Here is a 57,358-nt window from a genome sequence, read left to right as displayed (position 1 = left end):
CCCGATAATCCCGCTGCGGTGCCCGTATAGAAATCGTCGCTTGCGGTGGTGCCCATAAAGGGCAGCTCCATATGCGTGTGCGGATCGATGCCGCCGGGCATCACATACTGCCCGCCCGCATCGACAATCGTCGCGCCTGCCGGCGCCTCCAGGTCGGCGCCAATCTGCAGAATCGTGCCGCCGTCTTGCGGATCGGCACACAACACGTCCGCTCGATACGTGTTCTCCGCGTCGATAACAGTGCCGCCGCGAATCAGGGTCGTCATGGTGCCGCCTCCTTATGAGCTTGTATGTTTCGCTATCACGTATGCAGTTTTCTCACGCACTTGCGACGCGCGCGCTGGGTCCCTTGCTGAGCTTCATCCATGCGCTATACACGATCGACGCCAATGCGAGCCCGACAAACCATGCATACGTATAGAGCGTATTGAAGATCGACGGCACATTGGCGAACGAAGCGGGAAACGCGGTGTGCAAGAAGCCGGGCAGATTCGGCAGCACGCCGATCACGAGCGCCACCACGGCTCCGATATTCCAGCCGCCGGTATAGCTGTATTCGCCGCGCTCGTCGAACAGTTCGCGCGTATCGAGACGCGTGCCGCGAATCAGGAAGTAGTCGACCATCAGAATGCCCGCCACCGGACCGAGGAGCGCCGAATAGCCGACGAGCCACGTGAAGATATAGCCCTGCGTGGTAGCGAGAATCTTCCACGGCATCATGACGATTGCGATCGTCGCGGTGATCATGCCGCCCACGCGATACGAAATGCCCTTCGGCCACAAGCTCGAAAAATCATACGCAGGCCCGACGAGATTCGCCGCGAGATTGCAGCACATCGTGTCGAGTGTGAGGATGATGAGTGCGACGCCAACGCCAATGCCCGTCATGCGGCTCGTCAGATCGATCGGGTCCCAGATCGCCTTGCCGTAGATCACCACGGTGGCGGACGTCACCACCACGGAGATCACCGAGAGCAAGGCCATCGGCACCGGCAAGCCGATCGACTGGCCGACAATCTGATCGCGCTGCGTTTTTGCAAAACGCGTGAAGTCAGGAATGTTCAGCGCGAGCGTTGCCCAGAAGCCGACCATCGCCGTGAGACTCGGCCAGAACGTAACCCAGAACATGCCTTCTTTCTTGCCGCCCGGCACGAACTGCGATGGCGCCTCCAGCATCGAGCCGAGCCCGCCCGCCTTCGATGTGGCCCACCAGACGAGCACAACGCACATCACGATCTTGATCGGGGCCGACCAGCTTTCGAGCCAGCGGATCGAATCCGTGCCATGCACGATGAAGTAAATCTGCAATGCCCAGAACACGAGGAAACAGGCGAGTTGTGCAACGGAGATGTCGAGAAACGGCAAGGCCGCGCCGTGCAGCGCGTTGCCGGTGAGAATGTTCAGCAGCGTATAGATCGCGCTGCCGCCGAGCCACGTCTGAATGCCGTACCAGCCGCAAGCGACGATTGCGCGCAGCATTGCCGGCAACTTTGCTCCTTGCGTACCGAACGACGAGCGCACCAGCACCGCATACGGAATGCCGTGCTTCGCGCCCGCGTGGCCGATCATCAGCATCGGCACGAGCACGATCAGGTTACCTAGCAGCACGGTCAGCACCGCCTGCCACGGCGACATGCCCTGCTCTGTCAATCCGGCGGCAAGCATGTACGACGCGATATTCATCACCATGCCCACCCACAGGGCGGCGAAGTGATACCAGCGCCAGGTGCGCTGCGCCGTGCCGGTTGGCGCAAGGTCGTCGTTGTAAAGACTGCTGCCTTGCGCGCCGGCCGCGAATTGCGGATCGACGGGTTGCGCGGTCTGCTTCATCAAAAGATCTCCACTAGATCGTTGAAGCCCGCGCGGCTTCTGTCGGCGCGTCGGGCGTTAAAAAGGAAAATGCCGGGAAAACACCAGGTGCAGTGCAAGCGCTTCACTACGACGAATAGCTCTTCTTTCAGGCAGCTTTTATCGCATGGGCTGCCTCGGCGCTTGCGGCCGCCTTCTCCACCTGACTCTCTGCCGCATTCACGCGCGACGGATTGTTCGGATGCGTGGTCCAGTTTGCGTACTCGCCGTTGTCCACGCGCTCCATCGTGATGCACTGCTCGACCGGACACACGTGCATGCATAGATTGCAGCCCACACATTCGGAGTCGATCACTTCAAAATGCCGGACGCCATCTTTTTCTTTCATGATGGCCTGGTGCGCGGTGTCCTCGCAGGCGATATGGCACAGGCCGCACTGAATGCACTTGTCCTGGTCGATGCGCGCCTTGATGTCGTACTTGAGGTTCAGGTACTGCCAGTCCGTGACGTTCGGCACCGCGCGGCCGCGAATGTCGTCGAGCGTCGCGTAGCCTTTTTCGTCCATCCAGTTCGACAGGCCGTCGGCGAGGTCCTCGACGATACGAAAGCCGTAGTGCATCGCCGCCGTGCAAACCTGCACGCTGCCCGCGCCCAGCACCATGAATTCCGCCGCATCGCGCCAGGTCGAGATGCCGCCGATGCCCGAAATCGGCAGGTTCGGTGTTTCGACGTCACGAGCGATTTCAGCGACCATGTTCAGTGCAATCGGCTTCACCGCCGGGCCGCAATAACCGCCGTGCGTGCCCTTGCCATCGACCATCGGCAACGGCGACATCGCGTCGAGATCGACGGCGACGATCGAATTGATCGTGTTGATCAGCGATACACCGTCCGCGCCGCCCTTATAGGCCGCACGCGAGCCGAGGCGAATGTCGGTGATATTCGGTGTGAGCTTGACGAGGCACGGCAGCTTCGTGCCCTCCTTCACCCAACGCGTGACCATCTCGATGTACTCGGGCACCTGGCCGACCGCGGCGCCCATGCCGCGCTCGCTCATGCCGTGCGGACAGCCGAAATTCAATTCGACCGCGTCGGCGCCGGTGTCTTCAACAAGCGGCAAAATCCATTTCCAGTCGCTTTCGTTGCACGGCACCATCAGCGAGACGATCATTGCGCGCTCGGGCCAGTCGCGTTTCACTTGCGCGATCTCGCGCAGGTTGACGTCAAGTGGGCGGTCGGTAATCAACTCGATGTTGTTCAGCCCGGCCATGCGTTGACCGTTCCATTGCACCGCGCCGTAACGCGAACTCACGTTGACCACATGGGGATCGAGGCCGAGCGTCTTCCACACCACGCCGCCCCAACCGGCTTCGAACGCACGGTTCACGTTATAGGCTTTGTCGGTCGGCGGCGCGGACGCAAGCCAGAAGGGATTCGGCGATGTAATGCCGGCAATCGTACAGCGCAGATCGGCCATGTTCGGCTCCTTGGGGACGGCTGTTTTTTACGTGAGTCGGTGCTGCGCGTCGATCGACGCTACGCGGCTTTGACCGCCGTGCGCGCGAACTGCGCGTCGATGGCGGCAGCCGCGAGCTTGCCGTCCTGCACCGCTTGCACCGTCAGGTCGATGCCACCCGTGGCCGCACAATCGCCACCGGCCCACACGCCGGCGAGCGACGTCTGTCCGTTTGCATCCACAGCGATGCGGTTGCCGTCGAGTGTCAACAGTTCGCGCTCGAGACCCACCGGCACCAGCGTCTGACCAATGGCTTTGAGCACCATGTCCGCTTCCATTACGAAGCGCTCCTGATCGCCCGCGCTCAATGTACGTTCGAACTCGACACCCGTGATCACGCCACCCTCGCCGATCAAACGCACAGGCGTGGCATGCGTAATGAGCGTGACGCCGTTGGTCTGCGCGAACTCGCGTTCGACGCAAGTCGCGCTCATCGATTCGACGCCGCGCCGGTACACCATCGCCACCGACGTCGCGCCGAGCTTGCGGCTTTGCACGGCGGCATCCACCGCGGTATTGCCGCCGCCTATCACGACGACGCGGCGGCCCACCGGCACCGTGCCGAAATCGCTCGCGCTGCGAATCTCTTCGATGAAGTCCACGGCGTTCATCACGCCGCTCAACTCCTCGCCTTCCATCGCGAGCGCACGCACGCCCGTGAGGCCAATCGCGAGAAACACGGCATCGTGTTGCTTGCGCAGCGTATCGAGGTCGATGTCGCGTCCGAGCGCAACGCCGTGTTTGATCTCGATGCCGCCCACGGAGCACAGCCAATCGACTTCACGTTGCGCGAAATCGTCGACCGTTTTATACGCGGCAATGCCGTACTCGTTGAGGCCGCCGGCTTTTTCGTGAGCGTCGTAAATCGTCACGCTATGGCCCGCGAGTGCAAGCCGATGCGCGCACGCGAGTCCCGCGGGCCCCGCGCCAACCACCGCAACGTGCCTGCCGGTTTCGGGCGCTCGTTTGAACAGCGCTTCGCCGCGCGCCATCGCCCAATCGGTCGCGTGACGTTGCAGCGCGCCGATCGCCACCGGCTTCGCGTCCTGATGATTGCGCACGCAAGCGCCTTCGCAAAGAATCTCGGTCGGACAGACGCGCGCACACATGCCGCCGAGCGGATTAGCCGACAGAATATCTACGGCGGCGCCCTTCACATTGCCGTGACTGATCTTGCGGATAAAGCCGGGAATGTCGATCTGCGTCGGGCATGCGTTCACGCACGGTGCGTCGTAACAATAATGGCAGCGACTCGCGGCCACAGCGGCAGCGCTCGCGTCGAGCAAAGGTGCAATGTCGGAGAACTCGCAGGAAAGCTGTTCGGACGACAGGCGCTGCGCGGCGATGTCGCCGGTTGGCTTGATGGCCATACACGTTCCTTCTTCGATATGAGGACGCAGCCGCACCTGTGGGCTCTCGCGCAAGCGCAGCCCGGACGGCATGTTTTATCGGCACTGCGGTGAAGCGGGTAAAACTGATCAGCGTGCTATGACACCGGCTCGCAAGCGCGCTCGAGCATCGCGTGCAGCAATACATTCGCGCCCGCTTCGATCCATTCGAAGGTGGCGTCCTCGATTTCGTTGTGACTGATGCCGTCGACGCACGGCACGAACACCATCGAAGTCGGCGCGACTTGCGCGAGATAACAGGCGTCGTGCCCCGCGCCGGACACCATGTTGCGATGCGAGTAACCGAAGCGTTCGGCCGCCGCGCGCACCGACTTCACGCAGGCTTCGTCGAAGGCAACCGGCGCATAGTAGAAAATCTGTTCGAGTTCGGTTTCGAGGCCGATGCCGCTCGCAATCCGCGCCACGCCCTCACGCAACGCGGCATCCATCTTCGCAAGCACTGCATCATCCGGATGACGGAAGTCGACGGTAAAGAACACCCGCCCGGGAATCACATTGCGCGAGTTCGGATAGACCTGCATCATGCCGACGGTCGCACAACCGAGAGGCGCGTTGTCGAGCCCAATGCGATTGACCAGATCGACCACGCGTGCGGCGCCGAGCAAGGCATCACGCCGACGCGGCATCGGCGTCGGGCCCGCATGCGCCTCCTGGCCCGTTAGCGTGATCTCGTACCACCGCTGACCTTGTGCGTCCGTCACGACCCCAATGGTTTTCTGCTCGGCTTCGAGAATCGGCCCTTGTTCGATGTGCAATTCGAACGCCGCATGCAATTGACGGCCGCCGCAAGGTACATCTCCTGCATAGCCGATACGCTGCAATTCGTCGCCGATCGTCTTGCCGTCCACATCCTTGCGCGACAACCCGTATTCCAGCGAGAACACGCCCGCAAACACGCCCGACGCAACCATGGCCGGCGCGAAACGCGAGCCTTCCTCGTTGGTCCAGATCACCACTTCGACAGGATGCTCTGTCTCGATGCCGTGATCGTTCAAACTGCGAATCACTTCGAGGCCGCCCAGCACACCGTAGATGCCGTCGAAACGGCCGCCGGTCGGCTGCGAGTCCGCATGCGAACCGGTCATCACGGGCAACGCATCGGGATTGCGGCCGGCGCGGCGCATGAATACGTTGCCCATCTGGTCGACACTGACAGTGCAGCCGGCTTCTTTCGCCCAACTAACTATCAGATCGCGCCCCTCTTTGTCGAGATCGGTCAGCGCCAGACGGCAGACACCGCCTTTAGGCGTTGCGCCGATCTTCGCCATCGTCATCAGGCTGTCCCACAGCCGCTTGCCGTCGACCTTGATCGACGTAGCGGGCTCTACCCGCTTTAGCGCTTCGGATACCACGTTCATTCGTCTCGCTCCTTTCGGTGAACCGACATGAAACTGGTGCATGGGCGGCGGCTTTTTGGGGCGTGTCCGCACGGCGGCGGTGCAAGTTTGATGCACTCAGTGGGCGCTCATAGCGAGGGCAAACCCTGATGCATCTCCCGCTCTCTCAATCCTGTCCAGTTGGACAGGTTGTAGCCGATTACCACCGCCAAATCAATGCCTTTCGTACGGTCAACAGCAGAGCGAGAAGCGTGCCATTGCATTGCAGCACGGCTAACGTTCACGACAGAAATACGCGTGTCCCCACGGCGTCAAACGACTAGAATGAAGCGCGACGCGGCACACATGCCGCCGAAGGCGAACATGAGAGACGACGACGTGGCCGCTGGCATCACGGAAAACGGGGAAACGCGTACGCCTTTGCGGCGGCGCAAGGCACACATTCGCGAGTCGAATGAAGCGCATCTTCTGGCGTGCGCGGAGGCGGTTTTCGCCGAGCGCGGACTCGATGGCGCGAGTACGGCGATGATCGCCGAACGCGCCGGCTTACCGAAAGCCAACGTCCACTACTACTTTCCGACGAAGCTCGCGCTTTACCGGCGCGTACTCGAAGACCTGTTCGAAGACTGGTATCGAGCGGCCGATACATTCGAATGCAGCGACGATCCCGTGGAAGCAATCGGTGGATATGTGCGCGCGAAAATGGAGTTGTCCCGGCGCCGTCCGCTCGGCTCGAAAGTGTGGGCGAGCGAGATCATCCACGGCGCGGAGCATATGGAAGACATCCTCACGCAACGCGTGAAGCCATGGCTCGATAGCCGCGCGAAAGTCATCGACGACTGGATCGCGCGAGGCCTGCTTGCGCCTGTCAATGCACGAACGTTGATGTATATGATCTGGGCGACGACCCAGCATTACGCCGATTTCGACGCGCAGATTCGCGCACTCAAAGGCAAGCGCGCGTTGACCCAGAAAGCGTTCGAAGCGACGACCGAGGAAGTCGTGCAACTGGTGATTCGCGCATGCGGAGCGGTATCGCCGTCGCAACGTGACGAAGGCGCGGACCCTTCGCGCTAGGGTCTTAGCGAAACGCCTGCAGTTCTGCGGATGAGCGACTGCGGGGCCTCGTTTAGCGGGCTCCGATCAATACGTTTCCAGATGCAGGCGCCCTTCTTTCTTCAACCTCGCCCACAACGCTTCCCAATCCATCTGATGCTGCTCGCCGATCTCCTTGAGCGCTTGCAGCACGCCGTCTTCCATGCCCTTCAAACCACACACGTAGATATGCGTGTTGTCGTCCTTCAGCATGTGAGCGACGTCGACCGCACGTTCGCGCATCGCGTCCTGCACATAACGCTTTGGCTGACCCGGCGTGCGCGAGAACGCCAGATTCGTATCGATGAAATCTTTCGGCAAGTTAGTTAGCGGACCAAAGTACGGCAACTCCTCTTTGGTGCGCGCGCCGAAGAACAGCATCAGCTTGCCCGTTGCGCCCTTCAGGCGGCGTCGCCGGCGATACTCGGTCATCGCGCGCATCGGCGCGGAACCTGTGCCGGTGCAAATCATCAGGAGATGCGAGTTCGGATGATTCGGCATCAGGAAGGTGCCGCCGAACGGGCCGATCACGGTCACCGCGTCGCCCTTCTTCAGATCGCACAGATAATTCGAGCAGACACCGTCGCTCGAATCGCCATGTCGTTGCGCGACGCGCTTGACCGTCAGCGAAACGTTGTTGTAGCCGGGCCGTTCGCCGTCGCGTGGACTCGCAATCGAATATTGGCGCGCGTGATGCGGGCGGCCGTCGCCAGTTGCGCCGGGTGGCAAAATGCCGATCGATTGTCCCTCCAGCACTGGAAACGGCATCGATCCGAAGTCCAGCACAATGTGATGTATGTCGCTTTCGGTCGCTGCGTCGGTGAGCCGGTAGTTGCCGACCACGGTCGCGGTGGTCGGCGTCTTATGCGTGTAGAGATTCACGTACGGCTTCGCGGCGGACCACGGCGGCACGACTGATCCACGCACGGTATCCACTTCGATGCCGCTGGCGTTCGCCGTTGCATCGCTCGTTGCCTGCGCAGCGGGCAACTCGTCCGCCGCGGGCACAGCCATGGTGTTCTGCTCGGGCAAGACGTCCCAGGTGAACTGCTCCGCGACCGGATACGCGTCGGCCTTCAGCACCGTGCGCCAGTTGTCGATTGCGCCGGTCGGACACGGCGGCACGCACGCCATGCAGCCGTTGCAGACATCCGCTTTCACCACGTAGTTGTTTTCGTCGTGCGTGATCGCATCGATCGGACAGGTCTCTTCGCACGTATTGCAGCGAATACAGATCTCCGGATCGATCAGATGCTGCCTGAGAACCTCGATCGACACTGGGCCGTTCATGACTTCCTCCACCATGTAGTGCTGCGCAAGCGTGTCACGCGCGCTTCGTGCATCTCGTGCGTTCAGTTGAAGCGCACGTATTCGAAATCGACCGGTTGACGGTTCACGCCCATTGCGGGCGGCGCAATCCAGTTCGCGAACTTGCCGGGCTCGGTGACGGGGCCCATCAGCGATGCAACGAACGCGCGGTCTTCCGGCGTGGCGAGCCACTTTGCCTCGTTGGCGGCCCACTCGGTTTCGCTCACGACGCGGCCGTCGGGGGAAACGCGAGTGCCCGCGAACGTGCCGATCAGCCGATTGAACGCTTTATGCGGCACCGTCATACGGAAATCGATGCCAGCCTTTTCGAGCACCTTGTTCCAGCGTCCCACGCCCGCCACCGAGTCCTTGATGTAGTCGTCGCGCAGCACTTCGTTCATCGCGTTGAGCATCGGCACTTCGCGCTCCACCAGCTTGCCGTCCTGCACGTCGAGCAGCTTGTAGCTCTGCCCGTTCAACTGATGATCGTCGTCGCGCTTGCTCTCTTCATAGCGGCCCTTCAGGCCCGAGCTATAGAACGTGGCTGCGTTCGATGAATGATCTGCGCCGAACAGATCGATCGTCACCGAGTAATGGAAGTTCAGATAGCGCTGGATGGTCGGCAGATCGATCACACCGGCTGAGCGAATCTTCGCGACGTCGTCCGTGCCTAGTTCATTCATGACCTGTGCAGTGCGCTGGATCACACGAGAAACGCCCGATTCGCCGACGAACATATGGTGCGCTTCTTCGGTCAACATGAACTTCGTGGTACGTGCGAGCGGATCGAAGCCAGACTCGGCGAGGGCCGACAGCTGGAACTTGCCGTCGCGGTCGGTGAAATACGTGAACATGTAGAACGCGAGCCAGTCAGGCGTCTTCTCGTTGAACGCGCCGAGAATGCGGGGGTTGTCCTCGTCGCCCGATCGGCGGCCGAGCAATGCTTCGGCTTCCTCACGACCATCGCGGCCGAAGTAGCGATGCAGCAGATACACCATCGCCCAAAGATGGCGGCCCTCTTCCACATTGACCTGGAACAGGTTGCGCAAGTCGTACATGGAAGGCGCGGTCAAGCCAAGATGACGTTGCTGCTCGACCGACGCCGGCTCGGTATCGCCTTGCGTCACGATGATGCGGCGCAGATTCGCGCGATGTTCGCCAGGCACGTCCTGCCATGCGGCTTCGCCCTTGTGCTCGCCGAAGTGAATCTTGCGGTCCTGCTCGCCCGGCGTCAGGAAGATGCCCCAGCGGTAGTCCGGCATCTTCACGTGATCGAAATGCGCCCAGCCGCCCGCATCCACGCTCACTGCCGTGCGCAAATAGACGTCGTAGCCATGCGAGCCTTCGGGGCCCATATCGCCCCACCACGACAGGAAATTCGGCTGCCATTGTTCGAGCGCGCGTTGCAGCGCGCGGTCGTCGGCGAGGTTGACGTTGTTCGGAATCTTTTCGCTGTAGTTGATCGTTGACATGTCGGTTCCTTGCAGTGCTAAAGATGAGAGGCGTGTATCGGGAAGCAGGCGTTACGCCGTGTCAAACGCGCGAGACGTCGAATTGCGCCTTGCTGCCCTTGCCGTACACCTTGAGCGCGCCCTTCTCGCCCACTGCGTTCGGCCGGTTGAAGATCCAGTTCTGCCACGCGGTAAGACGGCCGAAGATGCGGGTCTCCATCGTCTCGGGACCGTTGAAGCGCAGATTCGCTTCAAGTCCGGTCAGCGCGTCCGGCGACATTGCCGCGCGCTCTTCGAGTGCAATGCGGATTTCGTCGGCCCAGTCGATGTCATCCGGCGATGCGGTGACGAGACCCAGACGTTCAGCTTCGACCGGCTTGACCGGCTGACCGATCAGCGAACGCACGGCGTCGAGCGGTTCGGCTTCTTCATAGAAACGGCGCGCCAGTCGCGATTGATGCGTGACCATCGGATAGAGGCCGAAGTTGACTTCCGACAGCGTGATGACCGGTTCCTCTTCCTCATTACCTGGCAATGCGGCCATATACGTGCGATCCGCGGCAAACGCGAGTTCCGCGAACGTGCCGGCGAAGCACGAGCCGGGTTCGACCAACGCGAACAACGAACGCGACGACACGTCGATGCGCGAGAGCGTGCGGCGCAACAGCCCAATCGTTTCGCGCACGAACCAGTGATCCTTGTGCTGCATCAGCACGGCGTCGGCGGCGAGGACGTTGCGCGCCTCGCCTTCGGTTCGGAACACCCACGTGCCGATCTCGAGTTCGTTGGTGCGCATCGACAGAATGGCGTCGTCGAGTTCGCGGGCGAATTGCAGCGGCCACCAGTTCGCGCCTGCGGCGACGATCGCGTCGGTATTCGCTGGCTGTTCCGTTTGCGGCGCTTTCGCGGTGAACGTCGCAATACGTTTCGCGCGATCGATCGTGACGTCGAGCGTTTTATAGGTGAGGCCGTCTTCGCGATCCGTGCGCGCGATGCGCGTGAGCATCACGCCCTGGGCCTCCGAAGGGCGATCGCTTTGCGCGGCGAGTTCGAGCGCGCGGGCTTCTATGGCCTGCTCGAACTGATTCGGCTTCACGACTTCATCCACGAGACGCCATGCTTTCGCGCGCTCGCCGCGAATACCTTCCACCACCGTGCAAAAGATGTCCGCGCGATCATGGCGCACCTTGCGTTTATCCGTCACACGCGTGAGTCCGCCCGTGCCCGGCAACACGCCCAGCAACGGCACTTCAGGCAGCGATACCGACGACGAGCGGTCATCGACCAGATAGATTTCGTCGCAAGCGAGCGCAAGCTCATAGCCGCCGCCTGCGCACGCACCGTTCACCGCGGCAAGAAACTTAAGACCCGAATGACGCGACGAGTCTTCAAGGCCGTTGCGCGTTTCGTTGGTGAACTTGCAGAAGTTGACCTTCCACGCATGCGACGAAAGACCGAGCATGAAGATGTTGGCGCCCGAGCAGAACACGCGGTCCTTCAGACTCGTCAGCACCACCGTCTTGACTTCGGGATGCTCGAAACGGATGCGTTGAATCGCGTCGTGCAGTTCGATATCGACGCCGAGGTCGTACGAATTCAGCTTCAGCTTGTAGCCGTCGCGAATGCCGCCGTCCTCGGCGATGTCGATGCCGAGCGTCGCCACCGGGCCGTTGAAGCTGAGCTTCCAATGCTTGTACTGGGAGGGATCGGTGCGGTAGTCGACCGGCGCGATGGCTGTTTCTGCTGTGGACATGGGCGTCTCCTGACTGGGCGATGCGAGTTGTTGATCGAACAATAGTGCATCGTCACACCCATGTAAAGCACTTTACTGCATGTTTCCGTGTTAACCCTAGCGTCTCAATGCATCTCAGTTTGCGGGCGCCTCGTGGGGCGCCTCAGCTGCCAGCCTTGCGGCGAGGCGGTCGCGCAGTTGCAGATAGGCGTCCGCCAAAGTTTTGTCGCTTGTGTCGAAGGTCATGTCCGCGCGGCCATAAAGCTCGCTCCGACCCGCGAGGATTCGCTTCAGATCGTCCATCGCTTCCTTGTTGCCGGACATCGGCCGCAGATCGCCCTGCGCGACGACGCGGCGCATGTGCTCTTCCGGCGCCGCCTGCAACCAGACGGTGAAGCAGTGCGACAGCAACGCGTTGAACGTGCCGGACTCGGACACCAAACCGCCCGGCGACGCAATCACCGCACGCTCGTGCTCCTGGATCACGGCCTCCAGCGCGCGGTGCTCGTAGCGCCGGTAAGCGCTTGCGCCATACAGCGAGTGGATTTCTGCGGGCGGGCAACCGGCCAGTTGCTCGATGACGCGGGTCAGCTCGACGAACGGCACCTTGCGCTCCTGCGCGAGCATGCGACCCAGTGTCGATTTGCCGGCGCCGCGCAGCCCGATCAGCGCGATCCGGTCCTTGCGATGCGGATCGCGCGGCGCCTGCGCGAACATCTCGGCGAGCGCCACGCGCGCGCGCTGCAACGCCGCCTGGTCGCGCCCGTGCAGCAGTTCGCGAATCAACAGCCATTCCGCCGATGCAGTGGTTTCGTCGCCGATCACTTCGGCCAGCGGGCAATTCAAGGTGGCCGCGATCTGCCGCAACACTAGCACCGACGCATTGCCCACGCCCGATTCCAGATTCGCCAGATGGCGCTCGGACAAGCCCGTCTCAGTGGCCAGCGTCTTGCGGGTTATGCCGCGGCGCGCGCGCAGCAGACGTACGCGCTCGCCCATGGCGGTGAGAAAGGGATCGCGCTCTTCGCGTTCGCCGGTCCGCTCGCCGCCGCGGTCCGTCCGCTCGGCACCGCCGGCTTCCTGATCGGCCGCGTCGTGTGACGGCGAGCCTGCTCCCGGCGGAGTGTAACCTTGGTTCATGTTTTCTCCTTCCAAACATCTATACATGTACTATAGTGCTTGACACACATCGCGTGAACGGTTAATTTTCGCCCAACATTGATCCACATACCAAGACTGCCGCTATTTTTCGAGCGGCATCACGGAGACCGCGCAGCGCGTCACATGCATTAAGGTGCGTGCGCACAGTCCGGAGGCTTGCATGTCCCCATCCGATTTTCAACGCCTGATTGCGGGCGTCACCGAGCAACTCGCCAGCCGGCCACTGAACGCCGAACTCGCCGCCTGGTTGAATAGCACCTATCCGGCCAGCAGTTCGACCTTTCGCGAACTCGCCGACGCGTGCCGCACCGGAGTCGCCGAAGGCTGGCTCTGCAATCGCGAAGGCGGTGGCATCCGCTACGGCCGGATCTTCAAGGCGCTGCCCGACACGCACGGTTTTTCCGTCGACGTTGTCCACATGAAGGACATTGCCGGCCCACATCATGTCCATCCGCATGGCGAGATCGATCTCATCATGCCGCTCACCGAAGGTGCGACGTTCGACACCCACCCTGCCGGCTGGTGCGTCTACGAGCCGGGCTCCGCGCATCGTCCGACGGTGGCGAACGGCGAGGCGCTGGTCCTCTATCTCCTGCCGCAAGGCGCAATCGAATTTACCGCCGCGTGAGGGCCGTCATGATCGAACTATTGAAGAACCACGTGGCAGGCGAATGGATCGCGGGCGCGGGAGAAGGCGTAACGCTGACCGATCCCATCACCGGCGAAGCGCTCGTGCGCGTTTCGAGCTCGGGCCTCGATCTCGCGCGAGCCTTCCGCTTCGCACGGAATGAAGCCGGCGCCGCGCTGCGCGCGCTGACCTATGCGCAGCGCGCCGCGCGCCTCGCCGATATCGTCAAGCTGCTGCAAGCAAAGCGTGACGACTACTACGCGATCGCGCTCGCGAACTCAGGCACCACGCGCAACGATTCGGCGGTCGATATCGACGGTGGCATTTTCACGCTGTCGTATTACGCGAAGCTTGGTGCATCGCTCGGTGACGTGCATGCACTGCGCGACGGCAACGCAAGCGCATTGAGCAAGGACCAGTCGTTCAGCGTGCAGCACGTGCTGACGCCGACACGTGGTGTCGCGCTCTTTATCAACGCATTCAACTTCCCTTCGTGGGGCCTGTGGGAAAAAGCGGCGCCCGCGTTGCTTTCGGGCGTGCCCGTCATCGTCAAACCCGCAACCGCGACGGCGTGGCTGACGCAACGCATGATCGCCGACGTCGTCGACGCAGGCATCTTGCCGCACGGCGCACTCTCGGTGATATGCGGAAGCTCAGCGGGCCTGCTCGATCAGATTCAGGCATTCGATGTCGTCTCGTTCACGGGCTCAGCCGAAACCGCCGCAACGCTGCGCGCGCATCCGGCCTTCGTCGAACGCGGCGCGCGTCTGAATGTGGAAGCGGACAGCTTGAACAGCGCGATTCTCTGCGCGGATGCCACGCCCGACACGCCCGCGTTCGAACTGTTCATCAAGGAAGTCGCACGCGAAATGACCGTGAAATCCGGGCAAAAGTGCACGGCGATCCGGCGTGCATTCGTGCCCGACACGGTACTCGGCGCCGTGATCGATGCACTGAAAACGAAGCTCGCAAAAATCACCGTTGGCAATCCTCGTAACGACGCTGTCCGCATGGGTTCGCTCGTGAACCGCGCGCAATACGAGAACGTGCTGGCGGGCATTGCCGCCTTGCGTGAGGAAGCGGTGCTCGCGTACGACGGTTCGGATGCGCCGCTTATCGACGCAGACGCAACGACTGCGGCTTGCGTCGCGCCGCATCTGTTTGTCGTCAATGATCCGGATAACGCGACGCTGCTGCACGACGTCGAAGTATTCGGCCCTGTGGCGAGCGTGGCGCCGTATCGCGTCACGCACACCGCTGATGACCTGCCCGAAGCGCATGCCGTAACGCTGGCGCGACGCGGTCAGGGATCGCTCGTCGTGTCGCTCTATTCAAACGACGATGCGCACCTCGGCAGGCTCGCGCTGGAACTCGCCGATTCCCACGGCCGCGTGCATGCGGTCTCTCCTTCCGTGCAGCAGAGCCAGACCGGCCACGGCAATGTGATGCCAATGTCGTTGCACGGCGGACCGGGCCGCGCGGGCGGCGGCGAAGAACTCGGCGGCCTGCGCGCGCTCGGTTTTTATCACCGGCGCTCGGCGATCCAGGCATCGGCGGCGGCAATCGACGCGCTGACAGGAGTCACTCACTTACCCACGGCCTGACGAAACAAGGCGCGAGGCGAGCAACCTCTCACGCATCGCACGCATCTCACGCAACAGCGCACGCAAGCATTCAGCGGATCATGAGCACATAACAGCCGGACCGCCCCCACTCGATGGAGGAGACATATGGAAGCCCTGTTCGAACCGGCTGCAAGTCAGCCTGCCGTGACGGCCGCCCCGCCGCCCGCACGCTTCAATTTCGCGGCTCACCTGTTCCAATTGAATGAGGCGCGCGCCGCCAAGACCGCTTATATCGACGACAGCGGGCACACGACCTACGGCGAACTCGAAGAACGCGCGCGGCGCTTCGCGAGCGCGTTGCGCACATTGGGCGTGCATCCGGAAGAGCGCGTGCTGCTGGTCATGCTGGATACGGTCGCGTTGCCGATCGCTATTCTCGGCGCGCTCTACGCAGGCGTCGTGCCGGTGGTCGCGAACACGCTGCTTACGCCCGACGATTACGTGTACATGCTCACGCATAGCCATGCACGCGCGGTGATTGCGTCGAACGCACTGGTGCCGAACGTCAGGCAGGCGCTGGACACCGCCGAGCACGATGGCTGCCAGTTGATCGTTTCGAACCGCGCCTCGCAGGCATCTGAAGGCGAGCCGCTATCTTCGCCTGTGTTTGAAGATCTGATCGACGCCGCCGCGCCGGCCGCAAAACCCGCTGCAAGCGGTTGCGACGACATCGCATTCTGGCTGTATTCATCTGGCTCCACAGGCAAGCCGAAAGGCACGGTCCACACGCACGCAAATCTGTACTGGACCGCGGAGTTGTATGCGAAGCCGGTTCTAGGCATTGTCGAAAGCGACGTGGTGTTTTCCGCGGCCAAGCTATTCTTCGCCTACGGTCTCGGCAACGCGCTGACCTTCCCACTGTCGGTCGGCGCAACCGCTGTGCTGATGGCCGAGCGCCCCGCCGCTGACGCCGTTTTTGCGCGCCTCACGCACCACCGTCCCACCGTTTTCTACGGCGTGCCGACGTTGTACGCGAGCATGCTCGTCTCGCCGAATCTGCCCGCGCGTGAAGATGTCGCGATGCGCGTTTGCACATCGGCGGGCGAAGCATTGCCGCGCGAAATCGGCGAACGCTTTACGAGGCACTTCGGCTGCGAAATTCTCGATGGCATCGGTTCGACGGAAATGCTGCACATCTTCCTGTCGAATCGCGCGGGCGCGGTCGAATATGGCACGACGGGGCGCCCCGTGCCGGGCTATGAAGTCGAGTTGCGCGACGAGAGCGGCCACGCGGTCAGCGACGGCGAAGTGGGCGACCTCTATATCAAAGGCCCGAGTGCGGCGCTGATGTACTGGAGTAACCGCGAAAAATCGCGGGCCACGTTTCTCGGCGAATGGATCCGCAGCGGCGACAAGTACTGCCGTCTGCCGAACGGCTGCTATGTGTATGCGGGCCGCAGCGACGACATGCTGAAAGTCAGCGGGCAATATGTATCGCCAGTGGAAGTCGAAATGGTGCTGGTGCAGCACGACGCGGTGCTCGAGGCGGCGGTGGTTGGTGTCGATCACGGCGGCCTTGTAAAGACCCGCGCGTTCGTCGTATTGAAGCGTGAATTCCCGGCGTCTGAGATACTGGTGGATGAATTGAAGGCTTTCGTGAAGGACAGGCTCGCGCCGCACAAATATCCGCGCGATATCGTGTTCGTAGACGACTTGCCGAAGACGGCCACCGGAAAAATTCAACGCTTCAAACTGCGCGAACAGTCATAAGGTGATGCATGCAGAACCCCGCCATCGAGATCCCGGCTAGTGATTTCGCCGACTTGCCCGTTACGGCATCGCATGGGCCGTTGCGCATCGAATATCGTTGGGCGAACAATGCAGCGGGCGGCGTTAAGAACGATGCGCCAATAGCCGTCTTTCTGCATGAAGGACTCGGCTCCATCGCGATGTGGCGCGACTGGCCGCAGTCGTTGTGTGAGCGGCTCGGCATGCGCGGGCTCGTCTACTCGCGTCCCGGCTACGGACTGTCGACGCCGCGCCCGCACCACGTCAAATGGCCGGTCAATTTCATGACGGATCAGGCGCGCGATATTCTGCCCGCCCTGCTCGACGCACTCGGTATCGACCTGCGCGAGCGCGAACGCATGTGGATTATCGGCCATAGCGACGGCGGCTCTATCGCGCTGCTGTATGCGGCGCTGCATCCCGACGCACTCGCCGGCGCGGTGGCCATCGCACCGCATCTGTTCGTCGAAGACCTGTCCGTGCAAAGCATTGCGCAGACGAGGCTGCTGTACGAAACCACCGAATTGCGCAGCAAACTTAGCCGCTACCACGCCGATGTGGATTCCGCGTTCTATGGCTGGAACGATATCTGGCTGAATCCGGCGTTCCGGGATTGGTCGATTGCGGCGGAACTCGCGTCGATCCGCAAGCCGCTGCTAGCCGTGCAAGGCTACGACGACAACTACGGCACGATGGCGCAGATCGACACGATCCCGGAGCATGTGCCCCATGCGCAACTCGCCAGGCTCGACGCTTGCGGACACTCGCCGCATCGCGATGCGCCCGACCGGCTGAACGAGGCGATTGCGGCATTTGTCTCGCGGCATCGACAGTAATAAACGACACTTCTCGAGCCTTTCACGACTGCGCCACACGGCGCAGTTTTCTTATGCGTGTTAAATCAGCGCGCGCCATTTGAGTCTCTCTCTAAAAGATGCCATTGCGAAAGCATTCAATATGCTTGTAGACTTCGCCGGCGATTCGCCGATGTCCTTTTAATCGCCGAAACATAAAACGACAAATTTGTTTAACGGCGTCGCACCTTCGCATCCGGGCCGGCCGCGTAAAGCCATAAAACGCCGGTCCTTTTCTTGTGTTCTTTCACCTGATAGATCATCGACATGGGCCAGATCATCGTTGTGCTTTTCTTTGCCGCCATTATCGGCGCGGCATCCGTATTCGCTTCGAAATCGCTGCGTAAAGACCATCAGCCGCAAATGCGCTATGGGGTGATTGCGTTCGTGCTGGTCGTGGCGGTCGGCTCTCTATTCTCGTGCTTTACGCAGGTTTCACAATCGCATATTGGCGTCGTCACGACGTTCGGGCATATCGAAGCGGAAACGCTGACCGAAGGCCCGCACCTCGTGAGCCCCGTGTCACGCGTCCACGAAGTATTCGTCGGGCTGGATGTCGCGAAAGTGGAAGGCGCGCAGGCGGCCTCGAAAGATTTGCAGTCGGTGCACACCGATCTGACGATGAACTATCGCGTCGATGCCAACAAGGTGCGCGCGCTGTATGCAATGGCGCCGTCCCTCGAATATGAGGCGTCGTATGTGCAACCCGCGATGTTCGAGGTGTTCAAGGCCGTCGCGGCACGCTACACCGCGGAGGAGCTGGTCACGAAGCGCCAGCAGGTGTCGACCGACATCATGAGCGGCCTCATCACGAAGCTCAAAGGCTACGGCTTCCTGATTCAGGATATCAACATCACCAACTTCAAGTTCAGCGCGGCGTTCGATCAGGCAATCGAAGCGAAGGTCACCGCGAGCCAGCGCGCCGAACAGGCCGAGCGCGAACTCGCACGCGTGAAGTTCGAAGCCGATCAGCAGATCGCCAAGGCGCGTGGCGAGGCGGAGTCGATCGCGATTCAGGCGCAGGCCGTGAAAACCAATGGCGGCCGCGAGTATCTGCAATTGCAGGCAATCAATCGCTGGGACGGCAAGTTGCCCACTTACATGGGCGCGGGCGCCCCGTTGCCGTTTCTGAATCTGGAAAAGTAAGCGGCAGTTTTCACGAGCAGGTCTGTAGGTTCGCGGCGCGTGCAGAATCACGCGCCGACATCATCGCTTGTCGCGCGCACGCCAAGCGATTCGCCCAAGCGCGATTCCCCCACGCAACTCCCCAATTCCCACCAAATCCTCAAATTTCCAAAACTTCATAAAACTTACACAGGTAAGCGGCTATTCTTTTCGCATCGCTACCTGGGCATGTCGATGCCCGCGCGCATCTTCCCCGTGCCGGAGACATCGCCATGTCCGTTGTGCCGAAGCCGATCATTGCCCTGCATCGCAAACGTTTGGTGGGCGCGCTCGTGGCGCTGCCGCTTTGCGCGCTGATCGGCGCCTGCGGCAACGACGACGCCAGGGTGCCCGACACGAGCAACATCAGCCCGACCCATAACTCCGCCGACAACAGCAACACCGCTGCCGTGCTGTCGGCGAATCCGTCTTCCGTACCCGCATCCCCCTCGCCTGCCGCTGTCACGATTCAAAGCCCAGCACTACCCGCATCAAGCGCCGACCCGGCCCTGTCCGCAGCCGGGTCGACGCCGCTCGCCACACCCGTTATTCATACCGTTGACTGAGTCCCGCGCTTCACGCGACGTGCGGCTCACTCGCGCGCGCCGTGTGCATCGTTCCTCTACTGAAGATCGAAAGCCCAAATCATGACCTCAAAAAATCGCCGTGATTTTCTACGCTCCGCCGCGCATGCAGCCGGGTCCGTCACCGCGTTGAGCATGCTGCCGCCCGGCATCCGCAACGCGCTCGCCATTCCGGCGAACAACAAGACCGGCACGATCCGCGACGTCGAACACATCGTCGTGCTGATGCAGGAAAACCGCTCGTTCGACCACTACTTCGGCACGCTCAAGGGCGTTCGCGGTTTTGGCGACACGCGCGCGATCAATCTGCCGAACGGCAAGCCGGTGTGGTATCAGCCGCTCGCCGCCGACCTCGGTTATGTGTTGCCGTTCCGCCCCAGCGCGCCGAACCTCGGCCTGCAATTCCTGCAAGACCTCGCGCACGACTGGAACAGCACACACGCCGCATGGAACGGCGGCCGCTACGACCAATGGGTGCCCGCAAAAAGCGCGACGACCATGGCTTACCTCACGCGCGAGGACATACCGTTTCACTATCAACTCGCCGACGCGTTCACCATCTGCGACGCGTATCACTGCTCGCTGATGGGCCCGACCGACCCGAACCGTTACTACATGTGGGCCGGCGGCGTAGGTAACGACGGCACCGGCGGCGGTCCTGTGATCGACAATTCGGAGCTCGGCTACGGCTGGTCGACCTACCCGGAAGTGCTGCAAAACGCGGGCATTTCGTGGAAGATCTACCAGGACATCGGCACTGGACTCGACGCAAACGGCTCGTGGGGCTGGACGCAGAACGCGTACATCGGCAACTACGGCGACAACTCGCTGCTCTACTTCAACCAGTACCGCAACGCGCAGCCGGGCAATCCGCTGTATGACAACGCGCGCACCGGCACCAACGCGGCAAAGGGCGACGGATACTTCGACATTCTCAAGCGCGATGTGCAGAACAACGCGCTGCCGCAAGTCTCGTGGATCGTCGCGCCGGAAGCGTATTCGGAACACCCGAACTGGCCCGCCAACTACGGCGCGTGGTACATCGATCAGGTGTTGCAGATACTCACGTCGAATCCCGAGGTGTGGAGCAAGACGGTACTGCTGATCAATTACGACGAGAACGACGGCTTCTTCGATCACATGGTGCCGCCCTGCGCGCCGAGTTCGAGCGCGAACGGTCTTTCCACCGTCGACACCGTCAACGAAATCTATCCGGGCGATGCGAAGAACGTTGCCGCGCCGTACGGGCTCGGCCCGCGTGTGCCGATGCTCGTGGTCTCGCCGTGGTCGAAAGGCGGCTACGTGTGCTCGGAAGTGTTCGACCATACGTCGGTGATCCGCTTTATCGAACAGCGCTTCGGGCAACAGCACAATTTCGGCGAGCCGAACATTTCGCCGTGGCGTCGCGCCGTGTGCGGCGATCTGACGTCGGCGTTCAACTTCGCCAATCCGAACGACGCCTTTCCGACACTGCCGGGCACGAGCGGCTATGTGCCGGCCGATCAGAACCGTCATCCAGATTACGTGCCGCTGCCGCCGGCAATACAAGCGGTCCCGCGCCAGGAACCCGGCGTGCGCCCTGCCCGCGCGCTGCCGTATGAACTGTTCGTACGCGTGCATGGTGAAGGCGCGGAAAAGACGCTGACCATGCGCTTCGTCAACACGGGCAGCGCAGGCGCGGTGTTTCTCGTCTATGCCGCGCACAGTCTCGAGGCGCCGCGTACCTATACGGTCGAGGCCGGCAAGCGCCTGCAGGATCATTTCCCGTTGAACGTGGACGGCACCTACGATTTCACCGTCCACGGTCCGAACGGCTTCTTGCGCCGCTTCACTGGCCGCCCCATTGCGCGGAACTGGTGGGATGGCTCCGATATTGCGCGGCCCGAAGTTATCGAGGGTTACGACGTCGCGAACGGCAATCTGCAGTTGCGCCTCGAAAACGTGGGCAGCGCGCATTGCAAGTTCACGATCGTCAATGCGTATGATCCGAAGCACACAATCAAACGCGTGGTGCGTGGCGGCGATACGGATCAGCTTTACCTCGATCTTCGCAATGCGCACGGCTGGTACGACCTGGCGATTACCGTCGACACCGACCCGCTGTTCATGCGGCGTTTTGCGGGTCACGTGGAGACCGGCAAGAGCAGCATGAGCGACCCGGCGTTGGGCGCTTGATCGAGCGTTAGCACCAAGCATGACAACGGCCGCTGCAATGACAAGCAGCGGCCTTTTTTTATGCCGCGGATCGAACTCGCTCATTTTGAGCGACTTAATCGTCAGGCGTATTGCACAGTGAATCCCCGCCCGCGAAGCACTGCGCGTAAACACTGACCCGCGCGCGCTCAAGTCTTGCTATCCGCGAGCCGTATACGCGTATGAGGCGCCCGCCTCACCGACTACGACTCACTGCTCACCCGAAAGACTCCACCATGTTCTCCTCCATTCGCGCACGGATCATCGCGCTGTGCGTCGCTATCGTCGTGGTTGCGCTCGCAACCAATGCGATCCTCAACTATCTGGTCGCGAATTCGTATAACGCGGATGCCATCGACAGCAACCTGACGGCCGTTGAAAGCGGTCATGCGGCAGGTATCAGCGACTGGGTCGCCGCCAACAGCCAGATGATCAATTCGCTGCAGGACGCGGTGTTGCAAGCGGACCCATCGCCGGCGCTCAAGCAGATCGCCGCGGCTGGCAAGTTCACGAACGTGTATGTCGGCTACGCGGACAAGACCGCAAAGTTTTCCGATCCCAATGGCATTCCCGCCGACTACGATCCGACCGGGCGCCCCTGGTACAAGCAGGCCGCGGCAGCGGGCAAACCGGTGGCGACGCCGCCTTATGTCGATGTCGGCACGGGCAAGCTGGTGGTCGCGTTCGCCGCCCCTGTGGTGCGCGATGGCACGGTCAAAGGCGTGGTGTCCGGCGACGTCGCCATGGACAGCGTGATCGCGAACGTGAAGTCGATTCATCCGACGCCCGCAAGCTTCGGCATGCTGATCGACGCGAGCGGCAATATCGTCGCGCATCCCGATGCGAAGCTCACGTTGAAACCGGTGTCTGATGTTGCACCCGGCCTCACGGGCGACAAGCTCGCAGAGCTCTTTCGTGCGGAACGTCCGTTGCAGATGGACGTGAGCGGCAGCGCCAAGCTGTTGCGCGCGCAGGCAATTCCTGGCACCGACTGGTACGTGGTCGTCGCGCTCGACAAAGCGGAAGCGACCGCCGGCATGCGCTCGCTGCTGACCGCGTCCGTCATCGCGTTGATCGTGATCGCCGGCATTGCGGCGGCGATCGTAGCGGCAGTCACCGCTGTTTCGTTCCGGCGCCTGTCGAAAGTACGCGACGCGATGGACGACATCGGTTCTGGCGAAGGCGATCTGACGCAACGCCTGCCCGCCGCCGGCAACGACGAAGTCGCCCAGATCGCGCGTTCGTTCAACACGTTCATCGACAAACTCAGCCACGTGATGCGCCAGATCCGCGATGCGAGTGAATCGGTGCGCGTGGCCGCCAATGAAATCGCGGCAGGTAACGTCGATTTGTCGGGCCGCACTGAATCGGCTGCGGCGAGCCTTCAGGAGACCGCTGCCTCGATGGAACAGATCACTTCTACCGTCACCCAATCGGCGAGCGCCGCGAAGCAGGCCGACACGACTGCCGTGTCTGCATCGCAGGTGGCTTCGCGCGGCGGTGTCGTCATCTCCGAAGTCATCACGACGATGGGCGAGATCGAACGCGCGTCGGTGAAAATTTCGGACATCATTGGCGTGATCGACGGCATTGCTTTCCAGACCAACATTCTCGCGTTGAACGCTGCAGTGGAAGCGGCGCGCGCCGGCGAACAGGGACGCGGCTTCGCGGTCGTGGCCGGTGAAGTGCGTAGCCTCGCGCAACGCAGCGCCCAAGCCGCGAAGGAAATCAAGGCGCTGATCGAAGCCACCGTCGCGAGTGTGAGTTCAGGCTCGGGTCAGGTGCGCCAGGCCGGTGAAACGATGACGGAGATCGTCAGCAACGTCGCCAACGTGACAACGATCATTTCGGAAATCACGCAAGCCGCGAATGAGCAGACACGCGGCATTCAGGAAGTGAACCGTGCAGTCAATCAACTCGATGAAATGGTCCAGCAGAATGCCGCGCTGGTCGAACAATCGACTGCAGCGGCGGCCGCATTGCAATCGCAAGCGGTGAGTCTCGCGAGCGCGGTCACGCAATTCAAGCTGGACTAGGCGATACTGCGAACCCTGAGGCGCGGGCTACGACTCGAAGTCGAGCCCGCCGATCAACGCAACCGGCTCGGCCTGCGTATGCGAAAGAAAGTCGAGTTCGCGCGCGTGATGCCACGCGGCGAGCTTGCGAGGCAGCGCGGCCAGATACCGGGCGAAGCGCGCCTGACCGTCTTCCTTCATCAGTCTTTCGATCTCGTCGCTGTCCCACGTCAGATACAGATTCAACGGATGCGCGTAGTGGCCGATGTGCTCGATAGGCGCCGCGTGGATCCGCAGGCGTGTCGGATGTCCAGGACCGCCATACGGCAGCACTTCCGTATGCACGGTCGTAGCGAAGTATGCGGCGATGGCCTCGGCAATGCGAGGCGCGAACTCTTCATCGAAACGGGCGGCATTCTCTGGACGCATCTCAATCTCCGGCGTGCTGCGAATGAGCGGAGCATCGTAGCATGCGACCCCTGGCACATCGCGAGAGCCTCGATTAACGCCGCTTATACCGCGCGTTTGCTTCTCCGCGCGCGACTGTTGCGCCGCGGAATCTCAAAACTGATCAGCGCCGCGAACGCGGCAGTCGCCGCATAGCCTGCAAGACGAATGGCTTGCTCGGTAGGCGAGCGCGCGATCAGCAGCGCGAACCCGGCGCTCACGAGCAAAACGCGAAATGAGACTGCCCCGATTGTTCCAATTGTTCCGATCGTCCACTTCATTCTGGTCTCCCCTGACGTGTTAACGTGCTGCCGATGGCGCCTGATGCTCTGTTTTTTCACAGCATGCTCGCGACAGCAGCGTGACGGGGCTGTCTTCGGCTGGAGACGCGCGAGCTTAAATGGCGCTGCCTCGTCCGCTTGCGCGCGCCTGCTCCAGCATGAAGTCGATGAAGGTCGACGCCGCGCGCGTGTGATGCCGGTTCGGCATGTAAAGCATGTACATGTTGGTGCCAAAGATGCTCAGGCGCCATTCGTCGAGCGCGGTCAGCACATCGCCGCGTTTCATATCGTCGTGCACGACATAGTCCGGAATGATGCCCACGCCCAGTCCCGCAAGCACCGCTTGCCGCAGGAACAGAAAGTTCTCGGAGATGATGGTCGGTTCGAGCAGCACCTCGTGCCGCTCGTCGCGCAGGTAGGCGGCGACGCGCAATTGCCGGCCCACGACCGCCGCCGTGATCAACGGCGCGGTGCGCAGATCGTCGAGTCGTACCGGCATGCCGTGGCTTTCCGCGAACGCTCGCGAAGCACACGCCACCCATTTGACGGGCCCCATGTCGCGCGCGACGAGATTTTGCGGCGGCTCGGACATGACCCGCACGGCGATGTCCACTTCGTCGCGCATCAGGTCTTCGACGCGATTCTCGAACAGCACGTCGAGCACAATGCCCGGATAGAGACGTTTGAACGCGATCAGCCACTCGGACATGACAAGTTGGCCATAACCGCTCGGCACGCTCAGGCGCACTCGCCCCTGCAGGCTTTGCCCAAGTGTCGTTACCGACTCGCGCGCGGCCAGCAGCGCATTCTGGATCGCGCGGCCATGCTCGTATAACTGCAGACCGATCTCGGTGGGTTCGACGCGGCGCGTGGTGCGCCTGACGAGTTGCAAGCCGATCGAGCGTTCCAACTGATTCAGGTGGTAGCTCACGTTCGCGCGGCTCATTTTCAGCCGCCGCGCGGCTTCGCTGAGGTTGCCCGCATCGAGAATCTCCACCAGCAAAGTCAGCGAATTGACGTCCACAGCCGCGCCCTTTGTCAAAGTTGTTTTGACAGTCTGTCAACGGTTCATGGGATTGTCAATAAACCTTGACCGCTCGACAATCAGGAGAACTCGCACGACCCGGCATGCCGCCGAAGCGCCCAGACAATCAGCCAGGAGACGACATCACCATGACCCTCACCACTTCAGCCGACGTCGTGACGCGCGAATTGCGCGGCAAGGTCCTGCTCGTGACGATCGACCACGCGCCCGTCAACGCGCTTTCCGCCGATGTCCGGCGTGGGCTCCTCGCCGCAATCGAAGCCGCCGATGCCGAGCGCTCAGTCGAAGCCGTGCTGATTGTCGGCGCGGGCCGCAACTTCATCGCCGGGGCAGATATTCGCGAGTTCGGCAAGCCGCCAGTGCCGCCATCGCTGCCAGACGTCTGCAACCGCATCGAGGCCTGCACGAAGCCGGTGATCGCGGCGATTCACGGCGCGGCGCTCGGCGGCGGTCTTGAAGTGGCGCTCGCGGCGCATTACCGCATTGCCGTCGAGGGTGCCAAGCTCGGCTTGCCCGAAGTCCAACTCGGGCTGCTGCCCGGCGCGGGCGGCACGCAGCGCACGCCGCGCCTGACCGGCGCTCAGGCGGCGCTCGACCTGATCCTGAGCGGCCTCCATGCGAGCGCGAAGGAAGCGCTCGCGTTGGGGCTCGTCGACAGGCTCGGCAGCAGCGGCGACATCCTCGCGGAAGGCTTGGCCTATGTGCACGAACTGCTCGCCAACCAGGCACCGGTGCGCCGCACGCGCCACGCCACCGCGCTGAACGATCGCGCCGCGAGCCTCGCGGCAGTCGCCGCGGCGCGCGCCGAGACCACGAACAAGTCGCGCGGCCTCTTCTCGCCATTGAAGATCGTCGATGCAATCGAGGCCGCGATTACGCAGCCTTTCGACGATGGCTTGCGCGTCGAGCGCCAACTCTTTCTGCAATGCATCGACAGTCCGCAGCGGGCGGGGTTGATTCATGCGTTCTTTGCGGAGCGCGAAGTGCTGAAAGCGCCCGAGACGCGCGACGCAAAACCGCGCACGCTGAATGCAATCGGCGTGGTTGGCGGCGGCACGATGGGTGCGGGCATCGCCGTCGCGGTGCTCGATGCGGGCCTGCCCGTGACGATGATCGAGCGCGACGAGGCATCGCTCGCAAGGGGCCGCGCGCACATCGAGAAGGTCTACGACGGTCTCATCTCCAAGGGCCGCATGAGCGCGGAAAAGAAAGCGCAGCTCATGACGCACTGGCGCGGCAGCACTTCATACAATGCACTTGCCGACGCGGATCTCGTGGTCGAGGCCGTGTTTGAGGACCTGTCGGTGAAGCACGCCGTGTTTGCCGACCTCGATCGCGTCTGCAAGCGAGGCGCCGTGCTTGCAACCAATACGTCGTATCTGGATATCGACGCAATTGCGGCCAGCATTTCGCGCCCTGCCGATGTGATCGGTCTGCACTTCTTCTCGCCGGCCAACATCATGAAGCTGCTCGAAGTGGTCGTGCCGAAAGAGGTCAGCGCCGACGTGGTCGCCACCGCATTCGAACTTGCGAAGAAGCTGCGCAAGACGCCGGTACGCGCGGGCGTGTGCGATGGATTCATCGGCAACCGTGTGCTCGCCGTGTATCGCGGCGCCGCCGACGCGATGATGGAAGACGGTGCGTCGCCCTATCAGATCGACGCTGCCGTGCGCGCGTTCGGCTTTCCGATGGGACCGTTCCAGGTGGTGGATCTTGCGGGCGGTGACATCGGCTGGGCTGCGCGCAAACGGCGCGCCGCCACGCGCAATCCGGCGGCACGTTACGTCGAGATCGCGGACCGCCTGTGCGAGCGCGGCTGGTTCGGCCAGAAAACAGGCCGCGGATTTTATCTGTATCCCGAAGGATCGCGCAGCGGCCAACCGGATCCGGAAGTGGAGGCGATCATCGACGCCGAGCGCGCACGCGCCGGCATGACCCCGCGCAGTTTCACCGATGATGAAATCATCCGCCGCTACATGGCCGCCATGATCAACGAGGGCGCGAACGTCGTGCATGAACGGATCGCGCTGCGGCCGCTCGACGTCGACGTGACGTTTCTGTACGGCTATGGCTTTCCGCGGTATCGGGGCGGTCCGATGAAATATGCGGACATGGTCGGCCTGCCGCGCATTCTCGCCGACATCCGCGAGTTCGCAAAAGAAGACCCGTTGTTCTGGCAAGCGTCGCCGCTGCTGATCGAACTGGTCGAGCGCGGCGCGGATTTTGCGAGCCTCAATCAAACCGTGTGACGCGGCTTATTGCTCGACGCCACCGTTGAACATCCACGAGACAAGCGCCATGGACCTGAACTTCACACCCGAAGAAGACGCCTTCCGCGCCGAGGTGCTCGCGTTTCTGCGCGACAAGCTTCCGCAGCGCCTCGCCGACAAGGTGCATAACGGCCGGCGCCTTACGCGCGACGACATGGCCGGGTGGCACGCGATCCTCAACGAACGCGGCTGGCTCGCCCATCATTGGCCGAAAGAGTACGGCGGACCTGGCTGGAACGCGGTGCAGAAGTTCATCTTCGAAAACGAATGTGCGCTGGCCGGCGCACCGCGCGTGGCGCCGTTCGGCGTGAATATGCTGGGTCCCGTGCTGATCAGATACGGCAGCGAAGCGCAAAAACGTCACTGGCTGCCGCGTATTCTCGACGGTTCGGATTGGTGGTGCCAGGGTTATTCGGAACCTGGCGCGGGTTCCGATCTGGCCTCCGTGAAAACCACCGCGGTGCGTGGTGTCGACGCCAACGGCGAGCATTACATCGTCAACGGCCAGAAGACCTGGACCACGCTCGCCCACTACGCGAACATGATCTTCTGCCTCGTGCGCACGGCGACCAACGTGCGCAAGCAGGAAGGCATCAGCTTCCTGCTGATCGACATGAAAACGCCGGGCGTCGAAGTGCGGCCGATCATCACGCTCGACGGCGAGCACGAAGTCAACGAAGTGTTTTTCACCGACGTGCGCGTGCCGGCCGGCAATCTGGTCGGCGAAGAAAACAAGGGCTGGACTTACGCCAAGTATCTGCTCACGTATGAGCGCACGAATATCGCGGGCGTCGGCTTCTCCGTGGCCGCGTTCAATCGGCTGCGCCAGATCGCGGCGACACAGCGGCGCAATGGCCGGCCGCTTGCGGAAGATCCGTTGTTCGCGGCGCGCATGGCGCGCGTCGAAATCGATCTGGAGAACATGAAAACCACGAACCTGCGCGTGATCGCCGCAGTGGCGGGCGGAGGCGTGCCCGGCGCCGAAAGTTCGATGCTGAAGATTCGCGGCACGGAGATTCGCCAGGAGATCTCGTCGCTCACGCGCCGCGCGATGGGACCGTATGCGCAGCCGTTCATCGAAGAAGCGCTGCACGACGATTATCAAGGCGCGCCCGTTGGCCCCGAGGAAGCGGCGAGCGCGGCTTCGCTCTATTTCAACAATCGCAAGCTGTCGATTTTCGGCGGCTCGAATGAAATCCAGAAGAACATCATTTCCAGAATGATCCTCGGACTGTAAGAGGCGCACGTCATGGACTTCCAGCACACCGAAGATCGCCGCATGCTCGCGGATACGCTCAACCGTTTTATCAGCGAGCAGTACGGCTTCGAAACGCGCGACCGTATCGCGCGTTCGTCTCAAGGCTTCAGCAGTGAGTTATGGAATCGTTTCGCAGAGCTAGGTATTATCGGCGCCTTGTTCGATGAAGCGAATGGCGGCTTCAGCGGCGGCGGTTTCGATATCGCGGTGGTGTTCGAAAGCCTCGGCCGCGGGCTCGTGGTCGAGCCGTTCCTCGATACGCTGATTGTCGGCCAGGCGATTGCGCGAAGCGGCAATGAAGCGCAGCGAGCCCTGCTGGGCGACTTGATCGACGGCTCGCGCGTCGCCGCGCTCGCGCATGGCGAGCCGGACGGTCACTATGAACTGGCCCGCGTGACGGCGCGCGCGCAACACGACGGCAACGCGTGGCTATTGAACGGCGCCAAAGCGGTGGTTCAGCACGGCGAGAACGCTACCCTCTTCCTGGTATCGGCGCGCACGAACGGCGACGACGACCCGGAGGAAGGCGTGACGCTTTTTCTCGTGCCTCGCGACGCGGCGGGCGTGAACGTGCGCGGCTATCCGAAGATCGACGGCGGGCGCGCGGCCGAGGTCACATTCGTCAACGTCACACTGCGCGACGACGCGCTGCTCGGTGTGGCGGGCGCCGGTTTCGCGACGCTCGAATACGCCATTGCATGCGGCGTGCTCGCGCTGTGCTCGGAAGCGGTCGGCGCGATGGACGTCGCGAAAGACTACACGCTCGAATATTTGCGCACCCGCAAGCAGTTCGGCGTGGCGATCGGCAGTTTTCAGGCGCTGCAGCACAGAATGGCCGATATGCTGCTGGAGATCGAGCAGGCGCGCTCAGCGGTGATCAATGCCGCGGCGGCGCTCGGTGCCGAGCGCAACGTTCGGGAGCGTGCGATTTCCGCGGCGAAGTACAGCATTGGGAGGGTCGGTGCATTGGTCGCGCAGGAGTGCATTCAGTTGCACGGCGGGATTGGCATGACGTGGGAACTGCCGCTCGCCCACTATGCGAAACGCCTCGTGATGATCGATCATCAGTTCGGGGATGAGGACCATCATCTGGAGCGGTTTGCGGTGTTGGGCCGCAACAGGATGTCGTAAAGGAGCTTTGGGACAGTTATCGCAAGCTTGCCGCCTCCATAGTCGGCGCCGACGTTGCAGCACCGTTCGCACCCGCACTTCCGCCCGGCTGCGCCATTCGCGCTCGCTGGATTTCGTAGAAGCGGAGATTGTCCTGGACCGACGCCTTGGGCAAATCTTTCGCGAGGATCTCCGCCGCCGCCTCGGCGTTGCCAAGCAGTCCGTAGGCGAGCGCCAGATCCTGGCGTGCCTGGGGCGGCGCACCGGGAAAGCGCGTCACGTCCAGCAATACGTTGGCACCCTCGCGCGCATCACCGCCGAGCACCAGCGATAAACCGAGATTCACGCTCAGCAGTGGATCACCCGGATTGGCCTTGAGCGCCTGCCGCAACACCGCCTGCGCACCGGCATGGTCGCCCTTCATGTCGAGCGCGGCACCGAGACCTGCCAATGCCATCGGATCGTCAGGCGTCCTTGCGAGCACGCCGTGATATGTCGAGATGGCGTCGTCGAAACGGCGCTGATGAATCGCCACACGTGCAATGCCGATCAGCGGCGCCGCGGCGTTCGGCTCCAGGCTGCTTGCCCGCTGGTAGTAAACCCGCGCCCGCGTGAAGTCGCCGACCGCATAAAGGGTGTTGCCGAGACCAGTCAAGCCGGGAACGGACTTCGGATCGGCCTGCACGACCTTGTCGAAGAGCGAGGTCGCCAGTTCGACATTTCCCGCGTCGAGAGCGGCTTCGGCAATGCGCAGTTCGCTCATGCTGCTGGGCGACGAATTCCGGGTAACGGGCTGCATGTCGGCTACCTGTCGGCTCGTCGTCGTGCACGCCGCGCTCGCCACCAGCAGCGCGGCGCATAGCACCGTCGGGCACAGGCTTCGTCCAACGCGAACGGCTCGTTGGCGGGCGGCCGGGGAAGTTTCAGTGCGTTGCAGTTCAGATGTTTTCATCGGGCAGCAATAAATTGAAGGAGTTGAATAACCGCTGGCCCGCCTGCAATTGCCACGATTGCGGGAAGAATGAACAGCATCATCGGAAGCACAATTTTGGGTGCGAGCTTGGCTGCTTTTTCTTCGAGGGACACGATATGCGCCACCCGTTCGGTGCGCGAGAGGATGCGCAGCGCGTGGGTGATCGGCGTGCCGTAACGCATGGACTGGGTAAGCGTCGAAATTAGTGCACGGACCGACGGCAGATCGACTCGTTCCGCGAGCCCCTGCAAGGCCCGAATGCTGTCGCCTGAGAGTTTCAGTTCGTCGGCAGTCAGCGAAAATTCCTTCGAAAGTGGCGGGCAGATCGTCGCCAGTTCTTCGGCGACCCGCCGGATGCTGACAGGCAAGCTGTTTCCTGCGTTCGTGCAAATCACAAGCAGATCGAGCGCGTCGGGCAGGCACCCGGCCATCGCATTGCGCCGGCGCGCTGCGCGAAACGCAACCACGTATTCGGGAATGATCATGCCGATCACGAATGCGCCCATCATTGCCATGCCGCGAATCAGCGGGTATGCGCCAATCACGGGAATGTGCGAACCCAGCATGACCGTCACTGCGGCGCATACAAGACCCGTGCAGAACTTGACTGCGAGAAGAATGGAGACAGCCAGGCTGTTGCGGTATCCGCTGCGGATCATATCCCTCTGAAGCTTGAGGCGGTACTTTGCGTCGAACAGCGGAATCCGGTCGCCTAGCTTCGCAAGACGCCGCAAGGTGCGGCTGCGAACGCCGCTGTCTTCAACCCCATCTTCGGGCGACGCTTGCGCACGGTGATCGAGCGCGGCCTCGCGAGCCCGCTCGGCGATCCTGCCACGCCTGCCGCCACGTTGCGTCGCCCACCAGATCGCCAGACCGGCAAACAGCGCCAGCAGCATCAGCAGGTTGATCAGGGCTTCGATATTCGACGGGCTCATCGCGAAGTATCCAGTTTGGCCATCTTGCTGATCACGGCGATGCCGATAACGATTGAAATCACACTGAAGGTCAACAGCTTGTGACCCGCCGGCCGGTCAAATAGCACCATGACGTAGCTGCGATTCAGCGCGTACAGGCACAGCATGACGACGACCGGAATAGCCGCGAGAATCTTGGTCGTGATGCGTGCCTCGGCGGTCAGCGCCCTGGCCTTCTGACGGACCTCCCGCCGGGTTCGCACGATGCCGGACAAATTTTCCAGTGTTTCGCCGAGCTGTCCGCCCGTTTCGCGCTGCAACAGCAGACACACGCAGAAGAACGAAAAATCAGCGATCTCGATGCGCCGCATCGCCACCGCAAGCACTTCTTCCAGATCGCGTCCAACGCGAAGCGAGTCGCTCATCAGCTTGAATTCGCTCTTTATCGGCTCGGGACACTCCTCGCCTGCCGTGCCGATCACATGCGTGACCGGCACACCTGCGCGAACCGCGCGCACGATCATGTCAATCAGATCGGGGAAGCCGTCCAGAAAGCGCTTGCGAAAGCGTTCGACCAGAAAGCCATAGGCCCGTACGAGGGCAAACACGGGCAGCCCCATGATCAGCAGCGGTTTCGAGAAGGCGGGAAGCGGCATGAAGCGCGTCATGGCCAGCGCAATGAGTGCTCCGACGACCGCTGCCGCAACGACGACACGCAGTCCGTTGGCGGCTGCGACGGTTCTAAGACGCGAAATCCTCGGCTGGAACCAGCGGCTGATTGCGTTATCGCGCCGGCTGACCGTAAACAACGTCGCGTGGGACTCCGCATTGTCTTTTGTCCGCTCAGCTCTGATGAGGAACGACTGCCGCATGCGCGTCCTGATCCTCGCATGCGGCTGCTGGCTCCGCATGTCCAGCAATATGATGACCATCAGCCCGCCCAGTAGCACGACGACGAACGCGCAAAGCGTGAACAGGTCGATGCGACTCATGATTTCATCGCCTCCAGCAACGCCTCCTCCAGCCCGTAATAGGCGGCGCGTTCCGAGAAAGCCGGCCTGACCAACGCGCAGTCATACACGCCCTTGACCTCGTCGTTATAGGCACTCGCGTCGTACCGGAAGCTGAACAGGTCCTGCGTGATGATGACATCACCTTCCATGCCCACGAGTTCGGTGATGCGCGTCACGCGGCGCATGCCGTCGCGCATCCGCTCGATCTGCACGATCAGGTGAACCGCGCTCGCAATCTGCCGGCGAATCGACATCAGCGGCAGGTTGCCGTTCGCCATCATCACCATGCTCTCGAGCCGTGTAATCCCGTCGCGCGGCGTATTCGCGTGGATCGTGGTCATTGAGCCGTCGTGGCCCGTGTTCATCGCTTGCAATACATCGAACGCCTCGGCACCGCGGATTTCGCCGAGGATGATCCGGTCCGGCCGCATCCGCAGTGCATTGCGCACGAGGTCGCGCTGCGCGACGCCGCCAAGCCCCTCCGCGTTCTCGGGCCGCGTTTCGAGGCTGACGACGTGCGGCTGCACGAGTTGGAGTTCAGCCGCATCTTCGATCGTGATGGTGCGCTCGCCCAGCCCAATGAAATGCGACAGTGCATTCAGCAAGGTGGTCTTGCCGGAGCCCGTGCCGCCTGACACGATAATGTTGAGGCGACAGGTGCTCGCAAGCTTGAGCACGCTCGCCATAGCCGGCGACATATTGCCCTGCTGCGCCATGCGATGAAGCGTGATATCGCGTTTTGAAAACTTGCGGATGGAAATGGTCGCGCCGTGAATGGCGAGCGGCGGCAGAACGACGTTGACGCGGCTGCCGTCGGCGAGCCGGGCGTCGACCATCGGGCTGCTTTCATCCACGCGCCGGCCTACGCCAGCGGCGATCCGCTGCGCGACGTTGACCACGTGGGTGTTGTCGCGGAACTTGTAAGGCGTCAGTTCGAGCCGGCCGTGACGCTCCACGTACACCTGATCGGGTCCGTTGACGAGTACGTCCGTGACCGTCTCATCCGCGAGCAGCGGTTCGATCGGCCCGAGCCCGAACATGTCGTTGAGCAGTTCGCCGACGATCTGCCCCTGCTCGGCCATCGTGATGTTCAGCCGTTCGCGCTCGGCAATCCCCAGCACCAGTTGTTCCACGCCGGGCTTCATCTGCTCGCGCGTCTTGCCGACCGCAGCCGACGCGTTCATTGAATCGAATACGCCATTGCGAATGATTCTGAACAGGTCCGAGCGCACCAACGGCGCATTGCCCTCCGGCGTGGACCTGTGTCCGTCGGCCGACACCGACGCCGGAGCAGGCGTGACCGGCTCAACCGAGCCCAGCGGTTCGCGCACCGCTTCCTCGGCGCCGGCGTCGGACACCGTCTCCACGTATCTGACCTGCTTTTGCCCGAACATCAGCCTCTCCGGAATATGAGCTTTCGCAGAAGCGACGGTTCGGCCATCTCATGCTGCCCTGTAAGGTCGTTCGAAATCCGCATGATGGAGTGGTTGAATCCGTTCGGGGCCTTTTCTTTCGGAGCCTCACCGAGGTTTTCTGCAATCGACAGCGCCTTCGGTTCGAACTGCACCTCGTGCAGCACGTTGCGCCCGACGGCCGATACGAAGTCGGACGTCTGTACCTTGCCGGTGCCCGCCGCGTTTGGGTTGTTCAATATCAGCGAGGTCTGCGGGTTGCTGTCGCGGTCTTCGATGTAGCGCAGCAGGCGAATGCTTTGGCGCGTCGAATGCACAGAGCGGTCGGTCACCAGATACACGCGCGACGCGTGGTCGAAGGCTTCGGCCGCGAGCGGCGCGGACGGACTTCCGGTGTCGAGCATCACGTAATGGAAACTGTCGCAGAGCAGTTCCAGAACACGCCGAAGCGCACCCGGTTTGAACGGGCTTTCGGTTCCCCGCTCTATTTCGGCCGACAGCATGAAGAGCCGGGTGCCATGGGTGAGCAGCGTGCGCTCCACATACTGCGGATCAAGCCTGTGCACATTCTGAAGCACATCGATCAGGCCGTTGTTGCTCTGCATGCCCAGCATGCTGTTCGCGGCGCCGCCATACAGGTCGAGGTCCACGTAGGCCACCCGGCGATGCGTTTCCTCTGCGAGATGACGCGCCAGGTTCAGTGCGAGGGTCGTGACTCCCACGCCTCCGCGCGTCCCGGCGAAGGCGATTGTCTTGCCCACCCGCGCGAGCATCACCGGACTGATCTTGCGCTCTGAAACATCGATGGTCCGCTTGAGCAACTCGACAGTCAGCGGCTTGACGAGGTAGTCGCGCACGCCGATCTTCAGCAGGCTGCGGAACAGTCCGACGTCGTTGCGTTCGCCGAGCACCACCACCTGAACCGACGGCTCGCATACTTCCGACAGGCGGGCAAGATCGGACAGCGGCATGGTCGATCCATGCAGATCGACCAGCAGAAACAGCGGCGAGCGTTCGATCCTGGACAGGTGCGCGATGGCGTCGTCAATGCCGCCAATGGCGATGTGCGTGTGCGGCATCGCCTGTTCGAGCACGAAGCTCTTCAGAGTCTGTTCGGTATTGCGGTCAGCGACAAACGCCATGAAGTCCGCGGTTCGTACGCCGGCCTTTTTTGAGTGGCTGAACTCTGTCGTGCTCATGGCGTTTCTTCGGTGAAAGTTGAATGCATCACTTGGAGCGGCGCGAGGTCGAGGTTTCGGTGTCGAGTGGTATCAGTTGTCCGGCCTCGTAGCGGCGCACCGCGCTCGCCGCCACCGCGGCATCGGCGGGAGCAAGCGATCTGGGCGCGACAAGGTCTTGCGGATTGGCGACCTGGGCCGCCAGATTGGTGTAGGTCGCACAGCCCCACTGCATGGCCGGTCGGCGCAGACCTGCGTCGGTCAGCAACGAGCGGCGGGCGAGTTGGGTGCAGTCGGGCGGCACGGCGTTTTTGCCGTCGAAGCCGATCACCGACTCGTCAGGCATTCCGCGCGGCGGCTTGAAACATCCGCTCATGGGTGCCGCCAGCAGGCAGACGAGAACGAGCGTGAGAATGCGAATCGGGTTCATGGCGTTCGACTCAGTAGACATATCCGGCCGCGCCGACGAGACGCGGGGCTCCAGCCTGCGAAGGCGCACTGCCTTGGTGATGTCTGAAGCTGTACTCCACATCGTTGCTCGGCGAAACAAGCGATTCGAGCGGCGTGCGCAGCTTGCTCGCATCGGTTGGCTCGACGAGATACGGCGTCACCATGATCACCAGTTCGGTCTTGTTGTTCTGGTAATTGGACGACGAGAACAGCTTGCCCAGAATCGGAATGGAGCCGATGCCCGGCACCTGCGAAATGATGTCGGTGGTATTGCTTTGGAGCAGGCCACCAATCGCAAAGCTTTGCCCGCTCGCGAGTTCGACGGTCGTATCCGCGCGGCGCACGCTCAGCCCCGGCACGGAGACGCCCCCGGTCGTGATCGTCACTGTCGGATCGATCTGGCTGACTTCCGGGCGTACCTTGAGGCTGATGCGGCGATCGCTCAGCACCGTCGGCGTGAAGTCGAGCTTGACGCCGAACTGCTTGAATTCCACGGTAATCACGCCATTGATCTGCGACACCGGAATCGGGAATTCGCCCCCCGCGAGAAAGCTCGCCGTTTGTCCGGACAGTGCCACGAGACTGGGTTCCGCGAGCACGGTGATGAGGCCTTCCTGGTTCAACGCATCGACGAGCACCTGGATATCCGTCTTGCTGGTCTTGAACTGGCCGAACAGCGAATAGGCGTTGTTCGCCGCCAGATTCACCGGATTACCGGCCTGGGTGAGGTTGTAGATCGGGCGGCCGCTGTATATGCCGCCGAAGAAGTTGCCCGCTGCATTGCCTAGTGCCTGCCAGTTGATCCCGAGTTGCTGAGTGACGTTACGGTCGACTTCCGTGATCCGTACGCGCAACTGCACCTGTAGTGGCCGGTCGATCGTCATGCGGTTGACCAGCACTTCTTTATCCGCCAGATAGGGCGTGAGCGATTGCACGACAGCGTCGGCATCGAGGGAACTGGTCGCCTGGCCGGACACCTGCAGCGAACCGTTGCCCGCGCCCAGCTGCACGTTCATGTTTGGAAAGCGCGTGGCAACCATGCTGCGCAGCGCATCCATGTCGCGGGCCACCACGACGGTGCGCTGAACCAGTGTTTTGTTGTTGGGGCCGAGCACGTAAAGCGTCGTGGTACCGGCCTTCTTCCCGAGCACGAAGACTGCTCGCGGCGACGGTACGTGCACGTCAGCAATCGCTGGGTCCGCGACGAATACTGAACTGGCGTCTTCATTGAGACGCACGAGCGTGCCCTTGCCGGCATCGATTGCGAGCGTGCCTTGGGCAGCGGCTGCCGCGGCTGCATTCGTGACGTGCGGTTGAACCGCGTTTGCCGGCGCCGCGAGGCCGAGCATTGCACTACATACGGTGAACGCGCTAAGTCTTGCTGCTTTGCAAATGCGCAAACTGAACTGCATTTTCATGACTTTCTATCCTGGCGAATGACTGTGGCGTCCAGCCGTTGGCACGGCCTCACCGGGGCGTGGCGGCGGTTGGCGCCGGTGGCATGCCGTCACCGGCGGCACCGGCCGCCTGCGCGACGCTCGATGTCAGGACAGATTCCCTGGATCCCCTGTACACGGTCACCGACCGTACCGCGTGCGATGGCGCCAGCGCGCTGCGGGCACCGCCGGCCACCGGGCGCGACTTCGGCAGATCGCGCAGTGCACGTGAGATGTCGCCGGCCCAGACGGGTGCGCGTTGCAGATCACCGGGAGCGGAGGCGGAAACAGGTGCCGATGAAAGCGCGAAGGGATCGCGCGACACCGTCGCAAAACTGCGCAACGCCAGCGACAGACTGCCCAGGCGTGCGGCAACCGCTACGACTTCCCCCGTGTGCGGCGTGACTTCCAGCGTGACGGTGCGGATACGCTCGTGCGTATCGGGAGCATTGCCATCTTTCGGGCGGCTGATTTCGGAGCCGGAGGCCAGCACGCGAACGTGCTCGACGACGGTTTCGCTCGACACCGCAAGCTCCGGAGAGTCGGTCTTGCGGTCCAACTGTTGCGTGAGCAGCAGATCCACGTAGTCCCCCGGCTGGATCAGGCCTGCATTGCCGGACACGTCGTCGACGGCGACCGACACCGCGCGCATCTCCGGTTTCAGTGTTGCGGCGAGAAACCCCGGAGCGCTTGGCAGGATGACGTCATCGGCCACGATGACGGTGCCGGTCGCGACCGGATGACGCAGCAGTGCGCCCTTCAGTTCGAGCTCGCCCGGCACGCCGGAGACGACGGCGCCGGTTGGGACTTTTTCGACGGGCACGTCTTTCCACTTGATATCTTCGTCGCGCAGCAACAGCCCTTGGGGAAGTTCGGCTGCACTGACGCGCACCTTCTCAGTATTGACAACCGGCGTGGAATGCCGCGACGCCCCCGCGACAACCACCCGCACGACCAGCGCAATGAGAAAGGCCCCGACAATCAGGAAACCGATTTTGATGATGTTGGACATAGGGACGCCGTCCTATCGCGTCGAAAACAAGGGCAGCAATGCGGGCAGCACGATCACCGAACCGCCGCCAAGCGCAAGCGCGACGCCGTAAGGCACGCCGCGCGCTGCCGAGAACATCGCCAGCGCCCGCATCGGGCGCGAGCGCTGGTCTGAATTCATGTGTCGCGTCGCAAGACTGACCAGCGACACGAATGTTCCAATTATGGAAATCAGGGCTAAGGCCGGCCACGAGAGACCAGGCCCGGCCCAGAGGAAGATGACGGAGGCCAGCTTCGCATCGCCGCCGCCGATTATTTTCGCGGCGAACATCGCGACGCAACCGACAAGCGCGCAAAGTGCGATCGCCACATGCATACCAATGTCACCGATGGACGTGCGTAAGATCAGCGCATCCAGAAAAAAGAGTGCCCCTACCATAAGGACCGTCCTGCTCGGCAGGCGCCGCGTGCGCACGTCAATGAGTGCCAGCCACAGCAGTGCGCACAGCGCGACGAGGCGGATTGCGAAGGACAGGAGATGCACGATGGTCCCGGTACAGAGACTGGGGAGGAAATGGAGATCCGGACAACGGCATCCGAACCTCCCGGGAACACCATTTACTTTGCCTGGTTCGCCGTGATCGTGCTGAACATGGTGGTGAACATGGTTTGCACAGAGGTGCTAAACGTGGCAGCCATAGCACCGAGCGCGACAGCGACGATGCCGGCGAGAACCGCATATTCCATGGCGCTTACGCCACGTTCGTCGCGAACAAACGCTTTCAGAAGTTTGCGCATTTTTTTCCCATAACGAGTTGGTTGGAGCCGGCTCGGCAGGTAGAAGAACACACCGAGTACGACAGATCCTACCCGGCGTCCCGATTTTCGATGGCACGGAATGAGGCCAAATCACGCCTTATTTCGCGCCTTGAATCAGGAGCGGGCAGACCTTGTAACGGCGACATGTGGGAAAACTTTAGGATGTCAATGCATTCGCCTTTCATTGACAGGCCAGCCGCATCTCCATGCAGGCAGGAAGCCGATCCGAAACTCGCGTCGAAAGCGGTCCAAAGCGGTCCGAAGCAGGGAAAACGAGCAAGGGTTTACCACTTAAACCGGCACGACCAGTGCCGAGATCCTGGCAACGGGTGATCGACAAGTCAGTCGCCCCTTATTTGTGGGTAAGCACGTACAAGCGCAATTCAGTTTGCTCGTGCGTTCCGAAGCGGCACGGTAATACATCAAGAGCCGCCCGGCCCGGCAAGCTTGTCTCACATCGGATCGCGGTCAATACGGGACCTGCGGCACGGCGCCGCCTAAAGTTTCCGAGTTCTGTGCCGCTGTTAACGTCAAAACGGAAGTCATCGCCGTCGGTTCCAGTTTGAATAGGCGGCATTTCGGTCGTCAGATCGACGGTTTGCGAGCGAAGGCAATGCAATAAGCTCAACTGCCAGGTAATGCTTTGGCGACGCGACATCCCGCACATACAGCAAGTGGCCAGAATGACAAAAGTAGTTGACCTCAAATGCCTGGGCAGCTTACTCGGGCAACGAACTGACGTGATGCGCCCTGCGGAGGCGGGTAGCGTGTCGCTTGAATTCGCCATCCTGCTGCCGTTCGTGATCATGGTCCTGGTCGGCATCATCGACGGTAATCTGATGCTCTACGACAAGGTCGCCATTACCAATGCGGCTCGCGCAGGCGCCCGAGCCGGCACAGTGCTGCAAGTGCCGCCTCTCAGCAAGTCCCAGATCGCCGCGATCACGGCCACCAACGCGCAGAACAATCTCGTCACCAACGGCAATACCGCTGCGCCGGTCGTCACCGTGACGCAAACGAGCGGAACGAACTCAGGAAGCCCTCTCCAGGTGACGGTTTCCTACGCTTATCAAGGTTTGATGCTCGGCTCCGCCATGAGTAGCCTGACCGGCCCGATAGTGTTGAATGCAACCGCCGTCATGAACTACGAATAACACGTGACCTTCGAAATGCGACATTGCAAGCCTGCCAAGCCCGCTGGCCAGCACCGGGGACAACCTGTAAAGGCGCGTCGCCACATGAGCGCGGTTCCATACCGGCGCCGCCAGCGTGGGGCGATGAGCGTCGCCATGTTGTCGACTCTGTTCGCCGCGCTCCTGATTGCAGCATTTTCGATCGACATCGGACATGGAGTACTCGCCCGTTCCGAATTGCAGAGCGCGGCTGACGCCGCTGCCCTCGCGGGCGCTGGTGCATTGCTTCCCGGCAGCCCCGGCCCAAACTGGAGTCTTGCGCAAAGCAACGCTCAAAAAGCGGTCAGCCTGAATGGCTCCGACAATGTCACGCTGACGAGTGCATCGGCACAAAGCGGCTTCTGGAACCTGACGGGTTCTCCGGCGGGCATGCAGGCGTCGACCATATCGCCGGGGACGTATGACAATCCCGCAGTGAAAGTCACGGTTTCGCGCGCGGCCGGACTGAATAACGGCCCTGTCAGGTTCTTCTTCGCGCCGCTTTTCGGCGTCAATAACGGTGCGGTTACTGCAACCGCTGTCGCGGTGGTTTCGGCGCCTGGCTACGTTGCCGCAGGCGGCCTGTTCCCTGTAGCGATCGGAAAATGCATTTTCGATCAGTACTGGAATGCCCAAACCGGCAGTCCGAAGCTGGATCCCTCAACAGGACAGGCGTATACATTTCAGTTCGGCAACGGGACGCTTTACAGTGGTTGCGCTGCCGGGCAGTGGACGTCTTTTCAGTTGAACACCAACGATGTGCCCTCAGTACGGGGCCTGATCGATAACAAGAATCCGACGGCGCTGGGCATTGGCGATTCGATCTGGATTCAGAACGGCGTCAAGACGACGATTTACTCTTCGGTTCCGTCCAACGTGGACGTGCTCATCCCCGTCGTGCAGACGGTAGCGACAAGTGGGTCGTCAACCGCACCAATTGTCGGCTTTGCCGCTTTTCATATCGACGTTCCGGTTGGCGGAAGCGGTAAGTACATTCAAGGCCATCTGACAGCGGGCGTCAAAATTGCCACAAGCACCGGACAGAGCGGCCCGTACTACGGCGCATATGTCCCGCCGCGCCTGGCGCAATAACCTCCGCCCTGCGCCCCAACGGTCCAAGCTCTGCACAAGGATCGCACCAACGGCGCGGGTGCCCGCCATTTGCATGGTCTCCGTGCGAACCGGTACCGCCCGGTTTAGAGGTACATGTCGCGGGACAAACGCACTTATTCCACTCATATAAACCCACGCAAACGGAATTGAAATGTGAACATTGAGCGGCATGCGTAGTGACTTCGCAATGCCAATCCTATTTCCGCCAACTTCTCTTCTATTTTGGCCACAGCTGTGTCGTAAGGTCGTCCAGTAGCCGATCCGCGTTATCGCCCGGAGCATTCTCTGTGTCGGCGCTGCATCTCGCAACGCGCTTTCCGCGAGGCAGCGGAATACCCCTGACCGGATGACACGGTTCTTTGACCATAAGTCAAAGCGTCCTTGAGTTGCAGATGCAAAAAACTATAGTTGTCCTAGCTGGTAAGGAGCGGACCGCTCATCTCCAGACTCTTTCCCGGAGACCGCCATGAAGGCTCTTACGTTGTTAATTGCCATGCTTGCAATAATGCCGATGGCGAATGCGGAGCAAGGCGATGCAGAAGATAAAGCATTGAGTGAGCTCATGATGAGGCAGATGGTGACGCATGAGACTCAACCTGCACAGATACCAACGGATACGGCTTATGGTGACACTGGAAAGACAGCTACACAGTCAGGCGGTTCAGTACTGAAAGCGAAGGCTAATGTAAGCGATGGCCAGTGAATCGAAACCATCCGGCGACTGGAGACTGGATGAGTGGAAGGCCGGCGGACACTTTTTCCCGGAATAATTGCCGCATTGGGAAAAGAAATCCAATTGATGGTTCAGAGGTCGTGCGCTGCCGCTGCGGCTGCCGCAGTCGCGTACGCAACGCACTGCCGGGCTAGTACCTCCGTAGGGTCGACCAGGCGGACCGATACACCACTCGACCCAATGAAATGCGCCTGCGGAAGTAATAGTGGCAGTTCGGTGCAGCCAAGGATGACAACTTCAACGCCTTTGGAAATCAGTCCGTCAATCGCAGCAGCGATATCTGACTGGCAGTGACCGGTCGCAAATCCCGCTTTCACGCCCTCTTCACCGTAAATCGCGTCCATCACTCGCGCCTGTAGCGCCGGACCCGGAACGACCTGTTGCAACCCTTGCGACGCAAGCGCCCTTTCATAGACACCACTTTGGATCGTGCCCGAAGTTGCCAGAACGCCGACTGAATGCAGCGAAGGAAAGGTCTCGCGGAGGTAGCGGACAGTAACGGTCAGCATGTTCACAATGGGTATGCCGAGATACGGCTGGATACGTTCGACGAACGCGTGTGCGGTGTTACAGGGAATAGCTATTATGTCTGCGTCTCCCGATTCCAGCTTCTTGCACGTCGCGTAAAGCGAGATGGTCGGGTCGGGCCCGTCGCCAATCAGGCTTTCGGTGCGGTCCGGAATCTGCGGATTGTGTTCGACCAATAGCTTGATATGGTCCTGATCCCGCCGGGCGGGCGTATTGCGCACTATCTTGTGGATGAAATCAACGGTCGCCGCTGGTCCTACTCCGCCGACTATACCGACCTTGAACGGCCTGTCGGGAGACGCATACTGACCGCATACGACGTACTGTGCATAGGCCAGATTTGAATCGAGTAGCGGCACGGGCAACGGACCTATCTCCGCGGCGACGAGCGGGATTTCCGTCAAAGCCGGGATGATGATGTCGACGCCCTGCGAAACGACGTCGTGACACGCCTCCCGCAACAGTTCCACCGGGCGGCCTCTCAGGTTCCCGCTCTTGACACCATCAGACCCATATACGGCCTCGGTGACGAGGTCGAGACTCTTTCGCCCGCGGGGATAGAAGACTTCGAACTCGGGCGATGCAAAATACTTGTCGAACAGGCCCTTCCGACGCGTGTAGTCAGAAGCGAGCACGCCGATCCGACGCGCGGCGGGATATTTCCGGCGAACGTAGCAACGAATCGCCTCAACCATGTCGACAATCTGAAGCGGCGAATTAGCCTTCAGCTCATCAATGAAGGTGTGACTGAGAAAGCAAGGGAGAACTACCGTCGTCACGCCCTGCTTTTCAAAAGCGTCAATCATGTCGAAGACATACAGCTTTCGCTCCGTTGTAGCCTCAGTCCCCGTACCGGATGTTCGGAAAGCGTGCTGCTCGAAGACCACGTCAAGGTACTCTGCGTCGCTCGTTGCCGGAGTAGATTTGACGAGCTTGAAAAATATGTCCGCGCTTGCCAGAGGCCCGAGGCCGCCCACGACCCCGAACTTACGCGTGCCCGTTTGCAGCCCTTGTTTCATTCCGTTTCGCCTTGCAGTTGAACGAAGGCAGTGTCGTCTGGGACGTTCGCTTGCCTCGCTATGCGTTTGGTCTCCCACTTTGCGATGACCGCCGTTGCAATGCTGTTGCCAACTACGTTAGTGGCTGTCCGCCCCATGTCGAGAATCTGGTCGATGGCGAGGATGAGCACGACTCCGGACGGCGGCAGGTGGAACATCGGCGCCACAGCTGCAACGACCACGACCGAGCCCCGCGCAACGCCCGCCATGCCCTTGCTGCTTACCATGAGCACGAGCAGCATCACGATCTGGGTGCCGAGTGGCATGTCCATGCCGAAAGCCTGCGCAATGAAAATCGCCGCGAATGCCTGGTACATCATCGAGCCATCCAGATTAAACGCGTATCCAAGCGGCAACGTGAACCCGACAACCTTCTTGTCGACGCCGAATTCTTCAAGCTTCTCCGTCAGACGAGGATAAGCGGCCTCACTACTCGCAGTCGAAAATGCAAGCATCGCGGGTTCGCGGACTGCCTTTAGCAGCGTCCAGATCTGTTTCCCGAGAAAACCATAGCCGACAACGATGAGCAGTGTCCACAGAAGCACGAGGCCTGTGTAGAAGCTGCCGATGAGCTTGCCGTAAGTTGTCAGCACATCCAGTCCGTGCACCGTAACCGCTGCAGCAAGCGCGCCAAACACGCCAATTGGCGCGAGGCGCATCACATAGTCCGTCAGCTTCAGCATGGCGGGGACAAGCGCATCGACGCCGGCGACCAATGGGGCCACGCGCGGGTCGGACTTGATGACACTTAGCACCACGCCAAACAATACGGAGAAGACAAGGATTTGCAGAATGTCGTTTCGAGCCATCGCATCAATGATGCTGGTCGGAAACGCGTGAGTCACAAAATCCTTAAAGTTCAGGCCGGCGGTATTCAGCCCCGTCGTGACATCCGCGGTTGTCTGCACCAGGTGAAGTCCCGCGCCAGGTTGAAAGACGTTCGCAAGGACAAGACCGAGGGCGAGCGACAGCAGAGACGCGCACAGAAACCATCCCACCGACCGAAACCCGATACGGCGAACGTCGCTTGTTCCTGCCATACCTGCAAGTCCGGAGACCAAAGTCGCGAAGACGAGCGGCGCGATAATCATCTTCACGAGACGAAGAAAGATATCGGTGACGACGGAGAAGTATCCGGCAACGACCTTCGCTTCAGCGACATCCGCGACCGACCGGTGGCAGATATAACCGACGATAACGCCAAGCACCATGCCGGCGAAAATATACAGAGTCAGGCGATTCTTCATGGAATCCGTCCAGAAATGATGAGCGATGGTCGCGCCGCGACACCGCACACGTGAGTGGCAGAAACCCGACTTGATCAGCAGGTTTCTGTGTCTGGACGAATATTAAGAAACGCCAAAAATATAGGGATGCAGATACAGCATGAGGCTATGCGGCCGCCGCATAAGCCCTATGCACGCATCAGGAAGGCTGCGAAGCGGCACGAATGTGGCCCCACAGCTTTTCCAGAAACTCGCTGCGATTCGATGCATCACGGTACACGCGCAACTCAACCTCGAGATGCCATTCGGCACGCCCCGCAGCCACTAGCTCGCCCGACTCAAGTTCGCGGATGACGGAACTCCTGGGTAGCCAGGCGACGCCTTCACCTTCCATCACGAGCTTTTTAAGGACCTCGGCCATATCCGATTCGTAGTGGAGCTGCAGCGCCGGGGCGGCACTCGCTTGCCCAAGAAGCAGCGCAAGGCATCGGCCAAAATAGCTGGTCTCGGTATAGGAGATAAGTGGGAGTGGGCGGTTCGCGGTTCCCGGTAACCGGAACGCCGGGGATGAGCGTTGATTGGGGCGGCACACAGGCATAAACGTGTCGACACCTACGGTCAGATGCTGGTACCGCGCCGGGTCCAGATGCAGAGGCAGCTCCGGATGATGATATGCAAACATCAGTTCGCAGTTACCGTTGACCAGCATCAAAATAGAATCGTGCACGTTGGTCGGAATAACGCGGGCGCGTACTTCGCCGAAGTGCGCGGTGAGAGTCTTCAGCCATGCAGGCAGGAAATTCAGCGCAATGGTGTGGCCAGCCGCAATCTGCAGGCCTTTCCCGGCCATTCTTTGCTCGGTGCGGATGATGGCGCGTGTATCGAAAAGCTTCTCGATAATATCTTCGGCAGCTTCCTGGAACAGTCGTCCTGCGGGAGTGAGTGTCGGAGGGAAGCTGCTCCGGTCGATGAGGTCGGCGCCCACCCACTGTTCGAGTGACTGGATTCGCCGGCTAAAACCCGACTGGGTCACGTTCCGGAATTCGGCTGCCCGGGAAAAGCTCTGATATCGGGCAAGCGCGATGAAGTCTTCAATCCACTTGATTTCCATACTGGTCCTGTGACAAGACGGTAGCTGCAGCCAGACCGGCGAATTCTACGCCGCGCTAGCTACGCCCGCCTCAGGTCCTGTCCGCCTGTGGGGAGGTTCGGCTCAGACATGCCGGTGATTATGTGGGACCGGTGCCGTCAGTGACAGGCGAGTCTGTCAATGCCGTTGGAGATTGCATGACCATCAAGTTGTCCAACCATGCCACGCCGCGCGACGCATGGCGGATTCCGGGCGTCCTGCGGCTGGAAATGTCCGGCTGCTAGCAACCCGCAACAGAAAAGAAAGTGTGCCCCGGAACGTGCAAGGTGACGTGTTGGTGTTGGCCGAGCCGGCGCACGATGCCGCAGAGAACGCGACTGCGGTCAAGGCATCGGGCGAGGCATCGGCCACGGGCGTTCCGCCCGTTGAGCGAATGTGCGTAACGACAAACGAGGTTGGCCGTAGCCCGGGTGGAGTTCCGTCCAGAGGCTTCCCATCTCGGGGCGTCTCCAGACTTGAAGAGCGAAAGGCGAGTGGGCCAACCCGGTCAGACTGCTTTTAGCTCCCACCGAAAAAAACGTTGCATTCCGGGTTCACCCTGCAGGGCCGGGCATGTTTCGCGCCGCTCTGTACAGTGGTATCGGGGGTGCCGCCGTAAGCCTCGATCCCCGCGCCCGGGTTTGAAATTTGAGTTGCAGCGCTTTCCTGCGGAGCGGTTTGAGGACCTTGGGGCGCGCCTTGGGAATGCGCAAACCCGGCCATGGCAAGCAACCCGGCAGTTGAAGCGACCATCAGTAGTGATTTCACATCGGCTCCTTAATCTACGTTGCGTTTCCGATTCATGGGATTCGTTATTCGCGTGCCCGAGCTCGAAATTCACAAGGTATTTTCGGACTCACAAAGCGCGCCTGGGGTCTGCGGGTCAAGTCACCCGAGGCCATGTTTCCAGGGTAATTGGGAAGAGACTGAGCGCAGTGCATCCGGCCGAGAAGGGGGGACGCAAGTTGGCGTGCGCATTGGCAATGTCAATGGATTTTGTGGACCCCTCGACACAAATAGTCGCCCTGCAAGTACGTTATAGAGCGTGGGACGAGGAATGGTTAGCGAATATTTTCACCTGGCGGCGCAGCACTGCGAAGCAGCGCTTATTGCGACGATTCTAACCAGACGGTGATTCGTTAGTGAGCGGCACTGCCGCTGTGACTGCTCAACGTCCGGAGAACATGTTCGAGCGTCCTGGATGCTTGCGGCACAGGGCGGGCGTTCTGGCGTCTCCAGCAGGAATACGAAGCATGTGGACGCCAAATCACACGGTGGTGTTGGGTTGCCACGCACAAAGGTGTGGCCGGTGTTCGGAAAGGTCCGACAATGTTCTGCTGTTGCGCTCCCGCCCTCGCCATTCAATGCCAATACAGCACGGGTTCTGCAGACGGGTCAGCAGTAACGCATCGCCGCCGGCACAGTCGTTGCAAACGTTAGCTGCGTCACAGGAGACAGCCATGATGTGGTTCTTTGCAAAGTCGGTCGAAATGAAGAGAACCTATGACAACGCAATCGTTGTTATAGGTGTTGTCGCATTCGTCGCGGTATGCGCAACCGGAATTGCAGCACTTGCGGGGCTACTGCCGGAATCGGAAAACGTAGCCGCCGCAGTGACTGCGACACCGTTGGTAGACCTGCAGACAGAACTTAGACAAACTATCTCGAATCCGTAATTCCAACTTTCACCGCCTTGGCTTACATGCGGTCGTGTCGGACCGCCGGTGCGCAGGTTTCATCCAGGTTCATGTGCGATTCAAGTTTGGTAGCGCGTCGGCATTGTGGTCTTTGCATGCGAATCAGGCGGCTTGGGTTAGACAACGCATCACATATGCGCGCGTATGGCGAGCCTCCGCCAATCACGCCGCGACGCGCTGGCACCAGCCTGCAACAACCGCTACTTTCCAGCGGCTGCACTAGCGGCAGCAGTCTGACTTGCGGCCTTTGCCTTCTTGGCAGCCTCATGATGTCCAATGGCACATCCAGCGGCCGCGCCCGCCACTCCATGCTTTCCTGCAACATGCCCGACGACCCCTCCAACGACGGCCCCCTTCGAACAGCCCGCGGCCTGCGCGTTACCAACGGCGGCGACACTTAGAGCGAAGAAGATACAGCCAATGAGTTTAAACATCTGAGTTTTCCCTTGAATGACGTGTCCGTTTTCACCGCGCAAAGAACGTACCCGAAGTAACAACTGACGCTGGTTTGCGCGAGCGCTTCTCTCAGACCATCGTAACGGGGCCATGCCAGCGCAAGCGGTTCGACGATTACGCTGGCATATGCATTACCCGCCCGGAGCCGGCGTCCTTTCCAGCAAGACAAGATGCGAACGGAGCCGCCGCCAATCTGTTCGAAAGGCTCGATAGCGACCACGGGTATTTGAAAGCCAGATGCGACACACTAGTATCATCGCACTCAGATGCTTTGCCACCACAACGACAAGTACCCGGACATGAGCATCAATATCGATCCGTCGCCGAAGCCAGATCCTGAGGTCCAGTCGTGGGTGGAAAAGCTCGGCCCCGGGCTGATCACCGGGGCTGCGGACGATGACCCCAGCGGCATTGCAACCTACTCACAAGCGGGCGCGCAGTACGGCTTCAATATGCTGTGGACGGTCATCATCACCTATCCTCTGATGGTGGCGATCCAGGTCGTCAGCGCGCGCCTGGGGCGGGTGAGCGGCCACGGACTTGCAACAAATATCCGGCGGCACTATCCGCCGTGGTTGCTATACGGTTCGGTACTGCTGCTGCTCGTCGCGAACACCATTAACATTGCCGCCGATCTGACTGCGATGGGCGCCGCAGTCAATCTGATCGTGGGCGGCCCGACCCGGCCCTACACGATCGGACTTGGATTGCTGTCGGTTCTTCTCCAGGTCTTTGTGCCGTATCGCAGCTACGTCAAGGTCTTGAAGTGGCTCACACTTGTGCTTTTCGCGTATGTCGCGACGGTATTTGTGGTGCGCGTACCGTGGCAAACGGTATTGGTTACGACCTTCGTACCACATGTATCGTGGACGAACGACTACATCACGACGGTGGTCGCGGTGCTGGGCACGACGATCAGTCCATATCTGTTCTTCTGGCAGGCCTCGCAGGAAGTCGAGGAAATGCGCGCCGAAAGCGGGCAGCGGGCGTTGAAGTACGCGCCGCGGCAGGGGCCGGCCAGTTTGCGGCGCATCGGCATGGACACGTGGATCGGCATGGGCTTCTCTAACCTCGTCGCGTTTTTCATTATCCTGACGACGGCTGCGACGTTGCACGCGCACGGCGTCACGCGCATCCAGACATCCGCGCAGGCAGCGCAGGCATTAAAACCGCTGGCCGGCGAATTCGCGTTCCTGCTGTTCAGTCTGGGCATCATAGGTACCGGACTGCTCGCGCTGCCGGTGCTGGCAGGCTCCGCCGCATATGCGATGGCCGGCACCTTCAACTGGCGAAACAGTCTCGCCCTCAAGCCACAACTGGCCAGAAGGTTCTACGGGATCATCGTTGTCTCGACCATGATCGGCCTGCTGATCAGTTTCACGCCAATTGACCCCGTCAAGGCGCTCTACTGGAGCGCAGTGATCAACGGCGTCGTATCGGTTCCGATCATGACACTGATCATGTTCATGGCGACGAACCGCGAAGTCATGGGCAAGTTTGTCCTGTCGATGCGATTGCGGATCATCGGATGGACGGCGACCGGCGCGATGTGCGCCGCTGCTGTCGCAATGTTCTGGCTAATGTTCGCCTCCTGAATCGAACCGCGGTTCAGTCGCACCGTTTCGCGAAGTGTTTCAGGCAATTGCCGATCCATGCTTGTTGACGATCCGTGTCAGCGCTGCGATCGCTGGCGCAGGGAACGACCCGCCCCCGTCTCATCGCAGATTGCGAGGGTGCGCGCAGAAGTCTACTCAACCCGTGCAGATTGCGGCCTCAGCCGGCCGGGATGGAATGAACGCCACCCTCACGTCAGGTAAGCGAATAAGCAGCTGGAGCGGCACGGGACAGTGGGCGGCTCACCGTTTGCATATGCCGACGCAGGACGCCCCGCGCCGTCCGGTGCGCCGTCCACAGTGGCCGCCTTTCTTTTTGCATTCCTGTTACCGGGCAACGAAGACTGACACGCCTCCGTTGATAAACCCGTTTGCTGCGCAGTCCGGACAGCCAGCCGGCGAGGTGGCGGAAGAGTACGGAACAAAGATCAGCCCGGTTGCCGGATCAATTGCGACCGAATGCGCATTGTTGCCGGTGTTCAGCCGCGCGACGACGCCTCGCGAGCCAGCGTCGACGATCGTGAGCACCGGTTTGCATGGCGATGCCGTGGTGCAATTTCCGTTCGCTGAAGCGTTGCCTGACGCAGTCCACCGGCTCGCCGCGTTGTAATATCGGTTCGTCGCTGCATCGTATTCCAGTTGATCACCGCCACCGGCGTTGAGCGACGCGACGAGCGCGCCGTTTGCGCGGTTGAAGATCTGCATCAATAACGGCGCGCCCGTGGTCGCTTCGCGGCATCCAACAGCGATGTCGGTGCCGGGTCCCAGGGCGAGTCCGGTGGGATCGCAATTGCCTTCCGGGTACATCGCCACCCCTGCGAGCGTCGTGTAGTTCTGCGTCGCACCGGCCGGTATTGCGCGAATTGCGGTTCCGGGCAGTTTGACCAGTTCGCCATGTGGGTTCGCAGTGCTTCCGTCGACGTTTACATAGAAGTTGTCACTCGCCGCGTCATACACACACGCCTCCAGCCCCGCGGTGGGCTTGCCGGCGGCGTCCGTGAAGGTGACTCTGGCGATCACGGTTTGCGTACTGGTGCTGATAAAAGTCGCGAATGGCGTTGGTTCTTCCGGACTGGAAATCATGAAGATACCGTGCGTCGCGTCAAGGCACCCTTCATCCGCCCGCACGCCAGTGGTACTGACCGGAATGCTCGCGAGCACGGCGCCCGCCGCCGGGTCGACGACTTTCACGGAGTTGACGTCGCCGGCATAAACGAGGTTGCCAACCGGCGTCGCGCCATCGGGCCCCGCCGTCGAACTCGGCCCCGGCCCAAGACCTGCAAATGCGAGGCTCCCGCTACCTTTGATCGCCTTGACGAAAGTTTTCGTCGGAATGTCGACCACGTCCAGCGCTGCGTTGTTGCGGTCGGTGAAATAGTAGTGGCTGCCGTTCGTGGTGCCAATGTCGAATGAGAAATTGACGCCCGCTCTTACATTCGGCACCGCGATGTCGGCGACAAGGCGCGGCCCCGTCTGCTCGAGGTTGTCCCCGCTGCCTCCACAGCCACCCAGCGCAAATACCGCGCAGGCAACTCCCGCCCTCACCCATGCTGACTTATGCATCATATGTCTCCTTGCTCACTGGACGAACGCACCGGCGGTGCAGGATACAGCGGGCGGGCACCTCTGCCGCGGGCAGTGGAGCTTGCCTAGAAGAATGCTATGCAATGGATCTACGTCCACGCTGCTATGGTTTTCCCAGGTCAGCCACAGGCAGACCACAAGCGACGCTAAAAATCAGGAAATCTGATAGCACTTTGAAAGAATGGCTTCGAGGCTGAAGCGCAACAATGGATTACAGAATGGAAAGCCAGGTTATCAAGGCGGTTGAAAGCATACGTTCGGACACCTGCGATGGCATGAATGCAGTGGCTGCACGGAAACGGCTGTTCGGCTGTCGCTTTCGGCCGCTCGATTACCACCTTTGTCCTTACCGTCGGTGGATTCACAATATTAGCTCTACTTAGCGTTTCGAATTCGGTCGCTCTTCCGCCCTATCGGGACGCAGTCCCTCCGAGTATCCCCCGATGATTCTGGTGGCGATTGAAACGGCGCGGGCGCGGCCATCAATTACGACAGCGTAGCCGGAGCGACTACTGCTGGGTCGCTTGCAATTGGGAGAGCACTGGAAAGACGACCGTGACGCTCAGACCGGTTTGCTTTTCCTCGTCAGAAAACTCGAAGCTGATCTCAGCACCGATGCGACTGGCAATCGCCTGGACAATGGAAAGCCCCAGGCCAGACCCGACCTGCGCGTTGCCAAGCCTTCGGTAGAACGGGTCAAAAACCCGCTCACGTTCGGCCGATGGGATACCTGGTCCGGTGTCCCGGATGCGCAGCACAGCACCCCCTCGCGCCATGCCCACCGAAAGGTCGACCCGCCCATCCTCCGGCGTATACCGGATGGCGTTATCGACCAGGTTCCTGACCACCGCCATCATGTCGATCTCACTGGCCCATACCCGGGCGTCTTGCGCACCTTCGACTCCGATGTCGATGTGTTTCCTCTCAGCCAGGGGCATCAGGTCTTCCAGCACGCGGCGGTATATGTCCTGGATAGATATTGGCGACTTCGGTGATTCGGCAACTGACTGCGCCCTGGCCAAGGTCAGAAGTTGATCCAGCAGGTTCCTGCCACGCTCGATCCCCTGGCGCAGCACAGCAAGCCGTTCACGCGCCAGGTCAGACATGTCCGCGTCCGCCAGTCGTTCCGCCTGGAGCGAAAGGGCCGTCAGCGGCGAACGCAGTTCGTGCGCCGCATCCGCGATGAAGCGGCGCTGGGACGCCATTGCCTCGCTTACACGGGCTAGCAGTCGATTGATCGCCACGGCAAACGGACGTACTTCGGCGGGAAGATGGTGGTCTTCGACAGGGTGCAGTTGCTGCTCGGCGCGCTGGTCGATTTCCCTGGAAAGCGCCGCAATGGGCCGGAACATCTTGCGCACCAGGTCGGCAACGATCAGCAGCAGAACCGGCACGAGTATCAGGAAAGGCATCACAGTGCGCAGCGCGCCATCGCGGGCAATTTCATTGCGGAAACCAGACTCCTGGGCCACAGCGATGCGCTCGCCAGCAACCGTTGTCCTGACCAGCACGCGGAAAGTCTCGCCGTCAACGTCCAGCGTGTGCAGCCCGTCGGCCAGCGTTGCGGGCAAGGGCAGTAGTCCACCGTCATCCACGCCTACAGTGGATCCATTTCCGTCGCCCAGGTGCTGGACGATCACGCGCGATTCTTCATCGCCGTCTTTGCTGTTGGTATCGGAGGCTGGAAGGGACGGCGACAGGCGCTGCCGGTCCATGAGATGCGCGACCTGGCGCAAGACATCGTCCTGAAGCTCGTGCGCTTCATCGAAGGCCGACAGGAACGAGAAGATGCCAGCCACGACGGCCACAACGAGAATGGCCAATGACAAGGTGAACGACAGTTTGAGCTGGACTGACTCGTTCAGGCGCTTTTTGAAACCATCCATCCGACCCCCCTGACGTTCCTGATGACCTCGCTGCCCAATTTGCGGCGCAGCGCATGGATCAGAAATTCGACCGCATTGCTTTCAACCTCTTCCCCCCAACCGTAGATGCGATCCTCCAGATCGCTACGGGACAGGATGGCCCCAGGCCGAACCAGCAAGGCTTGGAGCAACGCGAATTCGCGGCTGGACAGTTGCACCGGGACGCCGCCATTGGAAGTGGCCTCTTTCGTGGCCGGATCAAGCGACACTACGCCGTTGCTGAGAACGGGCGTAGCGTTGCCGCCCTTGCGCCGCAGCACGGCCCGCATCCTGGCCAGCAGTTCGGCCATCTCGAAGGGTTTGAGTACGTAATCGTCGGCCCCTCCGTCGAGGCCGCGCAAACGGTCGTCCAGACCGTCGCGCGCCGTGATGATGAGCAGGGGAACCGGGTTGTCCTGGGTACGGATGCTGGCCAGCACCTCCATCCCGTCCTTGCCGGGCAGGCCCAGGTCGAGCAGCACCAGGTCATAGTGCTGGCAACCCAGCGTTGTGAGAGCGGTCTGTCCGTTGTTCACCCAGTCCGCCGCATAGGAGGCATCCTTCAATGCGCCCTGGATCGCTTCACCGATCATGGGGTCGTCTTCGACCAGCAATACCCGCATTCCGCCTCCGTTCAATCGTCGTTCAATGGGCCGTCCTGGCTGCCCGCTGCCTGAAGAACAGGATCGCCGTCAGCATGAAGGCAAGAAGTGCGGCCGATGCCGAATAGCGGCTCAGTGCCAAACCTCCCGCGCTCAGCGGCTTGTCGAGAAAATCACCCACTACCGCCCCCAGCGGGCGGGTCAGGATGAACGCAGCCCAGAACAGCAGCGTGCGAGACAAACGCGTCCGGTAATAGGCGACGACGACCAGCGCGAGCAGTCCGCCGAACACAATGGCCGCGCCGGTGTAGCCCAGGCCCGCCGTGTCGGCGGTCCAGTCGCCCAGCGCCGTGCCCAGGGTCTGGGAGAACATGATCGTCACCCAGTAGAAGGCTTCCACCCTGGGCGAGCTGACGGTACTCACCGACACGGAGCCAAGGGTGCGATGCCAGACAAGAAGCGAGCCGAGCAGCAAGGCCAGCAGCAAGCTTGAGCCCCCAGCGTACCCGATTCCGAGCGAGCGATCCGCAAAATCGGCCAGCGTCGTGCCGACCGTGGTGGTGGCGATAATGGTGATCCAGTACAGCAAGGGATGGAACCCTTTGGCTTTGATCTGCGCGATCACGGCCACGAGAAAAATCGCCGCGAAGATGCCCGTGCCGACCAGATAACCCAGGTTCATCGACATCGAGACGGCATCGCCGCCGGTTTCGCCGAGCGTGGTAGCGGCGATCTTGATGAGCCAGAACCCCGCCGTGACTTCGGGGACTTTGGCCAGCGCCTGTTCAGTACTTGTGTTCATGGGGAACCCCGTGGGTTAGATTGTGCTTTGGACCGTGTCGAATGTTTTAAGCAGGTTGGCCATGGCTGCCTCGCAATCGACCTGACTCGGCGCATGGGCGCGCAGAGCTTGCAACGCTTTGTCGATGGCCTTATCGAGAACGTGCCAGTCATCGGCGGCACGCGGCTTCAGTCCAGCTTCGGCCGAGTCCCAGGCGACCTCCAGATCCTTGACGCGGACCCTGGCCGCCGGCAGATCGCCGCGGTCCACGAGGGTGGCAACGTCGGTGGCGATGCTGTGAAATCCTGTCAGGTCGCCCAGCCTGGAGGCTGGGTTGCCCTGCGATGCCGGGGCGGCCCGAGCCGAGGCGAGAGGCGCCGCGCCCGGGCCGCCCTGGTCGGCCGACCTGGAACAGCCGGTCGCCAGAGCCAGAAGCAGAGCGGCCGTTACGGCGGCCACAGGACGGGCGGATGAGTGCTGCGTGGGCATGATTTGTCCTTGAAAAATGGCACGAGGGCTTATTCGGTGGGACGGGCTGACCGGCTGGTGCTCATGCCGACTTGCGCGGCGGCCACCAGCATGACGATCACCGAAAGGAACACGGTGCTGGTCCACATCGCTCCCATACCGAGTCCGCCGTAAGTCCTGGCCTGGGTCAGCAAATCGCCGAGTGCGGCGCCGAACGGACGGGTCAGGATGTAGGCGGTCCAGAAGAACAGCACGGCGTTGCCGCCAATGCGCCAGGCGGCGTAGCTGATGCCGATAAGCGCACCGAACGCGACTGCGCCCCAGGCGAAGCCCAGGCCCAGTGCCTCGGTCGCCAGATCGCCGGCCGCTGTTCCCAGCGCGAAGGTGCATAGGATGGCGGTCCAATAGAACAGCTCCCGGCTGCGCGTCACGATGTCGTGGATGGACAGGGTGCGTTCGATCCGATACCAGACAAAGAAAATCGCCGCGAGCGCCACGGCAAACACGGAGGTGCTGACATACAGACTGACGCCCAGGCCATCGGTCAGCAGGTCGGTGATCTGCGTGCCGACCACGCTGACCAACACAACCGTCAGCCAGTAACTGCACGGGGCATAGCGGCGGGTGCGCAACTGCGCGAACAAGGCGAGCGCCAGCAGGACGCCCATGACCGTGCGGGTGATACCCTGGCCCCAGCCGGCATTGACCGCCAGGAAGTCAGCGCCTGTCTCCCCCACGGTGGTGGACATGATCTTGATGATCCAGAACGACAGCGTGACTTCCGGGACTTTGTTGACCCAGTCGCTTGACCTGGTCGCGGGCAATTTGTTCATGGTGTTCTCCGGCCGGAGTGAGACGGCGTGCAATCAGTCTGACCAGGCTGACTTAGCCCGGCCATAGGTTCACTCGCGAACCCATCCCCGCGCGATCAGTCTGCCGAGAAAGCTGCGATGAATGCCGCTGGCAAGCCGGAAGATCGGTCGTAGATACCAGCGCGCTTCGCGCCAGGTCAGCCAGGCGCTAAGCGCCGCCACAACGGCGGCCCCCAGCATGTCGAGCGGAAAATGAACCCCCAGGTAGATGCGCGCCCAGGCGATGGGTGCGCCCAAAAGGGCCAGCGCGACGCCGGCGCTTCGTGTGCGTCGCTGTCGCAGGAGACTGAAGCCAACCGCCCACCACAATGTCAGGTGATCGCTGGGGAATGAGGAATCGGCAACGTGGGCGATGAGCGTGTGACCCAGGCCGATCATGAAAGGCCGCGGATGCGGCCAGGCCAGGCCAATGACCTGACTGACGAGGAGTCCCAGCATTCCCGACGCGGTGGCGACAAGCATCCCTCTGCGGGTTGTACCGCTGCCGCGCAACCAGCAGATGCCAATCAGAAGCGGAATCGCCCAGATGAGCCGCTCCGCCAAGACGACGGCCAGCTTCACCGCCAGGGTGTTCGGGTGCTCTGGCGCGTTGAGCCAAAGAAAGAACGCGTAGTCGAAGCGAGCCATGATATCTCCAGGCCGAAGCGCCGCGTGACCGGTGATCCGGCCATGCTGGGGAACTGTCAGTCCTGTTTATCGTGGTCGTCATCGTGATCTGCCTTGTCTTCGGCGGACGACATGACCGTACTGTTGCCAGCGCAGGCGACGGCGCCGGCCGTAGTGATGGCGATGGCCAGAAGATAAAGCCTGGTGTGCCGATACATGGTGCCTCTCCAGAAGCGCGCAGGGGTTGCGCAACGAAGAGGATACAAATCCAGACTTAGCTGGTACTGAGCCGAACCGCCGCTTCCTTGTCCGGGCTGATGAGCAAGAGCTAGACGCGCTTTATCTTCCTTTTTTTGGCAGCCCTTTTTGGCCACTCGAAAAGGGATGTGTGACGAAGGCGCGGCAAAATGCGTAAACTATTGATATTTCCGTAAATCATGACAACCGTTGAGCGTCTCAAGCGTTATGTCTCCAGGGCGATCTCGAGACAAGTTGGCATGGCGCAAAGGCGATTGAGCGAAGCAGCAAAGAAGCGATTGAAGGCGGGTCGGCTGCTGCTGGCGGGCAAGGGCTGCGCCGAGGTGGCGTTGGCTGTGGGCGTGGCTCGGCAG

The 57,358-nt window shown here is 61.4% G+C and carries 51 protein-coding genes and 1 pseudogene (1 of these 52 cut by a window edge); 19 read left to right on the top strand and 33 right to left on the bottom strand.

Going from position 1 to position 57,358, the window contains the following annotated elements; genetic code table 11:
* The 5 genes from hydA to C0Z16_RS02585 all read right to left on the bottom strand — a co-directional run.
* Positions 1 to 266: the start of a dihydropyrimidinase gene (gene hydA, locus C0Z16_RS02605; protein WP_102630683.1), read on the bottom strand. 1,186 nt of this gene lie to the left of the window's left edge; the window shows 266 of its 1,452 coding nt (coding positions 1-266); its start codon is at positions 264 to 266; the stop codon falls past the left edge of the window.
* A 52-nt stretch (positions 267 to 318) separates the two neighbouring features.
* A complete protein-coding gene (locus C0Z16_RS02600; protein WP_102630682.1) occupies positions 319 to 1,830 on the bottom strand; it encodes an NCS1 family nucleobase:cation symporter-1 in 1,512 nt (503 codons plus the stop codon).
* 127 nt (positions 1,831 to 1,957) lie between these two features.
* On the bottom strand, positions 1,958 to 3,286 hold the full coding sequence (gene preA, locus C0Z16_RS02595) for an NAD-dependent dihydropyrimidine dehydrogenase subunit PreA (RefSeq protein WP_102630681.1): 1,329 nt from the start codon (positions 3,284 to 3,286) through the stop codon (positions 1,958 to 1,960).
* Between the two features lie 59 nt (positions 3,287 to 3,345).
* Positions 3,346 to 4,695: an NAD(P)-dependent oxidoreductase gene (locus C0Z16_RS02590; protein WP_102630680.1), complete on the bottom strand. Its 1,350-nt coding sequence runs from the start codon at positions 4,693 to 4,695 to the stop codon at positions 3,346 to 3,348.
* A gap of 116 nt (positions 4,696 to 4,811) precedes the next feature.
* Complete coding sequence (locus C0Z16_RS02585) at positions 4,812 to 6,092, bottom strand: Zn-dependent hydrolase (protein ID WP_102630679.1); 1,281 nt, start codon at positions 6,090 to 6,092, stop codon at positions 4,812 to 4,814.
* Between the two features lie 303 nt (positions 6,093 to 6,395).
* Here C0Z16_RS02585 and C0Z16_RS02580 point away from each other — a divergent pair, with 303 nt between their 5' ends.
* Positions 6,396 to 7,148 (top strand): TetR/AcrR family transcriptional regulator, encoded by a 753-nt coding sequence (locus C0Z16_RS02580; RefSeq protein WP_175130668.1) that lies wholly within the window; start codon positions 6,396 to 6,398, stop codon positions 7,146 to 7,148.
* Between the two features lie 66 nt (positions 7,149 to 7,214).
* Here the strand turns inward: C0Z16_RS02580 and boxA are convergent, their stop codons facing one another.
* The 4 genes from boxA to C0Z16_RS02560 form a co-directional block, all read right to left on the bottom strand.
* Complete coding sequence (boxA, locus tag C0Z16_RS02575; RefSeq protein ID WP_102630980.1) at positions 7,215 to 8,456, bottom strand: benzoyl-CoA 2,3-epoxidase subunit BoxA; 1,242 nt, start codon at positions 8,454 to 8,456, stop codon at positions 7,215 to 7,217.
* A gap of 62 nt (positions 8,457 to 8,518) precedes the next feature.
* A complete protein-coding gene (gene boxB / locus C0Z16_RS02570; RefSeq protein ID WP_102630678.1) occupies positions 8,519 to 9,946 on the bottom strand; it encodes a benzoyl-CoA 2,3-epoxidase subunit BoxB in 1,428 nt (475 codons plus the stop codon).
* A gap of 61 nt (positions 9,947 to 10,007) precedes the next feature.
* Complete coding sequence (gene boxC, locus C0Z16_RS02565; protein WP_102630677.1) at positions 10,008 to 11,678, bottom strand: 2,3-epoxybenzoyl-CoA dihydrolase; 1,671 nt, start codon at positions 11,676 to 11,678, stop codon at positions 10,008 to 10,010.
* Between the two features lie 114 nt (positions 11,679 to 11,792).
* Entirely contained in the window at positions 11,793 to 12,797 is a 1,005-nt protein-coding gene (locus C0Z16_RS02560) for a helix-turn-helix transcriptional regulator (RefSeq protein ID WP_102630676.1), read from the bottom strand.
* A gap of 181 nt (positions 12,798 to 12,978) precedes the next feature.
* On the opposite strand from C0Z16_RS02560, the gene C0Z16_RS02555 reads away from it, so the two are divergent.
* The 8 genes from C0Z16_RS02555 (at position 12,979) to C0Z16_RS02520 (ending at position 23,630) form a co-directional block, all read left to right on the top strand.
* Positions 12,979 to 13,446 (top strand): DUF4863 family protein, encoded by a 468-nt coding sequence (locus C0Z16_RS02555; protein WP_102630675.1) that lies wholly within the window; start codon positions 12,979 to 12,981, stop codon positions 13,444 to 13,446.
* 8 nt (positions 13,447 to 13,454) lie between these two features.
* Complete coding sequence (locus C0Z16_RS02550) at positions 13,455 to 15,050, top strand: 3,4-dehydroadipyl-CoA semialdehyde dehydrogenase (RefSeq protein ID WP_102630674.1); 1,596 nt, start codon at positions 13,455 to 13,457, stop codon at positions 15,048 to 15,050.
* A gap of 126 nt (positions 15,051 to 15,176) precedes the next feature.
* Complete coding sequence (locus C0Z16_RS02545; RefSeq protein ID WP_102630673.1) at positions 15,177 to 16,781, top strand: benzoate-CoA ligase family protein; 1,605 nt, start codon at positions 15,177 to 15,179, stop codon at positions 16,779 to 16,781.
* 8 nt (positions 16,782 to 16,789) lie between these two features.
* Positions 16,790 to 17,635: an alpha/beta fold hydrolase gene (locus C0Z16_RS02540; protein ID WP_102630672.1), complete on the top strand. Its 846-nt coding sequence runs from the start codon at positions 16,790 to 16,792 to the stop codon at positions 17,633 to 17,635.
* Between the two features lie 285 nt (positions 17,636 to 17,920).
* Complete coding sequence (locus tag C0Z16_RS02535; protein WP_102630671.1) at positions 17,921 to 18,799, top strand: prohibitin family protein; 879 nt, start codon at positions 17,921 to 17,923, stop codon at positions 18,797 to 18,799.
* Positions 18,800 to 19,050: 251 nt separating this feature from the next.
* Positions 19,051 to 19,383, top strand: a complete 333-nt coding sequence (locus tag C0Z16_RS02530) for a hypothetical protein (RefSeq protein ID WP_102630670.1) — start codon at positions 19,051 to 19,053, stop codon at positions 19,381 to 19,383.
* A gap of 81 nt (positions 19,384 to 19,464) precedes the next feature.
* The gene (locus C0Z16_RS02525; RefSeq protein WP_102630669.1) at positions 19,465 to 21,576 is read left to right on the top strand and encodes a phosphocholine-specific phospholipase C; all 2,112 of its coding nucleotides are present in this window, start codon (positions 19,465 to 19,467) and stop codon (positions 21,574 to 21,576) included.
* 254 nt (positions 21,577 to 21,830) lie between these two features.
* A complete protein-coding gene (locus C0Z16_RS02520) occupies positions 21,831 to 23,630 on the top strand; it encodes a methyl-accepting chemotaxis protein (RefSeq protein WP_102630668.1) in 1,800 nt (599 codons plus the stop codon).
* Positions 23,631 to 23,657: 27 nt separating this feature from the next.
* Here C0Z16_RS02520 and C0Z16_RS02515 read toward each other — a convergent pair whose 3' ends face one another.
* Both C0Z16_RS02515 and C0Z16_RS02505 read right to left on the bottom strand, forming a co-directional pair.
* The gene (locus C0Z16_RS02515; RefSeq protein WP_102630667.1) at positions 23,658 to 24,038 is read right to left on the bottom strand and encodes a DUF5594 family protein; all 381 of its coding nucleotides are present in this window, start codon (positions 24,036 to 24,038) and stop codon (positions 23,658 to 23,660) included.
* A gap of 414 nt (positions 24,039 to 24,452) precedes the next feature.
* Complete coding sequence (locus C0Z16_RS02505; RefSeq protein WP_102630979.1) at positions 24,453 to 25,361, bottom strand: LysR family transcriptional regulator; 909 nt, start codon at positions 25,359 to 25,361, stop codon at positions 24,453 to 24,455.
* Between the two features lie 149 nt (positions 25,362 to 25,510).
* Here C0Z16_RS02505 and C0Z16_RS02500 point away from each other — a divergent pair, with 149 nt between their 5' ends.
* The 3 genes from C0Z16_RS02500 to C0Z16_RS02490 are packed head-to-tail and all read left to right on the top strand — an operon-like array spanning position 25,511 to position 30,041.
* Entirely contained in the window at positions 25,511 to 27,631 is a 2,121-nt protein-coding gene (locus C0Z16_RS02500; protein WP_102630978.1) for a 3-hydroxyacyl-CoA dehydrogenase NAD-binding domain-containing protein, read from the top strand.
* 49 nt (positions 27,632 to 27,680) lie between these two features.
* Positions 27,681 to 28,889: an acyl-CoA dehydrogenase family protein gene (locus C0Z16_RS02495; protein ID WP_102630665.1), complete on the top strand. Its 1,209-nt coding sequence runs from the start codon at positions 27,681 to 27,683 to the stop codon at positions 28,887 to 28,889.
* Between the two features lie 12 nt (positions 28,890 to 28,901).
* Complete coding sequence (locus C0Z16_RS02490; protein WP_102630664.1) at positions 28,902 to 30,041, top strand: acyl-CoA dehydrogenase family protein; 1,140 nt, start codon at positions 28,902 to 28,904, stop codon at positions 30,039 to 30,041.
* A 16-nt stretch (positions 30,042 to 30,057) separates the two neighbouring features.
* Here the strand turns inward: C0Z16_RS02490 and C0Z16_RS02485 are convergent, their stop codons facing one another.
* The 5 genes from C0Z16_RS02485 to C0Z16_RS02465 form a co-directional block, all read right to left on the bottom strand.
* Positions 30,058 to 30,819 carry a tetratricopeptide repeat protein gene (locus C0Z16_RS02485; RefSeq protein WP_244201139.1) on the bottom strand — a complete coding sequence of 254 codons (762 nt, stop codon included), beginning with the start codon at positions 30,817 to 30,819 and terminating at the stop codon, positions 30,058 to 30,060.
* A gap of 149 nt (positions 30,820 to 30,968) precedes the next feature.
* Positions 30,969 to 31,928, bottom strand: coding sequence for a type II secretion system F family protein (locus C0Z16_RS02480; RefSeq protein ID WP_102630662.1), 960 nt, complete (start codon positions 31,926 to 31,928; stop codon positions 30,969 to 30,971).
* Positions 31,925 to 32,899 carry a type II secretion system F family protein gene (locus C0Z16_RS02475; RefSeq protein ID WP_102630661.1) on the bottom strand — a complete coding sequence of 325 codons (975 nt, stop codon included), beginning with the start codon at positions 32,897 to 32,899 and terminating at the stop codon, positions 31,925 to 31,927. Before C0Z16_RS02475 ends, C0Z16_RS02480 begins: the two co-directional genes overlap by 4 nt.
* Entirely contained in the window at positions 32,896 to 34,314 is a 1,419-nt protein-coding gene (locus C0Z16_RS02470; RefSeq protein ID WP_102630660.1) for a CpaF family protein, read from the bottom strand. Before C0Z16_RS02470 ends, C0Z16_RS02475 begins: the two co-directional genes overlap by 4 nt.
* Entirely contained in the window at positions 34,314 to 35,303 is a 990-nt protein-coding gene (locus C0Z16_RS02465; protein WP_244201138.1) for an AAA family ATPase, read from the bottom strand. The genes C0Z16_RS02470 and C0Z16_RS02465 overlap by 1 nt, the downstream gene beginning before the upstream one ends.
* A 9-nt stretch (positions 35,304 to 35,312) precedes the next feature.
* On the opposite strand from C0Z16_RS02465, the gene C0Z16_RS38550 reads away from it, so the two are divergent.
* Entirely contained in the window at positions 35,313 to 35,507 is a 195-nt protein-coding gene (locus C0Z16_RS38550; protein WP_244201137.1) for a hypothetical protein, read from the top strand.
* A gap of 52 nt (positions 35,508 to 35,559) precedes the next feature.
* Here C0Z16_RS38550 and C0Z16_RS02460 read toward each other — a convergent pair whose 3' ends face one another.
* From C0Z16_RS02460 to C0Z16_RS02440, 5 genes are all read right to left on the bottom strand, one after another.
* The gene (locus C0Z16_RS02460) at positions 35,560 to 35,940 is read right to left on the bottom strand and encodes a CpaD family pilus assembly lipoprotein (protein ID WP_102630658.1); all 381 of its coding nucleotides are present in this window, start codon (positions 35,938 to 35,940) and stop codon (positions 35,560 to 35,562) included.
* Positions 35,941 to 35,950: 10 nt separating this feature from the next.
* A complete protein-coding gene (locus C0Z16_RS02455) occupies positions 35,951 to 37,309 on the bottom strand; it encodes a type II and III secretion system protein family protein (protein WP_102630977.1) in 1,359 nt (452 codons plus the stop codon).
* A 118-nt stretch (positions 37,310 to 37,427) separates the two neighbouring features.
* On the bottom strand, positions 37,428 to 38,408 hold the full coding sequence (gene cpaB / locus C0Z16_RS02450; RefSeq protein WP_102630657.1) for a Flp pilus assembly protein CpaB: 981 nt from the start codon (positions 38,406 to 38,408) through the stop codon (positions 37,428 to 37,430).
* A gap of 12 nt (positions 38,409 to 38,420) precedes the next feature.
* Positions 38,421 to 38,867, bottom strand: a complete 447-nt coding sequence (locus C0Z16_RS02445) for an A24 family peptidase (RefSeq protein WP_407070649.1) — start codon at positions 38,865 to 38,867, stop codon at positions 38,421 to 38,423.
* Between the two features lie 137 nt (positions 38,868 to 39,004).
* Entirely contained in the window at positions 39,005 to 39,235 is a 231-nt protein-coding gene (locus C0Z16_RS02440) for a Flp family type IVb pilin (protein ID WP_244201134.1), read from the bottom strand.
* A gap of 713 nt (positions 39,236 to 39,948) precedes the next feature.
* Here C0Z16_RS02440 and C0Z16_RS02435 point away from each other — a divergent pair.
* From C0Z16_RS02435 to C0Z16_RS02425, 3 genes are all read left to right on the top strand, one after another.
* Positions 39,949 to 40,359 carry a TadE/TadG family type IV pilus assembly protein gene (locus tag C0Z16_RS02435; RefSeq protein ID WP_102630654.1) on the top strand — a complete coding sequence of 137 codons (411 nt, stop codon included), beginning with the start codon at positions 39,949 to 39,951 and terminating at the stop codon, positions 40,357 to 40,359.
* Positions 40,360 to 40,443: 84 nt separating this feature from the next.
* Complete coding sequence (locus tag C0Z16_RS02430) at positions 40,444 to 41,469, top strand: TadG family pilus assembly protein (protein WP_244973317.1); 1,026 nt, start codon at positions 40,444 to 40,446, stop codon at positions 41,467 to 41,469.
* Positions 41,470 to 41,956: 487 nt separating this feature from the next.
* Complete coding sequence (locus C0Z16_RS02425; RefSeq protein ID WP_244201132.1) at positions 41,957 to 42,193, top strand: hypothetical protein; 237 nt, start codon at positions 41,957 to 41,959, stop codon at positions 42,191 to 42,193.
* A 101-nt stretch (positions 42,194 to 42,294) separates the two neighbouring features.
* Here the strand turns inward: C0Z16_RS02425 and cuyB are convergent, their stop codons facing one another.
* The 3 genes from cuyB to C0Z16_RS02410 form a co-directional block, all read right to left on the bottom strand.
* A complete protein-coding gene (gene cuyB, locus C0Z16_RS02420) occupies positions 42,295 to 43,770 on the bottom strand; it encodes a cysteate racemase (RefSeq protein WP_102630652.1) in 1,476 nt (491 codons plus the stop codon).
* The gene (locus tag C0Z16_RS02415; protein ID WP_102630651.1) at positions 43,767 to 45,056 is read right to left on the bottom strand and encodes a dicarboxylate/amino acid:cation symporter; all 1,290 of its coding nucleotides are present in this window, start codon (positions 45,054 to 45,056) and stop codon (positions 43,767 to 43,769) included. The genes cuyB and C0Z16_RS02415 overlap by 4 nt, the downstream gene beginning before the upstream one ends.
* A gap of 178 nt (positions 45,057 to 45,234) precedes the next feature.
* Positions 45,235 to 46,146: a LysR substrate-binding domain-containing protein gene (locus C0Z16_RS02410; RefSeq protein ID WP_102630650.1), complete on the bottom strand. Its 912-nt coding sequence runs from the start codon at positions 46,144 to 46,146 to the stop codon at positions 45,235 to 45,237.
* A 1,478-nt stretch (positions 46,147 to 47,624) separates the two neighbouring features.
* On the opposite strand from C0Z16_RS02410, the gene C0Z16_RS02400 reads away from it, so the two are divergent.
* On the top strand, positions 47,625 to 47,840 hold the full coding sequence (locus C0Z16_RS02400) for a hypothetical protein (RefSeq protein ID WP_102630648.1): 216 nt from the start codon (positions 47,625 to 47,627) through the stop codon (positions 47,838 to 47,840).
* Positions 47,841 to 48,061: 221 nt separating this feature from the next.
* On the opposite strand, the gene C0Z16_RS38545 is transcribed toward C0Z16_RS02400, so the two are convergent.
* Positions 48,062 to 48,295 carry a hypothetical protein gene (locus C0Z16_RS38545; protein ID WP_102630647.1) on the bottom strand — a complete coding sequence of 78 codons (234 nt, stop codon included), beginning with the start codon at positions 48,293 to 48,295 and terminating at the stop codon, positions 48,062 to 48,064.
* Positions 48,296 to 48,616: 321 nt separating this feature from the next.
* On the opposite strand from C0Z16_RS38545, the gene C0Z16_RS02390 reads away from it, so the two are divergent.
* Positions 48,617 to 49,912, top strand: coding sequence for an NRAMP family divalent metal transporter (locus tag C0Z16_RS02390; protein WP_102630975.1), 1,296 nt, complete (start codon positions 48,617 to 48,619; stop codon positions 49,910 to 49,912).
* Between the two features lie 345 nt (positions 49,913 to 50,257).
* Here the strand turns inward: C0Z16_RS02390 and C0Z16_RS02385 are convergent, their stop codons facing one another.
* The 8 genes from C0Z16_RS02385 to C0Z16_RS38050 form a co-directional block, all read right to left on the bottom strand.
* Positions 50,258 to 51,493 carry a YncE family protein gene (locus C0Z16_RS02385; protein ID WP_102630974.1) on the bottom strand — a complete coding sequence of 412 codons (1,236 nt, stop codon included), beginning with the start codon at positions 51,491 to 51,493 and terminating at the stop codon, positions 50,258 to 50,260.
* 530 nt (positions 51,494 to 52,023) lie between these two features.
* Positions 52,024 to 53,400, bottom strand: coding sequence for an ATP-binding protein (locus C0Z16_RS02380; protein ID WP_102630646.1), 1,377 nt, complete (start codon positions 53,398 to 53,400; stop codon positions 52,024 to 52,026).
* Entirely contained in the window at positions 53,376 to 54,041 is a 666-nt protein-coding gene (locus C0Z16_RS02375; protein ID WP_102630645.1) for a response regulator transcription factor, read from the bottom strand. Before C0Z16_RS02375 ends, C0Z16_RS02380 begins: the two co-directional genes overlap by 25 nt.
* A gap of 22 nt (positions 54,042 to 54,063) precedes the next feature.
* Entirely contained in the window at positions 54,064 to 54,822 is a 759-nt protein-coding gene (locus tag C0Z16_RS02370) for a COG4705 family protein (RefSeq protein ID WP_102630644.1), read from the bottom strand.
* A gap of 15 nt (positions 54,823 to 54,837) precedes the next feature.
* Positions 54,838 to 55,290, bottom strand: a complete 453-nt coding sequence (locus C0Z16_RS02365) for a hypothetical protein (protein ID WP_102630643.1) — start codon at positions 55,288 to 55,290, stop codon at positions 54,838 to 54,840.
* A 29-nt stretch (positions 55,291 to 55,319) separates the two neighbouring features.
* Positions 55,320 to 56,102 carry a COG4705 family protein gene (locus tag C0Z16_RS02360; RefSeq protein ID WP_102630642.1) on the bottom strand — a complete coding sequence of 261 codons (783 nt, stop codon included), beginning with the start codon at positions 56,100 to 56,102 and terminating at the stop codon, positions 55,320 to 55,322.
* A 69-nt stretch (positions 56,103 to 56,171) separates the two neighbouring features.
* Positions 56,172 to 56,768 carry an undecaprenyl-diphosphatase gene (locus C0Z16_RS02355; RefSeq protein WP_102630641.1) on the bottom strand — a complete coding sequence of 199 codons (597 nt, stop codon included), beginning with the start codon at positions 56,766 to 56,768 and terminating at the stop codon, positions 56,172 to 56,174.
* A 56-nt stretch (positions 56,769 to 56,824) separates the two neighbouring features.
* Positions 56,825 to 56,965 (bottom strand): hypothetical protein, encoded by a 141-nt coding sequence (locus tag C0Z16_RS38050; RefSeq protein ID WP_167403479.1) that lies wholly within the window; start codon positions 56,963 to 56,965, stop codon positions 56,825 to 56,827.
* 279 nt (positions 56,966 to 57,244) lie between these two features.
* Here C0Z16_RS38050 and C0Z16_RS38540 point away from each other — a divergent pair.
* Positions 57,245 to 57,358, top strand: a pseudogene (locus C0Z16_RS38540) (IS630-like element ISCARN39 family transposase); the annotation flags it as partial.

The organism is Paraburkholderia rhynchosiae, from assembly GCF_002879865.1.
In the GTDB taxonomy this organism is placed as follows: domain Bacteria; phylum Pseudomonadota; class Gammaproteobacteria; order Burkholderiales; family Burkholderiaceae; genus Paraburkholderia; species Paraburkholderia rhynchosiae.
The sequence above is the reverse complement of the archived record's forward strand: the minus strand, read 5'-3'. Positions and strand labels throughout refer to the sequence as shown.

Bases quoted from the DNA above. Each gene is read 5' to 3' on its own strand.
- C0Z16_RS02600 (WP_102630682.1), bottom strand. From the start codon at position 1,830: ATGAAGCAGACCGCGCAACCCGTCGATCCGCAATTCGCGGCCGGCGCG.
- preA (WP_102630681.1), bottom strand. From the start codon at position 3,286: ATGGCCGATCTGCGCTGTACGATTGCCGGCATTACATCGCCGAATCCC.
- C0Z16_RS02590 (WP_102630680.1), bottom strand. From the start codon at position 4,695: ATGGCCATCAAGCCAACCGGCGACATCGCCGCGCAGCGCCTGTCGTCC.
- C0Z16_RS02585 (WP_102630679.1), bottom strand. From the start codon at position 6,092: ATGAACGTGGTATCCGAAGCGCTAAAGCGGGTAGAGCCCGCTACGTCG.
- C0Z16_RS02580 (WP_175130668.1), top strand. From the start codon at position 6,396: ATGAAGCGCGACGCGGCACACATGCCGCCGAAGGCGAACATGAGAGAC.
- boxA (WP_102630980.1), bottom strand. From the start codon at position 8,456: ATGAACGGCCCAGTGTCGATCGAGGTTCTCAGGCAGCATCTGATCGAT.
- boxB (WP_102630678.1), bottom strand. From the start codon at position 9,946: ATGTCAACGATCAACTACAGCGAAAAGATTCCGAACAACGTCAACCTC.
- boxC (WP_102630677.1), bottom strand. From the start codon at position 11,678: ATGTCCACAGCAGAAACAGCCATCGCGCCGGTCGACTACCGCACCGAT.
- C0Z16_RS02560 (WP_102630676.1), bottom strand. From the start codon at position 12,797: ATGAACCAAGGTTACACTCCGCCGGGAGCAGGCTCGCCGTCACACGAC.
- C0Z16_RS02555 (WP_102630675.1), top strand. From the start codon at position 12,979: ATGTCCCCATCCGATTTTCAACGCCTGATTGCGGGCGTCACCGAGCAA.
- C0Z16_RS02550 (WP_102630674.1), top strand. From the start codon at position 13,455: ATGATCGAACTATTGAAGAACCACGTGGCAGGCGAATGGATCGCGGGC.
- C0Z16_RS02545 (WP_102630673.1), top strand. From the start codon at position 15,177: ATGGAAGCCCTGTTCGAACCGGCTGCAAGTCAGCCTGCCGTGACGGCC.
- C0Z16_RS02540 (WP_102630672.1), top strand. From the start codon at position 16,790: ATGCAGAACCCCGCCATCGAGATCCCGGCTAGTGATTTCGCCGACTTG.
- C0Z16_RS02535 (WP_102630671.1), top strand. From the start codon at position 17,921: ATGGGCCAGATCATCGTTGTGCTTTTCTTTGCCGCCATTATCGGCGCG.
- C0Z16_RS02530 (WP_102630670.1), top strand. From the start codon at position 19,051: ATGTCCGTTGTGCCGAAGCCGATCATTGCCCTGCATCGCAAACGTTTG.
- C0Z16_RS02525 (WP_102630669.1), top strand. From the start codon at position 19,465: ATGACCTCAAAAAATCGCCGTGATTTTCTACGCTCCGCCGCGCATGCA.
- C0Z16_RS02520 (WP_102630668.1), top strand. From the start codon at position 21,831: ATGTTCTCCTCCATTCGCGCACGGATCATCGCGCTGTGCGTCGCTATC.
- C0Z16_RS02515 (WP_102630667.1), bottom strand. From the start codon at position 24,038: ATGCGTCCAGAGAATGCCGCCCGTTTCGATGAAGAGTTCGCGCCTCGC.
- C0Z16_RS02500 (WP_102630978.1), top strand. From the start codon at position 25,511: ATGACCCTCACCACTTCAGCCGACGTCGTGACGCGCGAATTGCGCGGC.
- C0Z16_RS02495 (WP_102630665.1), top strand. From the start codon at position 27,681: ATGGACCTGAACTTCACACCCGAAGAAGACGCCTTCCGCGCCGAGGTG.
- C0Z16_RS02490 (WP_102630664.1), top strand. From the start codon at position 28,902: ATGGACTTCCAGCACACCGAAGATCGCCGCATGCTCGCGGATACGCTC.
- C0Z16_RS02485 (WP_244201139.1), bottom strand. From the start codon at position 30,819: ATGCAGCCCGTTACCCGGAATTCGTCGCCCAGCAGCATGAGCGAACTG.
- C0Z16_RS02480 (WP_102630662.1), bottom strand. From the start codon at position 31,928: ATGAGCCCGTCGAATATCGAAGCCCTGATCAACCTGCTGATGCTGCTG.
- C0Z16_RS02475 (WP_102630661.1), bottom strand. From the start codon at position 32,899: ATGAGTCGCATCGACCTGTTCACGCTTTGCGCGTTCGTCGTCGTGCTA.
- C0Z16_RS02470 (WP_102630660.1), bottom strand. From the start codon at position 34,314: ATGTTCGGGCAAAAGCAGGTCAGATACGTGGAGACGGTGTCCGACGCC.
- C0Z16_RS02465 (WP_244201138.1), bottom strand. From the start codon at position 35,303: ATGCCGCTGTCCGATCTTGCCCGCCTGTCGGAAGTATGCGAGCCGTCG.
- C0Z16_RS38550 (WP_244201137.1), top strand. From the start codon at position 35,313: ATGCAGATCGACCAGCAGAAACAGCGGCGAGCGTTCGATCCTGGACAG.
- C0Z16_RS02460 (WP_102630658.1), bottom strand. From the start codon at position 35,940: ATGAACCCGATTCGCATTCTCACGCTCGTTCTCGTCTGCCTGCTGGCG.
- C0Z16_RS02455 (WP_102630977.1), bottom strand. From the start codon at position 37,309: ATGCTCGGCCTCGCGGCGCCGGCAAACGCGGTTCAACCGCACGTCACG.
- cpaB (WP_102630657.1), bottom strand. From the start codon at position 38,408: ATGTCCAACATCATCAAAATCGGTTTCCTGATTGTCGGGGCCTTTCTC.
- C0Z16_RS02435 (WP_102630654.1), top strand. From the start codon at position 39,949: ATGCGCCCTGCGGAGGCGGGTAGCGTGTCGCTTGAATTCGCCATCCTG.
- C0Z16_RS02430 (WP_244973317.1), top strand. From the start codon at position 40,444: ATGAGCGCGGTTCCATACCGGCGCCGCCAGCGTGGGGCGATGAGCGTC.
- C0Z16_RS02425 (WP_244201132.1), top strand. From the start codon at position 41,957: ATGAAGGCTCTTACGTTGTTAATTGCCATGCTTGCAATAATGCCGATG.
- cuyB (WP_102630652.1), bottom strand. From the start codon at position 43,770: ATGAAACAAGGGCTGCAAACGGGCACGCGTAAGTTCGGGGTCGTGGGC.
- C0Z16_RS02415 (WP_102630651.1), bottom strand. From the start codon at position 45,056: ATGAAGAATCGCCTGACTCTGTATATTTTCGCCGGCATGGTGCTTGGC.
- C0Z16_RS02410 (WP_102630650.1), bottom strand. From the start codon at position 46,146: ATGGAAATCAAGTGGATTGAAGACTTCATCGCGCTTGCCCGATATCAG.
- C0Z16_RS02400 (WP_102630648.1), top strand. From the start codon at position 47,625: ATGATGTGGTTCTTTGCAAAGTCGGTCGAAATGAAGAGAACCTATGAC.
- C0Z16_RS38545 (WP_102630647.1), bottom strand. From the start codon at position 48,295: ATGTTTAAACTCATTGGCTGTATCTTCTTCGCTCTAAGTGTCGCCGCC.
- C0Z16_RS02390 (WP_102630975.1), top strand. From the start codon at position 48,617: ATGAGCATCAATATCGATCCGTCGCCGAAGCCAGATCCTGAGGTCCAG.
- C0Z16_RS02385 (WP_102630974.1), bottom strand. From the start codon at position 51,493: ATGCATAAGTCAGCATGGGTGAGGGCGGGAGTTGCCTGCGCGGTATTT.
- C0Z16_RS02380 (WP_102630646.1), bottom strand. From the start codon at position 53,400: ATGGATGGTTTCAAAAAGCGCCTGAACGAGTCAGTCCAGCTCAAACTG.
- C0Z16_RS02375 (WP_102630645.1), bottom strand. From the start codon at position 54,041: ATGCGGGTATTGCTGGTCGAAGACGACCCCATGATCGGTGAAGCGATC.
- C0Z16_RS02370 (WP_102630644.1), bottom strand. From the start codon at position 54,822: ATGAACACAAGTACTGAACAGGCGCTGGCCAAAGTCCCCGAAGTCACG.
- C0Z16_RS02365 (WP_102630643.1), bottom strand. From the start codon at position 55,290: ATGCCCACGCAGCACTCATCCGCCCGTCCTGTGGCCGCCGTAACGGCC.
- C0Z16_RS02360 (WP_102630642.1), bottom strand. From the start codon at position 56,102: ATGAACAAATTGCCCGCGACCAGGTCAAGCGACTGGGTCAACAAAGTC.
- C0Z16_RS02355 (WP_102630641.1), bottom strand. From the start codon at position 56,768: ATGGCTCGCTTCGACTACGCGTTCTTTCTTTGGCTCAACGCGCCAGAG.
- C0Z16_RS38050 (WP_167403479.1), bottom strand. From the start codon at position 56,965: ATGTATCGGCACACCAGGCTTTATCTTCTGGCCATCGCCATCACTACG.